General features: G+C 56.6%; 49 protein-coding genes and 2 tRNA genes (2 of these 51 cut by a window edge). 23 read left to right on the top strand and 28 right to left on the bottom strand.

What is annotated here, in order from left to right; all coding sequences use genetic code 11:
- The 3 genes from DRW39_RS01875 to DRW39_RS01865 all read left to right on the top strand — a co-directional run.
- A protein-coding gene (locus DRW39_RS01875) for a SusC/RagA family TonB-linked outer membrane protein (protein WP_116105283.1) crosses the window boundary here: on the top strand, window positions 1-2,763 show its 3' portion. It extends 258 nt beyond the left edge of the window; only the last 2,763 of its 3,021 coding nucleotides appear in the window; the start codon falls outside the window, past its left edge; it ends in the stop codon at window positions 2,761-2,763.
- Window positions 2,764-2,793: 30 nt separating this feature from the next.
- Window positions 2,794-4,203 (top strand): RagB/SusD family nutrient uptake outer membrane protein, encoded by a 1,410-nt coding sequence (locus DRW39_RS01870; RefSeq protein ID WP_116105282.1) that lies wholly within the window; start codon window positions 2,794-2,796, stop codon window positions 4,201-4,203.
- 262 nt (window positions 4,204-4,465) lie between these two features.
- A complete protein-coding gene (locus tag DRW39_RS01865; RefSeq protein WP_157975861.1) occupies window positions 4,466-5,275 on the top strand; it encodes an SH3 domain-containing protein in 810 nt (269 codons plus the stop codon).
- A 13-nt stretch (window positions 5,276-5,288) separates the two neighbouring features.
- On the opposite strand, the gene DRW39_RS22770 is transcribed toward DRW39_RS01865, so the two are convergent.
- Window positions 5,289-5,417, bottom strand: coding sequence for a hypothetical protein (locus DRW39_RS22770; RefSeq protein WP_255419225.1), 129 nt, complete (start codon window positions 5,415-5,417; stop codon window positions 5,289-5,291).
- A gap of 154 nt (window positions 5,418-5,571) precedes the next feature.
- Between DRW39_RS22770 and DRW39_RS01860 the strand changes: the two genes are divergently transcribed.
- The 5 genes from DRW39_RS01860 to DRW39_RS01840 are packed head-to-tail and all read left to right on the top strand — an operon-like array spanning window position 5,572 to window position 8,915.
- The gene (locus tag DRW39_RS01860; RefSeq protein WP_116105280.1) at window positions 5,572-6,006 is read left to right on the top strand and encodes a thioredoxin family protein; all 435 of its coding nucleotides are present in this window, start codon (window positions 5,572-5,574) and stop codon (window positions 6,004-6,006) included.
- Complete coding sequence (locus tag DRW39_RS01855) at window positions 6,006-7,004, top strand: FAD:protein FMN transferase (RefSeq protein ID WP_116105279.1); 999 nt, start codon at window positions 6,006-6,008, stop codon at window positions 7,002-7,004. Before DRW39_RS01860 ends, DRW39_RS01855 begins: the two co-directional genes overlap by 1 nt.
- On the top strand, window positions 6,997-7,206 hold the full coding sequence (locus DRW39_RS01850; protein WP_116105278.1) for a DUF4266 domain-containing protein: 210 nt from the start codon (window positions 6,997-6,999) through the stop codon (window positions 7,204-7,206). Before DRW39_RS01855 ends, DRW39_RS01850 begins: the two co-directional genes overlap by 8 nt.
- Window positions 7,207-7,249: 43 nt before the next feature.
- The gene (locus DRW39_RS01845; protein ID WP_232830037.1) at window positions 7,250-8,473 is read left to right on the top strand and encodes a DUF3570 domain-containing protein; all 1,224 of its coding nucleotides are present in this window, start codon (window positions 7,250-7,252) and stop codon (window positions 8,471-8,473) included.
- Between the two features lie 40 nt (window positions 8,474-8,513).
- The gene (locus tag DRW39_RS01840; protein WP_116105276.1) at window positions 8,514-8,915 is read left to right on the top strand and encodes a VOC family protein; all 402 of its coding nucleotides are present in this window, start codon (window positions 8,514-8,516) and stop codon (window positions 8,913-8,915) included.
- Here the strand turns inward: DRW39_RS01840 and DRW39_RS01835 are convergent.
- Window positions 8,899-9,378, bottom strand: coding sequence for an ankyrin repeat domain-containing protein (locus DRW39_RS01835; RefSeq protein WP_116105275.1), 480 nt, complete (start codon window positions 9,376-9,378; stop codon window positions 8,899-8,901). The genes DRW39_RS01840 and DRW39_RS01835 overlap by 17 nt on opposite strands.
- Window positions 9,379-9,550: 172 nt before the next feature.
- Here DRW39_RS01835 and DRW39_RS01830 point away from each other — a divergent pair, with 172 nt between their 5' ends.
- The 3 genes from DRW39_RS01830 to DRW39_RS01820 all read left to right on the top strand — a co-directional run bounded on the left by DRW39_RS01830 (window position 9,551) and on the right by DRW39_RS01820 (window position 11,661).
- Window positions 9,551-10,483 (top strand): hydrogen peroxide-inducible genes activator, encoded by a 933-nt coding sequence (locus DRW39_RS01830; protein WP_116105274.1) that lies wholly within the window; start codon window positions 9,551-9,553, stop codon window positions 10,481-10,483.
- A gap of 75 nt (window positions 10,484-10,558) precedes the next feature.
- A complete protein-coding gene (locus tag DRW39_RS01825) occupies window positions 10,559-11,068 on the top strand; it encodes a hypothetical protein (RefSeq protein ID WP_116105273.1) in 510 nt (169 codons plus the stop codon).
- Window positions 11,069-11,202: 134 nt separating this feature from the next.
- Window positions 11,203-11,661: a hypothetical protein gene (locus DRW39_RS01820; protein WP_116105272.1), complete on the top strand. Its 459-nt coding sequence runs from the start codon at window positions 11,203-11,205 to the stop codon at window positions 11,659-11,661.
- A gap of 13 nt (window positions 11,662-11,674) precedes the next feature.
- Here DRW39_RS01820 and DRW39_RS01815 read toward each other — a convergent pair whose 3' ends face one another.
- From DRW39_RS01815 to DRW39_RS01800, 4 genes are read right to left on the bottom strand one after another with little or no spacing between them, the layout of a single operon-like run.
- The gene (locus tag DRW39_RS01815; RefSeq protein ID WP_116105271.1) at window positions 11,675-12,727 is read right to left on the bottom strand and encodes a class I SAM-dependent methyltransferase; all 1,053 of its coding nucleotides are present in this window, start codon (window positions 12,725-12,727) and stop codon (window positions 11,675-11,677) included.
- A gap of 14 nt (window positions 12,728-12,741) precedes the next feature.
- A complete protein-coding gene (locus DRW39_RS01810; protein WP_116105270.1) occupies window positions 12,742-13,806 on the bottom strand; it encodes a transporter substrate-binding domain-containing protein in 1,065 nt (354 codons plus the stop codon).
- A gap of 57 nt (window positions 13,807-13,863) precedes the next feature.
- Window positions 13,864-14,574, bottom strand: coding sequence for a LytR/AlgR family response regulator transcription factor (locus DRW39_RS01805; RefSeq protein ID WP_198664752.1), 711 nt, complete (start codon window positions 14,572-14,574; stop codon window positions 13,864-13,866).
- Window positions 14,575-14,629: 55 nt separating this feature from the next.
- Window positions 14,630-16,519 carry a sensor histidine kinase gene (locus DRW39_RS01800; protein ID WP_157975859.1) on the bottom strand — a complete coding sequence of 630 codons (1,890 nt, stop codon included), beginning with the start codon at window positions 16,517-16,519 and terminating at the stop codon, window positions 14,630-14,632.
- Between the two features lie 436 nt (window positions 16,520-16,955).
- Here DRW39_RS01800 and DRW39_RS01795 point away from each other — a divergent pair, with 436 nt between their 5' ends.
- Window positions 16,956-19,847 (top strand): aminotransferase class III-fold pyridoxal phosphate-dependent enzyme, encoded by a 2,892-nt coding sequence (locus DRW39_RS01795; protein WP_116105267.1) that lies wholly within the window; start codon window positions 16,956-16,958, stop codon window positions 19,845-19,847.
- Here the strand turns inward: DRW39_RS01795 and DRW39_RS01790 are convergent.
- Together DRW39_RS01790 and DRW39_RS01785 are read right to left on the bottom strand one after the other, a co-directional pair.
- Entirely contained in the window at window positions 19,844-21,013 is a 1,170-nt protein-coding gene (locus tag DRW39_RS01790) for a DUF2254 family protein (RefSeq protein ID WP_157975858.1), read from the bottom strand. The genes DRW39_RS01795 and DRW39_RS01790 overlap by 4 nt on opposite strands.
- A gap of 37 nt (window positions 21,014-21,050) precedes the next feature.
- Window positions 21,051-21,878 (bottom strand): bacteriorhodopsin, encoded by an 828-nt coding sequence (locus tag DRW39_RS01785; RefSeq protein ID WP_116105265.1) that lies wholly within the window; start codon window positions 21,876-21,878, stop codon window positions 21,051-21,053.
- Window positions 21,879-22,159: 281 nt separating this feature from the next.
- Here DRW39_RS01785 and DRW39_RS01780 point away from each other — a divergent pair, with 281 nt between their 5' ends.
- Both DRW39_RS01780 and DRW39_RS01775 read left to right on the top strand, forming a co-directional pair.
- Entirely contained in the window at window positions 22,160-23,479 is a 1,320-nt protein-coding gene (locus DRW39_RS01780) for a hypothetical protein (RefSeq protein ID WP_116105264.1), read from the top strand.
- Complete coding sequence (locus DRW39_RS01775) at window positions 23,469-27,224, top strand: glycosyltransferase (RefSeq protein WP_198664751.1); 3,756 nt, start codon at window positions 23,469-23,471, stop codon at window positions 27,222-27,224. Before DRW39_RS01780 ends, DRW39_RS01775 begins: the two co-directional genes overlap by 11 nt.
- Before the next feature lie 44 nt (window positions 27,225-27,268).
- Here the strand turns inward: DRW39_RS01775 and DRW39_RS01770 are convergent.
- Both DRW39_RS01770 and DRW39_RS01765 read right to left on the bottom strand, forming a co-directional pair.
- Window positions 27,269-27,343, bottom strand: a tRNA-Pro gene (locus DRW39_RS01770).
- Window positions 27,344-27,433, bottom strand: a tRNA-Ser gene (locus DRW39_RS01765).
- 187 nt (window positions 27,434-27,620) lie between these two features.
- Between DRW39_RS01765 and DRW39_RS01760 the strand changes: the two genes are divergently transcribed.
- From DRW39_RS01760 to DRW39_RS01745, 4 genes are all read left to right on the top strand, one after another.
- Window positions 27,621-29,144, top strand: a complete 1,524-nt coding sequence (locus tag DRW39_RS01760) for an aldehyde dehydrogenase family protein (protein WP_116105262.1) — start codon at window positions 27,621-27,623, stop codon at window positions 29,142-29,144.
- Between the two features lie 149 nt (window positions 29,145-29,293).
- Window positions 29,294-30,346, top strand: a complete 1,053-nt coding sequence (locus DRW39_RS01755; protein WP_116105261.1) for an NAD-dependent epimerase/dehydratase family protein — start codon at window positions 29,294-29,296, stop codon at window positions 30,344-30,346.
- A 96-nt stretch (window positions 30,347-30,442) separates the two neighbouring features.
- Window positions 30,443-30,889, top strand: a complete 447-nt coding sequence (locus DRW39_RS01750) for a four helix bundle protein (protein WP_198664750.1) — start codon at window positions 30,443-30,445, stop codon at window positions 30,887-30,889.
- A 56-nt stretch (window positions 30,890-30,945) separates the two neighbouring features.
- Window positions 30,946-32,247, top strand: a complete 1,302-nt coding sequence (locus DRW39_RS01745; protein WP_116105260.1) for a glycosyltransferase — start codon at window positions 30,946-30,948, stop codon at window positions 32,245-32,247.
- A 377-nt stretch (window positions 32,248-32,624) separates the two neighbouring features.
- Here the strand turns inward: DRW39_RS01745 and DRW39_RS01740 are convergent, their stop codons facing one another.
- Window positions 32,625-34,346, bottom strand: a complete 1,722-nt coding sequence (locus DRW39_RS01740) for an amidohydrolase (RefSeq protein ID WP_116105259.1) — start codon at window positions 34,344-34,346, stop codon at window positions 32,625-32,627.
- Between the two features lie 2,337 nt (window positions 34,347-36,683).
- On the opposite strand from DRW39_RS01740, the gene murA reads away from it, so the two are divergent.
- Window positions 36,684-38,000 carry a UDP-N-acetylglucosamine 1-carboxyvinyltransferase gene (murA, locus tag DRW39_RS01735; RefSeq protein ID WP_116105258.1) on the top strand — a complete coding sequence of 439 codons (1,317 nt, stop codon included), beginning with the start codon at window positions 36,684-36,686 and terminating at the stop codon, window positions 37,998-38,000.
- A gap of 9 nt (window positions 38,001-38,009) precedes the next feature.
- Window positions 38,010-38,324: a DUF4286 family protein gene (locus DRW39_RS01730; protein ID WP_116105257.1), complete on the top strand. Its 315-nt coding sequence runs from the start codon at window positions 38,010-38,012 to the stop codon at window positions 38,322-38,324.
- A gap of 306 nt (window positions 38,325-38,630) precedes the next feature.
- Here DRW39_RS01730 and DRW39_RS22470 read toward each other — a convergent pair whose 3' ends face one another.
- On the bottom strand, window positions 38,631-39,896 hold the full coding sequence (locus tag DRW39_RS22470; RefSeq protein ID WP_198664749.1) for an N-acetylmuramoyl-L-alanine amidase: 1,266 nt from the start codon (window positions 39,894-39,896) through the stop codon (window positions 38,631-38,633).
- An 84-nt stretch (window positions 39,897-39,980) separates the two neighbouring features.
- Here DRW39_RS22470 and DRW39_RS01720 point away from each other — a divergent pair, with 84 nt between their 5' ends.
- Window positions 39,981-40,643 (top strand): heme exporter protein CcmB, encoded by a 663-nt coding sequence (locus DRW39_RS01720; RefSeq protein ID WP_116105256.1) that lies wholly within the window; start codon window positions 39,981-39,983, stop codon window positions 40,641-40,643.
- Window positions 40,644-40,688: 45 nt separating this feature from the next.
- The gene (locus tag DRW39_RS01715; protein WP_116105255.1) at window positions 40,689-42,089 is read left to right on the top strand and encodes an L-serine ammonia-lyase; all 1,401 of its coding nucleotides are present in this window, start codon (window positions 40,689-40,691) and stop codon (window positions 42,087-42,089) included.
- 272 nt (window positions 42,090-42,361) lie between these two features.
- Here the strand turns inward: DRW39_RS01715 and lptE are convergent, their stop codons facing one another.
- From lptE to DRW39_RS01690, 6 genes are all read right to left on the bottom strand, one after another.
- Window positions 42,362-42,868, bottom strand: coding sequence for an LPS assembly lipoprotein LptE (gene lptE / locus DRW39_RS01710; RefSeq protein ID WP_116105254.1), 507 nt, complete (start codon window positions 42,866-42,868; stop codon window positions 42,362-42,364).
- A 79-nt stretch (window positions 42,869-42,947) separates the two neighbouring features.
- Window positions 42,948-43,640, bottom strand: a complete 693-nt coding sequence (locus DRW39_RS01705; protein ID WP_116105253.1) for a Crp/Fnr family transcriptional regulator — start codon at window positions 43,638-43,640, stop codon at window positions 42,948-42,950.
- A 138-nt stretch (window positions 43,641-43,778) separates the two neighbouring features.
- Window positions 43,779-44,345, bottom strand: a complete 567-nt coding sequence (locus DRW39_RS01700; RefSeq protein WP_116105252.1) for an NUDIX domain-containing protein — start codon at window positions 44,343-44,345, stop codon at window positions 43,779-43,781.
- Window positions 44,346-44,368: 23 nt separating this feature from the next.
- Entirely contained in the window at window positions 44,369-44,737 is a 369-nt protein-coding gene (locus DRW39_RS01695) for a cupin domain-containing protein (protein ID WP_116105251.1), read from the bottom strand.
- Between the two features lie 26 nt (window positions 44,738-44,763).
- Complete coding sequence (locus DRW39_RS22465; protein WP_198664748.1) at window positions 44,764-45,009, bottom strand: hypothetical protein; 246 nt, start codon at window positions 45,007-45,009, stop codon at window positions 44,764-44,766.
- Window positions 45,006-47,045, bottom strand: a complete 2,040-nt coding sequence (locus tag DRW39_RS01690) for a TonB-dependent receptor domain-containing protein (protein WP_198664747.1) — start codon at window positions 47,043-47,045, stop codon at window positions 45,006-45,008. The genes DRW39_RS22465 and DRW39_RS01690 overlap by 4 nt, the downstream gene beginning before the upstream one ends.
- 204 nt (window positions 47,046-47,249) lie before the next feature.
- On the opposite strand from DRW39_RS01690, the gene DRW39_RS01685 reads away from it, so the two are divergent.
- Entirely contained in the window at window positions 47,250-47,936 is a 687-nt protein-coding gene (locus DRW39_RS01685; protein ID WP_116105250.1) for a metal-dependent transcriptional regulator, read from the top strand.
- On the opposite strand, the gene DRW39_RS01680 is transcribed toward DRW39_RS01685, so the two are convergent.
- From DRW39_RS01680 to DRW39_RS01635, 10 genes are all read right to left on the bottom strand, one after another.
- Entirely contained in the window at window positions 47,893-48,129 is a 237-nt protein-coding gene (locus DRW39_RS01680) for a hypothetical protein (RefSeq protein ID WP_116105249.1), read from the bottom strand. The genes DRW39_RS01685 and DRW39_RS01680 overlap by 44 nt on opposite strands.
- Before the next feature lie 10 nt (window positions 48,130-48,139).
- Window positions 48,140-48,736, bottom strand: coding sequence for a DUF420 domain-containing protein (locus DRW39_RS01675; protein ID WP_116105248.1), 597 nt, complete (start codon window positions 48,734-48,736; stop codon window positions 48,140-48,142).
- A gap of 1 nt (window position 48,737) precedes the next feature.
- Complete coding sequence (locus DRW39_RS01670) at window positions 48,738-49,382, bottom strand: hypothetical protein (RefSeq protein ID WP_116105247.1); 645 nt, start codon at window positions 49,380-49,382, stop codon at window positions 48,738-48,740.
- 122 nt (window positions 49,383-49,504) lie between these two features.
- Entirely contained in the window at window positions 49,505-49,924 is a 420-nt protein-coding gene (locus tag DRW39_RS01665; protein WP_116105246.1) for a cytochrome C oxidase subunit IV family protein, read from the bottom strand.
- A gap of 61 nt (window positions 49,925-49,985) precedes the next feature.
- On the bottom strand, window positions 49,986-51,032 hold the full coding sequence (locus DRW39_RS01660) for a cytochrome c oxidase subunit 3 (protein WP_116105245.1): 1,047 nt from the start codon (window positions 51,030-51,032) through the stop codon (window positions 49,986-49,988).
- Between the two features lie 31 nt (window positions 51,033-51,063).
- A complete protein-coding gene (locus tag DRW39_RS01655; protein WP_232830036.1) occupies window positions 51,064-51,666 on the bottom strand; it encodes a heme-copper oxidase subunit III in 603 nt (200 codons plus the stop codon).
- Entirely contained in the window at window positions 51,666-52,577 is a 912-nt protein-coding gene (cyoE, locus tag DRW39_RS01650; protein ID WP_116105244.1) for a heme o synthase, read from the bottom strand. Before cyoE ends, DRW39_RS01655 begins: the two co-directional genes overlap by 1 nt.
- An 89-nt stretch (window positions 52,578-52,666) precedes the next feature.
- On the bottom strand, window positions 52,667-54,523 hold the full coding sequence (locus DRW39_RS01645; protein WP_116105243.1) for a cbb3-type cytochrome c oxidase subunit I: 1,857 nt from the start codon (window positions 54,521-54,523) through the stop codon (window positions 52,667-52,669).
- Window positions 54,524-54,558: 35 nt separating this feature from the next.
- Window positions 54,559-56,079, bottom strand: coding sequence for an OmpA family protein (locus DRW39_RS01640; protein ID WP_232830035.1), 1,521 nt, complete (start codon window positions 56,077-56,079; stop codon window positions 54,559-54,561).
- 124 nt (window positions 56,080-56,203) lie between these two features.
- Window positions 56,204-57,671 carry the 3' portion of a hypothetical protein gene (locus tag DRW39_RS01635; protein WP_198664746.1) on the bottom strand. The gene runs 191 nt beyond the window's last position, so only the last 1,468 of its 1,659 coding nucleotides appear in the window; the start codon falls outside the window, past its right edge — the gene reads right to left on this strand; its stop codon occupies window positions 56,204-56,206.

Below are 57,671 nucleotides of genomic sequence, written 5' to 3'. Positions count from 1 at the left end.
ATTACATCACAAAATCCCTACCTGGAAATCGAATTATCGCCTTCCGCCGAATTGCTGCAGGAGGTGGTCGTAGTGGATAACGGATACGGCAGTCAGGACCTCAGTACCTTTTCCGGCGCCGCCACTAAAGTGCTTCCCGAAAACTTCGCAAACGTACCCCGGACCAACTTCCAGGAGAGTCTGGCGGGCAACGTAGCCGGTCTTCAGGTATCCCAGGGTAGCGGTCAGCCCGGTGCCTTCCAGTCCGTACAGATTCGCGGTCTCGGATCGATCAACGCGAGTTCCAGCCCGCTGTACGTCATCGATGGTATCCCCGTCTTTACCGGCAACGTCGGCAATGAAAGTACGACGAGCACTCCCCTGGCCGGTCTGAATCCGCAGGACATCGAAGACATTCAGGTACTGAAGGATGCCTCGGCTACCGCGATCTACGGATCTCGTGGGGCGAACGGCGTCATCGTCATCACGACCAAAAAAGGTAAAGCCGGCGCCACCCGCGTGGACGTAAACGTCCAGTCCGGATTCTCGAACGTCTCCCTCGCCGACAAAATCCGCCCCCTGAATTCATCGGAATACCTCGAGCTGATTCGCGAAGGCCTCATCAACGCCGGCGATGCGGCCGATGTAGCCGAGGCGAACGAAATCATTGCCGACCGCATAGACGACCCATCCGTCGATACGGACTGGTTTGACGCGATCACCCAGCAGGGCAGTTTCACTAACGCCAACGTATCGGCCAGTGGCGGGACCGACCAGTCGCGCTATTTCCTGAGTGCCGGCTACCAGAACAACGACGGTACCATCATCGGTACCGGTTTCGAACGCTACAGCTCGCGCCTTAACCTCACCTCGGATATGACCGACTGGTTCCAACTGAACCTGAATACCAGCCTGTCCTACACCGATCAGCGTACGGTTGCCGACGCTGGCGCCTTCGCGAACCCCGTACGTTCCATTTTCCGCTTCGTGCCCGTCGAACCGGTATACGAAGAAGATGGGTCCTATAACATCGGCATTAACTCGGGCTACAACCCCGTCGGGGAGAGCACACTCAACAAGCGAAAGTCAAACATCCTCAACCTGCTCGGATCAATCAGCGCCGTGGTCGACCTTCCCTTCATCGATGGACTGACCTACGAGCCGTTTTTCAGCTACAACTCCATCCGGGGCAGCGACGAAACTTTCTTCATTCCGGATTTCGGCACCGGTGCATCGAGTAACGGATACGCCGAATCGGACCACGACATGCGCAACAACTGGATGGCGCGGAACATGCTGAAGTACCGTCAACGATTCAACGACGCCCACGGCATCGATCTGACCCTGGGGATGGAAGCGCAACAATTCGATCGCGACTTCACCCAAGCCACCAGTGAAAACTTCGCTTTCCCCAGCCTGACAACGCTGGATAACGGTTCCAATCCGGTAGGCGCCGGTCAGTCGAAGACCACCAACAGCCTGGTGGGCTATTTCTTCATGGGCAACTACAACTACAAAGGACTGGTCTACGCCAACGGGACCTACCGCCGCGACGGATCCTCCCGTTTCGGGGCGGACAACCGCTACGCCAACTTTTATTCGTTCGGCGTGGGCATTAACCTCGAACGCTTTGATTTCCTGGCCGGGAACCGGATTATCAATCAACTGCGGCTGCGCAGCAGCTACGGACAAAACGGCAACCAGGCGGGCATTGGCAACTTTGCCTCCCGCGGGCTCTACGGTACGGGGGACGACTATATGGGTAACCCCGGCATCCTGCTCGATCAGCTGGCCAATTCCATGCTCACGTGGGAAGTCAACAAACCCTTTAACGTAGGGATGGACCTGGGTCTCTTCAACCGGGTCAGCCTGACGGTCGACCTGTATTCCCGCCGTACCTCGTCTTTGCTCTTCGAGCGTCCGGTATCGCGGGTGAACGGTGTTTCGGAGATCAACTCCAACATCGGCGAGCTCGAAAACCGCGGCATCGAGGTCAGCCTGGAAACCCAGAACGTTCTTAGCCCCAGCAACGGGTTTACCTGGACGACCAGTTTCAACATTACGCGCAACCGGAACGAGGTTATCGCGTTGCCGGAGGGCGACTTCGCGGACGGATCCTACTACCGGGCGGTGGGTCAACCATGGAACACCTGGTACATGCGCGGATACGCCAACGTAAACCCCGAAACCGGCGAACCCCGTTGGTACATTGACGAGACGGAAGCGGAAACGACCACCGAATACAACGACGCCGAACTGTACGAGCACGGTGCCGCCGACCCCAGTTTCTACGGCGGAATGCGTAATACCTTCAGCTTCAAGGGGGTGTCCCTGGCCGTGCAGCTGAATTACAATTGGGGCTCGCAGATCCTACACGTGTGGTCCAGCTATACCCACACCGACGGACAACGCGGATTCTCCACCACCGGAAACCTGGCCCGCTCCATCTACAATCGACGCTGGCAACAACCGGGTGACGTAACGGATACCCCCCAGTTTATTCTGGGCGACAACCGCAGTTCGCAGTCCCGGTCGACCCGCTTCCTCTACGACGGCAGTTACCTGTCGATCCGTGACGTTGTGCTGTCCTACTCCCTGCCGGCCTCGCTCCGCAACCCCCTCAAGATGGGCAACGTGCGGGTGTTCGCCCAGGCCAGCAACCTGGCCATCTTCACCAAGGACGACCGGTTGGAACGCGATCCGCGGACCGACTCCGACGGCCAGATCGACCAGGAAATTCCCATCCCGCGGACCGTCACCTTCGGCCTTGACCTTTCCTTCTAACCCCACTCCCCACTATCACATATAAGCTTTATGAAACTTTCAATTTCCGCCCTAACGCTGGGAATGGGTCTGTTCTGTTTTTCGGCCTGTTCCGACGAGTTTTTGGAGCAGACGCCCCAGCAATCGCTTTCGATCGACAACGCCGTCGAAGACCTCAATTCCCTGAACGCCGCCGTCAATGGGCTGTACAGCCGGATGCAGGGGGCCAACATCTACGGATGGGACCTTCCGCTGATCCCCGACCTTCGCGCCGATAACGCCTACATCAGCAGCAAAAACGCGGGCCGCTTTCTCGGCTTTGACGAATATGGGCTAACCGATGGCAACGGCCGGGTAGCCAGTGAATGGTCGAGCCACTACGCCGTGGTGGTCAATGCGTCCAATATCATTACCCGCGTTCCCGAAACCACCTTTCTTTCCTCCGAGCAAGACGAGGCGAACCAGTTACTGGGCGAGGCCTACGCTATCCGGGGCCTCAACTACTGGAACCTGCTTCGGCTTTTCGCCCCACCCTATTCTTCCGACGGTGGCGCGAGCGCCGGCGTTCCCTTCAATAATGAGGGCACCACGGGTGAGATCGTGACGCCCGCCCGGGAATCGGTGGCTGCCGGCTACGCCCAGGTAACCGCGGATCTGGAGGCCGCTATCGGCTTGATGACCGAAGATACCGACGGGCGCTTTTCCGTCAACGGCGCCCGCGCGCTACTGGCCAAGGTGAAATTGTACGAGGAAGACTGGACGGAAGCCGAAGCCATGGCCACCTCGGTTATTGAAAGCGGCGACTACACCCTCTACGCTTCCGCCGATGAGTGGTTCGGATCCTGGGGATCGGTATTCGGTAGTGAAGACATCTTCGCGCTGTCGTTTTCCCCTACCGATAATTCCGGGACCAACTCCATCGGCGGCATCATCGACCAGGATGGATACGGCGACGTGCTGGCCACGGAGGACCTGTTCGAGGCGTATAGCGAAACGGACTACCGCAGGCAGTTCCTTATTCGGGGCGACCGCGCCGACGGGGAGAAAGACGCCCTGTTTCCCGAAGGAAAATACCCGGAGGGTGAAACCGGGGAGGATTACGTCAAGATCCTTCGCCTTTCCGACATCTATTTGATTCGGGCGGAAGCACGTGCCGAACTTGACGATGAGTCAGGGGCAATCGCTGACTTAACCGCCGTCGCCGCAAAGCGCGATGCCGCTTTCTCCGGTGACGATCTAAGCGGTGACGATCTCATCGATGCCATCCTGGATGAGCGACGCAAGGAATTGGCCTTTGAGGGCGACCGGGTCTTCGACCTGATGCGCCGGCAACGCAGCTGGACCAAGTACCGCACGTTCGAAACCGAAGAAGTGAGTTGGAATAACCCCCAACTGATCAATCCGATTCCCCGGGCGGAACTGGACAACAACCCCAATATTACCCAGAACGACGACTATTAATCTCAGCCCCATTAACCAAATTTGTTTTTACCCGGCCGGGGGTGGCGCGTATATCGTGTCACCCCTGGTTCGTTGTAGAAGCTCGCTAGCGTTTACCACGTCCGGGCGTATTGCCGGATAGTCCGCCCGCCTCTTCTGAAAGGGCTGACAGTCCCGTCGTATTCGACCGCCTGATCTGCCGAGTGTATGATAACCAACGGTCCGGAGTTGAAAACCAGTGATTAAGTTTGCGCCCCGTAAAGGCCATACCCCTATGCTTCACATGCGTACTGCATTCCTCCTCTCTTGTCTGTTTCTTTCACTTCTGGGCTGCGGCTCCGACGCGGATGAGCCAACGGAGCAAACCGAGCCCGCTACGACGGAAGCCAGAGATACCGTACCGGAAGCGGCGAGCCAGCCGGAACCGGAAGCAGGCGATAAAATGACCGCCTGGGTAGACGGACTGTTCGTCCGCGCCGAACCGAAGCGGGGTGCGGAAATCGTCACGCAGGTCGCCGCGGGTACGCCATTGACCTATACCGGAAAAGAATCGGAGGAAGCGGAGGTACTCGTCATGCGCGGTATCGTTTTCGAAGAGCCCTGGCGCGAGGTCCGTACGGCCGACAACCTAACGGGCTGGGTGTACGGGGGAGCTATCCTGCGGAGCGGCGAGCAACGGGTCATGGGCTACCGTAGCGCGGAAAACTTCGAACTGCCTTACTTCGGGCGGTTCGACTTGCGGTCCTGGGACGCGTCACCGGTGACGGAAACCAGCGGCGGAGATGCCATCCGCACCCGGCGGGTATACAACAAGGACGGACAGCAACTGGCCATTCAGCGCACCGAGGTGGGGGAATACGGATACGAGACTAATTACATTCTAACTGATGAGACCGGTAAGGACCTGAAGACCCGTATCCTCGAATTCGCCGTGGACCCGAGCTACCGCCTGACGGAAACCGTCACCGACTATACCGTAGAGCCACCGGTTCGTTACCGGAGAAGTCAGGCCATGCCCCGGCACTACAGCCAGCTGGATGGCATACCGGAGATGGCCACCGGAGAATGGGAGGAGATCCCAATGGGTCAGTAACCTTCCTTCCGCTCTACTCTTCGCGGAGAATCAGGTAGAAGTACCGGATGATTAGCAGCACGACCACTACGATAGCCGCGAAAACGAGCCACGCGGTGGGCGTGTAACCTCCTAAAATCTGGGGAAAAGCGAGATACGGCATACGTCGGATAATGAAGTATACTAACCCGTCAGCTGGCCGGGGGGTTGCATAAGGACCTACGATGGGGAAGCGTGTTAAACTCCTTTAAAATAGGTGGCCCGACCAATCTTTTAGAGCCGGCCTCTGTCTATATCCCACATTAATGTAGTGCATTATGAAAGCTGTAATCTGCACGTTTTTCCTGCTGTTATCGTTCGCCGCTTCCGCCCAGCAATGGGCGACTGATTACGATGACGCCCTGCAAACCGCCGCCGAAGAAAATAAAGAGGTCGTACTCGTCTTCTCGGGTTCCGATTGGTGCGCGCCCTGCATCAAGCTGGACCGGGATATCTGGCAGGATGCGTCCTTTCAGGAGAAGGCCGCCGAGGAATTCGTGTTCTACCGCGCCGATTTTCCGCGCAAGAAGGAGAATCAGCTGAGTGACGAGCTCACCGAAAAGAACGCGCAGTTAGCCGAACGCTACAACCAAAGGGGTGCTTTTCCCCTGGTTGTCGTGCTTGACCCAAAGGGAGAAGTACTCGGCCAAACAGGCTACAAAAAACTAAGCCCGACGGAATACCTGGAAATTTTGGAAAGCTTCGTCCCCTGATGTTCCGCATACTGCTGATCAGCGCCTGGATAGCGACATCCGGTCTGTCCGCCCAGGCGGACAGCAGCTATCATCGCACGCTTACATTGATGGGCTGCCGGTTCGATCTGACGGTCGTGGCCGAAGACGCCGAGGCGGGCGAGCGCTACCTGGATATGGCCGTGGGGGAAATCTCCCGCATCGAAGGCCTCATTTCCAGTTGGGATCCCGCATCGCAGACTTCCGAGATTAATCGCCGGGCCGGGGAGCGGGCCGTAGTGGTCGATCCCGAGTTATACGATCTGATTCGCCGTTCTGTTGGCATCAGTACGCTAACTGACGGGGCCTTCGACATCACCTACGCTTCGATGGATAAAGTGTGGCACTTCGACGGCAGCATGACCGAGCTCCCGCCTCCGGACACCATCGCCGCATCCGTATCGCGCGTAGGGTATCGTCGCATGCAGTTTGACGATGATGCCCACAGTATCTTTTTACCCGAAGCGGGTATGAAGATCGGGTTCGGCGCCATCGGGAAAGGCTACGCCGCCGACCGGGCCCGGGCTCTATTGGAAGCGGAGGGCGTCAAGGCCGGTATCATCAACGCCTCCGGTGACCTCACCGCCTGGGGGAAGCAACCCGACGGAAAAGACTGGTTGGTGGCGATCACCAACCCCCTCAATAAAGCGAAAGCCTTCGCCTGGCTACCGGTCGACAACCGGGCCGTAGTGACTTCGGGCGACTACGAAAAATTCGTAACCTTTAATGGTATACGGTATGCGCATATCATCGATCCACGGACGGGTTACCCCGCTACCGGCATCGTCAGTGCGACCGTTTTCGCACCCAAGGCCGAACTGGCCGACGCCCTGGCCACCAGTATATTCGTGATGGGTCCGGAAATTGGCATCGATTTCATCGACCAACTGCCGGGCGTTGACGTTATCATCGTCGACGCGGGAAATCAGGTACATTCCTCGTCGGGCATTGACCTCCAAAACTTCACCCAGCATGATTAAAATTCTGATCGCCCTGGTCTGCGCGGCCTGTCTCTCGTCCTGCGTTGCCGTCAAAGGATATGAGATGGTGCAATTGAACGACCCGGACATGGCCCTCTCCCCTACCGGTATCGAAGTTCAGCAAGGCAATTTTCAATCCTACCGCGAGGCGGCCTCCGGGGCCAATGGCGGTAAAACCGGTGGAGGCTGTGGGTGTAATTAATCGAAAGGGTATACCCAGTTTCCGATACACAGTAGCCCTTACCGTGGTCCTCTGCTCGGCATTCCTGTCTGCGCAGGAGGTGACCACGCCTACTTCGGATACCTACAAGAAGCGCGTACTGGAGGCGGCCGAACTGCAAGTGTTGGCCAGCTATTACCAGCAAGACGGTAACAACGCGGCAGTCACCGGGGGTCGCGGCACGGAAGAATTGACCGACGCGCATCCGACGGTCATTCTGGCCCTACCCCTGAATGAGGACGATGTCCTCACGGCCAGCTTCGGCGTATCCGCTTATTCCTCCGCTTCCTCCAGCAACATCGATCCCTTCGATGGCGGTGGCGAACCCAATGTTTTCCAGGCATCATCCGGCGCATCGGGCAGCGATACGTGGATCAACGGGACCGTAACCTACGCCCACAGCTCGGACGACCGCAACAATGTCCTCTCCGGTACGCTCTCCTTTTCCAACGAGTACGACTACCGCTCCTTTGGGCTCGGAGGCAGCTATACCCGGTTGATGAATGAGCAGAATACGGAGCTGACCGTCCACGGCAGCGCCTACCTCGACAACTGGAAACTGATTTACCCCATCGAGTTACGTGGCCGAGACGATCTCCTCGACGAAACCGGTCGGAATAGCTACAACCTCGGCGTCAACTTCAGCCAGCTTTTGAGTCGCCGGGCCCAGGCCGTGTTTTCCATGGACCTGGTCCGCCAGGAAGGACTGTTATCCACCCCGTTCCAGCGGGTATATTTCGCGGATATCGCGGAAATTGCCGTGGGGGATGGTGATTTTTTCCTCGCCGAAGACATCGAGCGGCTTCCCTCCACACGCAATAAACTGGCCCTCGGAGGACGACTTCATTATTACCTGAATCAACGCTTCGTAGTCCGGAGTTTTTATCGCTACTACACGGATGACTGGTCCGTGGGCTCCCATACCCTGAACGTTGAGCTTCCCATAAAATTCGGGAGCTACTTCAGCATCATTCCTGGATACCGGTACTACACTCAGACAGCCGCGGAATACTTCGCCGGCTTCGACGAACACCTCTCGACCGAGACCTTTTACACTTCCGATTACGACCTTTCGAATTTCCAGGCTAACCAGTTCAGTCTCGGGGTCAGTTACCTCGATATCCTCACCGACCGTAGCCTGTTCGGGTGGGGGCTGAAAAGCGTCGACCTGAACTTCAGTCTGTACCGTCGGGATAATGGTTTCCAGGCGAGCCAGGTTGCCCTCGGGCTCAAAGTAGTGCATCAATAGCGGCCGTCGGCTTAGCTTTGTTCCGCCACAACAGCCAGCCATGAGCGTACACTTCGAACACTTTGCCCTCAACGTCCCTGACCCGCGCGATCTTGCCGACTGGTACGTCAGCCACCTCGGGGCGCAGATCCTCAGTCAGGCCGATGCTCCAAAGTTCACCACCTTCCTTGCTGACACCACGGGCCGTACCTTCCTGGAAGTCTATTACAATGAAGCCGCTCCGGTCGATAGCTTCGCGGAGCGAAAACCGCTCACCTTTCACTTCGCGTTTCAAACCGGCAATGCCGCCGACTTACGGGACCAACTGCTGAAGCAGGGCGCCACGCTAGTTGAAGAACAGCAACCGGAGACCGGGACTCACCTGGTCATGCTTCGCGATCCGTGGGGGATTCCGCTGCAACTTTGTCAGCGCAGCAAGCCCTATCCTACGAAGTCACGCTGAGCCGCTGGGCCAATTTCGCGAATCCCTGCTTGCGGGCATGATCGGCAGCGGTCATCCCTTGCTTATCCTGAATGGACAAGTCCGCTCCGGATTCCAGGAGCAGATCGGCCATCGTCGGCCGGTTGAAGGTGGCCGCGAAGATTAACGGCGTCATTCCCATGGGATTCGTCGCATTGACGTCCGCGCCCTGATCCACCAGGTAGCGAGCGATGGGCAGGTACGCTTTAAAACTGACCCCCATCAAAGGGGTGTTGCCGGCACCGTCCCGGGCGTCCACCTCGGCGCCGCTCTCCACCAGGGCCCTGGCCACCTCATCCTGTTCCAGGTAGGCGGCAAGCAAAAGAGGGGTCGAGCCACGGGCATCCGTGACCTTCAATAGAGCGGGGTCTTCCTGTAAAAGGGAGCGAACCGTCGAGGCATTGCCTTCCCGAATAGCCTGAAAGAGTTGGTCGGTTGACGTCATGTCAGAACGAGATTTATGATCTTGATAAAAGTGCATTCGGCACGGCCGGCTTGGGGCGGCGGTGCGCAGGTAATATGTCCGTTGAAACGGAGGTGACGGGCCGAGGTTTCGATTGACTTTATTAATTAATTTTGGATTTGATTTACCTTAGCTATCGAATCGAGGCAAGCCCATGACTTTGCAACAACTCCGCTACGTGATCGCGCTCGACGAGCAGCGGCATTTTGGCAAGGCCGCCCGGGCCTGCTTCGTTGCCCAACCCACGCTCACCCTACAGATCAAGAAACTGGAGGATGAGTTGGGCGTAGTGCTCTTCGACCGGAGTACCAACCCCATTCAGCCGACCCTGGTCGGGCACCGCATCGTGGCCCACGCCCGGGTGGTCCTGGAGGAGGTCAATAACCTGGAAATGGTAGTAGCCAGTCACAGCGACAGTATGGAAGGCATCTTTTCAGTAGGGGTCATTCCGACCCTCTCCCCCTACCTCCTGCCGCGCTTCATTCAGGCCTTTTCCACCCAGTTCCCGGATACCCAGCTTCGGTTCCGGGAGATGCAGTCCGAAGCCATCATTGAAGAGATTCGCCGGGGCGACCTGGACATTGGCTTACTGGTCACGCCCCTGGAAGAGCGACAACTGCGCGAGATTCCCCTCTTCTACGAGCCATTCCTTATTTATGCCGCCGCGGGGGAAGCCATCCTGAACCAGTCACCCTTACGACCGGACCACGTCAACCGCAAAGATCTGTGGATTCTTCAGGAGGGCCACTGCTTTCGCAATCAGGTTCTGAATCTTTGCGGGGAAAGCCCGGTACCCTCCAGCGGTAACTTCCACTTCGAGGCGGGTACGGTAGAAACCCTGAAAAATTTGGTCCGCCAGAATATCGGTTACACCATTATCCCCGAGCTATCGGTTAATCCACACACCGACGCGGACTTCACCCGGCGCTTCGCCGATCCACAGCCCAGTCGGGAGGTTAGCTTAGTGGTCAACCGCAATATGAGCCGCGAGACCCTACTACTGGAACTGAGAAAGGCCATACTTTCCGTGGTACCGGACGACTTTCGCAAAAACGAACGGTACCGAACCCTTCCCTGGCGGAATTAAAGGGAGGTCGACTTTTTATCTTAACGGGCAATTTTCGATTGTTCAGGAGCGATATAATTGCACAGACATCTGCTCATGATCAACCAGAACCTAATGGCGCCGCCGGCGCAAGCCGTCGTTCCCAGCGGAAATCGTTTCGTGATGCGCGGCGTTCATCTCCTGCGCGCTTACGCCCAAGCCGACCGTCAGAGCGTTCGCCGCCTGGCCCGCGAATATCTCCAGGCCGCCGAGCTTCACCGCAACAGTCCTAACTACGGGAACGCCGTACACCAGGCCAACACTGTACTCGGACTTCTCGAACTGGAGAATGGAAACCTGCCCCAGGCCGAAGAGCATCTGGTTGCCTCCGCCCTTATCCCTTCTTCGCCCCAACTTGCGGGCATGGGACCGAATATGATGCTTGCCAAGCGTCTCCTCGAGCATGGCCGTATATCCCCCGTACTCGATTACCTAACCTACTGCGGCAAACTCTGGAAGCTCAGTTTCGGCCGGCTCTGGAAGTGGAAATTTGAAATACGCCGGGGCCGCACGCCAAATTTTGGCGCAAATCTGACTTACCTGCTCGATCCAAAATCTTTCGGGTAATTCGCCATTTTTTAAATTTCACCTTACAAAAGAACGTATTCTTCCGTTTTTACAGGATAATTTTACGACCGTGCAATCTCAAGGGAAATTGTGCTGTTCTAAGGGTAGTTGATTATGCCACCTAAGCCTGTATCATGGAATCTGAATTTGTTCAGCTCGGCCGCTGCCTCCTGAAAGCCTACGCGAAACGCGATTATTATTCGGTGAGTGCTATGGCGCTTGTCTACCTGGACCTGGCCGAAAATAACCGAGACAGCTGGAATTACGGAAACGCTATCCACCAGGCTAACACCCTCCTCGGTTTGGTCGAATTACAGAACGGTCGTATCGATCGGGCTACCGACTATCTCCTATCCTCCGCCAAGACCCCTGGCTCCCCGCAGCTTCATACCTTCGGCCCCAACATGTTACTGGCCGACCGGCTACTCGCATTGGGCCAGCGTCGTGCGGTCGTTAATTATCTGAAGCAATGCCGGCGGCTTTGGCGCCTCAGTTTCGGCACCCTGCTCAAGTGGCGGTGGCAAATTTTAAGGGGCTACACCCCCAACTTTGGCGCGAACCTATCCTACCTGACGGATTACAAATCCTTCTGAGACGAGATCGGCTTTATGCGTCGCTGCGGCATACATAAACGACGAATTTTTCATTCTCGGCCACTGTGTCCACTTGCCGAAACCATTTGGTCAGGTGAGTCGCGTAGTTCAGGTGCCGATTCGCTACGACGATCAGTGCCCCCCCGGGTCGCAGTTTTTCCCTGGCTTGTCGGAACAGGCCGAGGCTGACGTCTATATTATGCTCGAACCCAAAGTGAAAGGGGGGATTCGTTACGATCAGGTCCTGACTATTACCATCGATGTCATCAAGGGTGTGCGCGTAGTACACCCGTGACCGCAAGGGCTCTAGATTGATCCGGGCACTTGCGACGGCTAAAACGGAATCATCGAGGGCGGTAAGCGTGCTACCGGGGTATCGGCTCAGCAGTTGGTCGCCGATAATCCCGCTTCCACAGGCCAGGTCGCAAATGGTGGTTGGCAAAGAAACGGACGGCCAGTTATCCAAAAGAAATGCGGTGGCCATGTCAACGCCATTAGCAGCGAAAACCCCGGGAAGTTGCTCGTATTGCTTGTCTCCGTATTTAACGCGAAGGCTTTTTACCTGCGCTCCGCCGCCGTCTTTTAAATCTGCTAAGAGCAGTAGCCTGGCTTTTTTCTTGGCTTTCGTCTGACTGACTTTGCCAGCATAACGCTGTGCGATCTCGAGCAATCGCGGTGTGAAATGGCGCGTCATGAATCCGGCCGCTATCCGGGTCCCCGGCGAGGCGTGCCGGACAACGTGCTGTAGGTAGAATTCAAACAGGTCCAGCGACTTAGGGATTCGTATCAGGGCTCGGTCGATAAATTCCGGCGCTTTATCGAGCACCGTCCGGATGGGGATTTTCCGCTGTCCGGCGTTGCGGGCCAAGGCCTCCTCCTGACTGTGGAAGGTGCTGAAGAAAACCACCCCGTCAGGCACGCTGAGGGCCACGGCACCAAAGCGATCGTGGTAGACGGCGGTGGTCGTATCCGGTGCGGACACTTCGCTGGCCCATTCAATCAGCAGGTGATCCGCTGCACTGAATACGGTCAGGCTTCGGTCGGATGTCGGGGGGTAACGCTGCATACGGGCGGCTAGCTTTATTCCCGCGAGCCGGATGCCGAGCGGGAACCATCGTCGTAGGAGGAAACTACGCTCTGCCAGTCGCTGGTGGTTGTGAATTCGATAACGGCCTGGTTAAGCGGTTCGTAGAGCTGGCTGTCGTCCCGCACGGCGAAGGCGTAGGCCTCGGGGCGCGCATCCGTCGGCTGGATGTAGGCGCGGAGGTTCGGATACACCCGCGAAAGATGGTGCAGGGCCGTCGCATCGTGCACGAAAACTTCTATTTCATCCCGGTCAAGGGCAAGTAAACCCTCCTTGGCCGACTCATAGGTATTCACCTCCTGGCCGCGAGACCGCAGGTAGACGGCAGCAGGTGCATCCTGAACGACGCCGACGGATTTCTGCTGCAGGTCGCGCGGAAATTCGACCACGCTGGAGGCATCGGCGGCACTGATTATCGCCGCCGTAAGACTCGAAGTGACCGCCAGGGCCATAAGCATCCACAGCATGGCGATTACCCGTCCGGGCAGGCTTGCCGGAGCCTTATCTCCGTAGCCGATGGTGGTCATGGTGACACCGGCCCACCAAAATCCCGCACCGATACCCTGCCAGACCGTACGCTCTCCCCCAAACTGGTCGCCGTTGCTCTTTCTCTCCAGCAAGTAGACCAGGGATCCTATGATCAGCAAGAGCACGGACAGGCCGATCACGATATAGAGAAACTGCAGGGTAAATAAGCCCTTGACGATTGCCCACAGACTATTGGAGGGCGGCAGGGCGAGGCCCAGGGAAGACCGGTGATAGGTCTGCAGAAAATCCACGCTTTGCTCCGCTTCCGAGCTAATCGGTGTGGCCAGCAATACATCGATTTCCTCCCGCGCAAGGGCGGCCAGAAGACTATCCGATTTTTCATACGGCACCAGGCGGTAAACCAGCATCTCTTCACCGGCAACCTGGCGCCACAGATCCATGGCCATGCCGTTCCAGTGGCCGTTACCGTCGTCAAAAGTATAGGGTGGGAAATGCGCTACCCCCACCCGAAGGGTATCCTGAGCGGAGAGCACCGTAGAAAAGAAGATCAGTAAAAAGAGCAGTCGGTTCATCTGGGGGGCTTGCGCTATCAGATGGAATGGGATAGTGGCCGGTATGTTGACTTTAGGCTAGAGACGTTCGATAACGGACTGCCGGCGGGACCGGCTGATGGGTAACTGCTTGTCCCGTACGTACACGAAGTCCCGGTCGTATCGGGTGATCTTTTCCGGATTGACCGCGTAGCTGCGGTGCGTCTGTACGAGTGTTTGTTCCCCTACCTCGTTCAAAAGGTCGCTGAGGGTATTCCGCAGGACCAGGTTGCTGCTGTCGGCAAGGTGAACCTTAACGTATACGTGATCGGCTTCAACGTATTCGATAGCGTTAAGGGGCACGCGATGGGTGGCACGACCGTCCCGCAGGGTCACCAACCGATCGATGGTGGTACGCGACTGATGGTTGAACATGGCAACTTCGATGGTCGCAAGCAGGCTATTGAGCTGGATCGGCTTGCTCAGACAGCCGGCCGGCAGGGTGGCTTTCACCCGTTCGAGGTAGCCGCTATCCACCTGTGAGGTGAGAAAGACGAATGGGATAGATGGGCTTTGCTCCCGGAGAAAATGCGCGAAGTCAATACCGCTCTTATCCCCGGCTACCCGAATGTCCAGGAGCGCCAGGTCGGGCTGTTCCCTGTGGTAAAGGGTGCGTGCCTCTTCGTAGGATATGGCTTGGCCAACCACGGTATGCCGGTTGCGCCGTAGCTGCCGGGCCAGCGTGTCGGTAATAATGAATTCGTCTTCCAGTATTAAGATGCGATACCCTCGTGTTTTTTCGTGTTGCATAATCAAGGCGCCAAAGCAATACAGCATAACTTGAATGGGCACTTATTCTGCCCCGCTATGCCGATAATATGTTCTCAATAGCTCGGTTTTTGTTCTGAATGGGCATTTGGCTTTTCTTTTCCGATGGCGTCTGTATCGTTCCGAAGCAGATTGCCGTGACCGCCCCACCGTCGTTTTTCGTCTCAACGTATCCCCCCAACTGGCGGCTTAGCCCGGCGAGAAGATACATCCCCAAACTTCCCCCCTTTTCGGGCGATTCCGCCGAAGGATAGCCGGGGCCGTTGTCCCGATAGGTCAGCCGGTAGCCCCCCGTCGGGCAGGCATCCATACTTATGTTGATGCGTAGATTTCCGGTAGTCAGGGCATGCTTCCCGCTGTTCATCAGCAACTCGTTGACGATAATGCCCAACGGGATCAGGGTGTCCGGGCTAAAGGATACTTCCGGCAGATCAACCTCAAAGCCAAAATCTTCCGCCTCCCCGACCGTTTGCCGGTATTGCTCGCAGATGCCTTCGATATACCGCTGCAACGAATTCTGGTGTAAACTGGATTCCCGGTACAGAATATCGTGTATCGTAGCCATGCCGTGTACCCGTTTCATCAGGCTTTCCAGTTTGCCGCGATCCTTATTATCGTGCACCGTATCGGACTGTAAATCCAGTAAGCCGATAATGATCTGCAAGTTGTTCTTGATCCGGTGGTGAAGTTCCGCCCGCAGCAACTGCTGTTCCACCAGCGAGGCTTCCAGCCGATCGTTCTGATCTTGGATTTCCAAACTCTGTTCCGCCAGCAGTCGATTGGCCCCTCGAACGCGTATATAACTGACACCGAGGATTAGCAGGACAACCGCGATCAGCAGAAGAAAGCGTTGGTTCCACCGGGTTGCCCGCTCCCTTCGGTCTATTTCCGCCTGCTGCTCGGCGATCAATTGTTGCTTCTTTTCGTCACTGTACTCGGCCTCGATTTCCGCGATTCTTATGTTATTCGATTCCCGCATCTCGGCCAGCTCCACCTCGCGCCCTAATGCCAGGTAGTGATACGCCGAATCGTTGCGCCCCATTTGACTCAGGATCTCGGCCCGCCCATCGTAAATTCTGTCCAGATAGCCGAATGCTTCGCTGCGGGTATCGTGGTAGCCTGACTGGTAGCGCGTCATGGCCTGGTCGTTATAGGCCAGGGCCTGCACGTAATTTTGATCGCGGAAGCTGATCTCGCTCAGTTGAAGCGAGACGACTAGGGAGAGGATAGGGTCATCTATTTCATGCAGTCGGTCACTGGCCTGCATTAGGTGATCAAGGCTGATTTCTGGAGATTGATCGCGATGAAGTAAACTGATGACGAGGTGAGCAACCGTCTCATCGTGGGCATTATCAGACGCAATGGCATCGTCCAAAGCTTCGTGGCTGTACCGCAGCGCTGTCTCTTTCTCACCAAAGAGTCGGTGATAGGAGGCAAACCGAATGGCCAGTTTGGATTCTAATCCCGTCAGTTCGTGCTTCCTGATTATTTCCCGGGCGGCCTGCAGGTACTTTTCCGTGTGGCGGGCATCGTGCTGTTGCTCGTGGATGAGGGCGATCAACATATATGCCTCGGCCCGTATATCCGCAACCTTCGATGGCTTTGCGAGCGCGACGATTTCCAGGAGTTCCGACAGGGCTTGAGTGAACCCCCGCCCCCTTTCCCAGGCGCGGGAACGCCGTAATCTCACCCATAGACCGAAAGGACTTTCTTCCTTTCCTTGTTCCACAAGCGATTCGTATAGCCCGGTAAGCAGGTAGGCGGCACTGTCCAACTGTCCGTTCCGGAGGTGCCGTTCTGCTTCCTCAAAGACTAGAACATGGTCCTCGTCCTGATCGGAAAAGCGAATTTCATCATTGCCGATGAGCGAAGCTGGGAACGGGCTTAGCCAAACGACGAGTAAAAAAATAAGTCGATCAGCGGACACCAATTTTTCTTGTATTCATGAAAAGAGACGAAATAAGCGTACATGACGTAGAGACCCCGTAAATCACCATCTAATCTACGAAATATCACCAAAAAAAGCACCCGGAACGCGAGTTCCGGGTGAGTCATCCAAACCGGCGGAGCCGGCAGTAAAATGTTTGTTTAAAGTCTCAATTCAGTCAATCATCGTATGACGTGTTCTCAAAGTATATCTGTCCCCGAAACGCGGGAGGTGGGGTACATTTTTGCATCAGAATGGCACTCCATGGATACTACCCGAAAATGGATCTGATAGCGACATATTGAATATACGCTCGATGCGTAAGTTTATGCCGCCGCCGCGCGGGTGTGTGCTGAACGGGGCGGTGTATGTTCTGAATGGAGGAGAAAACTTCCAATGGGTACTTTGTGGCCTTCCGCAATAAGCTCGACCGACCTTGATAAACGAAGACCAAATACGCGAAGGGCTGACCGGCCTGGGCATCGGATCGCAAGACATCCATTCCTTGAAACCGCTACCGGGTGAGGTGGACCTGAACTACCACGTGGTCACAACGCAAGGCGCGGAATACGTCCTGAAGATCTGCCTGCCCGAGCAATTTGACCAGACCCCCATCCTGGATCACCTGTTCCGGAGCAACCTCCCATTTGCCGTGCCGGTCCCCGCCCGGTATTGTCGGCTATCGACGGCGGAAGGGGAACGGGTACTGCGCTTGTACACCTGGGTCCCCGGTCGCCTCATAGCAGACATCAATCCGGTGACCGCCGTCACTCTCCGCTCGTGGGGGGAAAGCGTGGGTCACCTCCATGATGCCCTGGGCGGACTGGACTACCCGGCCGTACAACGCAGCTACAAATGGGATCCGGCCGGCGCCACCAACTCCCGCGATCGGATCCGGTTCGTACGGGAGAACCGGCGGGACCTGCTGCTACACTTCTTCGATCGACTAGCGGCCCAGAACTTCGCCAATCTCCCGAGATCGGTGTGCTACAATGACGCCCACGAACATAACCTGCTGGTAGATGCAGCGGGACATATTACCGGCATCATCGATTTTGGAGATACGGTGCATACGCTCTCGGTTTGCGAATTGGCCGTAGCCTGCGCTTATGCCGGAATGCTGATGCCCGACCCACTTGGCGCCATGCGGACGGTAGTAGCGGGCTATGCAAAGTTCGTGACCGTGACGGAAGAGGAGATTGCCGCATTGTACGACCTGATTGCCGCCCGCCTGTTGCTCACCGTAACGATTGCGGCGGAGAATCACCACCTGGAGCCGAATAATGAGTACCTATCCGTCTCCGAGCAGCCCGCCTGGACCTTGCTGAAATGCTGGCGGGACACGGCACCGGCCCTCGTGACGGCTACCTTTCGCGTTGCCTGTGGTCTTCCCGCCCACCCCCTGCGGGAAGCTTTTTTCGCGTGGTCGGTTAAAGCCCGTTTCGCACCGGTTTTACGTCCCCGGTCACCCATCATTCCGCTGGACCTCAGCGTGGGAAGCACGCAGCTGGGGGGCAACGCCAATTTCTGGGAATTGCCTCGCTTCGTGACGCGGCTGCGCCGCCAGCTCGAAGATGAAGCGGCGGCAATGGCTGTCGGAGGCTATGGAGAAGTCCGGCCGATCTACACTACTGACGCCTTTCAGGGGATCGGAAATGCCGGCCCCCGGTGGCGGAGCGTACACCTGGGGCTCGACTTCTGGACCCCGGATGCGGAGGAGACCGTGTATGCTCCGCTGGCGGGAACGGTAGAAAGCTGCGGTATCGATCCTACGCCCGGTGGCTACGGCGGTACCCTGCTATTGCGTCACGAACCGGTTGCCGGATTGACTTTTTATACCCTCTACGGTCACCTCTCCTACCCGTCCATTCGCCATTTGGGCGACGGAGCGCAGGTAGAAGCAGGCCAGAAATTGGGAAGGTTAGGTGCGCCATCTGCCAATGGTGGCTGGCCGCCGCACCTGCATTTTCAGCTTATACTCGATACGCTGGGTATGGGCGTTGACTATCCGGGGGTTGCATATCCGGAAGAGCGGGATGTCTGGCTTGGCCTGTGCCCCGACCCCCGCTGCTTGCTAGCCGCAGAGCTCCCCCCGGAATCCACCCCGCCACCCTCCGGCGAGGAATTACTGGCGATTAGAAAGAATCACCTGGGCTACAGTCTCCGTGTAAGCTACCATAACCCGCTGGTTGTATTGCGGGGCTATCGCCAGTACCTCTATGACCACACCGGACGACGGTACCTGGATACCGTCAACAATGTCGCCCACGTCGGGCACGAGCACCCTGCGGTCGTCACGGCCGGTCAGCGGCAGATGGCGGTTCTGAATACCAACACGCGGTATCTCCATCCGCTGCTGGGGCAATTTACCGAGCAGCTGTTGCGGACCTTGCCGGAAAGCCTATCGGTCATACACGTGGTCAACTCAGGTAGCGAAGCCAACGAACTGGCACTGCGGATGGCGGAGGCCGTCACGGGAAACCGTCAGGTAGCCGCCTTCGAAATGGGCTATCACGGCAACACCGGCCGCACGATTGAGGTGAGCAGCTACAAATTTGACCGATCCGGCGGCCATGGCAAACCGGCATCAACTTTCCTTTATGACATCCCGCGATCCTCCGGGGAAGACTTACCCAATCTGCCACCGGGATGCTGGTCCTTTATCGGGGAGACCATTCTGAGCTGTGCGGGTCAGGTGGTCTTGCCGCCGAATTACCTTGCCTCCGTTTACCGGCAGATACGCGCCTCCGGTGGCGTGTGCATAGCCGATGAGGTGCAAACCGGAGTGGGTAGACTAGGCACGCACTGGTGGGCCTTCGAAACGCAACACGTCGTACCCGATATCGTCACCATCGGCAAACCGATTGGCAACGGGCACCCGCTCGGTGTTGTCGTCTGTACCCCGCGCGTAGCGGAAGCCTTCGCGAATGGAATGGAGTACTTCAACACCTTCGGCGGCAACCCCGTAAGCGCGGCCATTGGGTTAGCCGTACTGCAAACCGTCGAGTCAGAGGGATTACGGGAAAACGCCCGCCGGGTAGGAGATCACCTCACTCACCGCTTGCGGGACCTCGCGACCCTTCATCCGATCATCCGTGAGGTACGGGGAAGTGGTTTCTTTTTAGGAGTGGAACTGCACGACGACCAGGGTAAACGCGCCAAATACCTCAAGAATCGGATGCGCGAGCTTGGATGCTTAATGAGTACGGACGGTCCCCGGGATAATGTCATCAAAATCAAGCCGCCCATGTGCTTCGATCAGGATAACGCCGACTTACTCTGCGATTACCTGAACCAGGTCCTCGGCGAGGATGCCATGCGTCTCTAGGCCCTACCGGCGGGAAGCAGTGCCAGCTCTTCGCGTGCTACCGCGGCCGCCGCTTCGCGAGCCTGTTTCTGGAAGGCCCGTTCGATGCGCAGTAGTCCACTCCGGAGCGTGCGCTGCCCCCACGGATCTTGGGCCAGATACTGCCGCAACTCCTGGTAGCAGCTCTGAATGAGCTCCGGTGCCGTCCAGGTATTGATATATATGCGTTGATCGCTCCCCGCGGCCTGTAGCGTATTAAAGGGAGGGATCGTGGCAAGGTGCTCGAATAACTGGACGAGGTAATGCATCGCCGTCAGTGAAGTAGCCTGATCGTTTAGCGCCGGGCTGGCCGCCTTGATCGCGACCTCGACCAGATGCCGAAAACCCGTGGCGTAGACATCGTACGGCTCGTTCTCCGATATTTCGTACAGCTTATCGTAGTCATCCCGATCGCCGCCTTTATCCTCCAAACAAGTGAATATGGGGTCGCCGACATAGATAAAGCCACCCAGACGCGCTGACACTCCCGATATCTCCCTTTGCTTCAACAGCTGCTTCGTGTTGACGCTATTCAGGTACCCGCAACGCTTGGAGCGGATGATTCGGCCGGTCTGGGGCTGCTTTTCCTTGTCTGTCCAGGATAGACTTACCCGCTGACTCTCCGTTTGTTCCAGGAGGTATTTCGTGTGGCAATAGGATTTATAGAGCAGTACATTGACGTGGATACTGCGCGAAACCCGGTGAATGAAGTATATGAACAGGATCAGGCTGCTGACGGCGAACAGTCCGGCGCTCGCCACGGCTAAGGGCGGGGGCTGAAGTACATCAGGGGGTTCCGCAACGCCCAGCAGTAAGATCGTACTGTGGGCGATCGTTCCCGCCCCGACTCCCAGGATTTCCTGGTGGTAACGCTCGGATAATATCAGGGGAAGTAGGCGCGGTGAATAAGAGCTGATCGAGCGATCGATCACGTTCATGACCATCGTGTAGGCGAAGATGGTCAGTGTAAACACACCGGTTATGACCGCTGCCAGTGTTGTGCGAATCGTGTCCAGGTCATCAATATTCAGCCGTTGGAAATAGCCGGAGAGATCGTAGCCATCCGCAGCTATCCATAACTGGATAAACGCGATAATTACAAACAGCAGAAAGATGACCGCCGGCAGGCTGGCAATGGATCTGAGCAAGGACCGTCCTCGCACAAAGATTTCGTGCATTGTCCTACTAGCTGGCTACGATGCCCTTCTGGGGCAGCATGCTGGTCACCTGCATGGCCGGCTCGAATCCTTCGGCGGCGCTTCGCTGCAGGGCGATGTACGTGATCATAAGTCCGTATACCGCCTTGCTGCTCACATCCGCTACCGTAAAGAGTGCCTGCCGGATGACGACGCCACTGGCGCTTTGCGCGAAGTACGGAACGGCATAAGCTAGCGGGTACAGGGTCCAGGCAAACATCATTAGCCAGAATACCTTTTTCATCGCTCCGGAGGCCGTCGGTGGCATGAGCGGTATGGTCCGGAATATGCGGGTACCTACGATCCAGTTCATTCCGATGAAGAAGATGGTAGAGATCGCGCCCCACACCGTGAGCTGCATCAAGTCAGTCGTTTCGTACAACTGCCCGATGTATCCGGTAATAATCATACCCCAGGCCAGCAGGATCAACCTGCCGGCGTCGCTGAAGAGCTGCTGCCCGCGGATATCCAGTACCAGAAGCAGTTGAATAAGCAGACAGGGAATCGTTACCATCCAATTCACGTAGCGGAAACCGTTGGTGAAGGTTGCCGCCCCGGGCTCGTAGACATTGGTGTCCGGATTGAAAGTGAAAGCGGTTTCCCATAGTCCGGACTGACCGTACAGGATGGTACCGGCCGAAACCATCACGATGCAACTCAGGGCAGTGGCGGTGCGGTACCGGGGAGCGATGAACCGGCTCGTAAGAATGAAAAATATCAGCGCGGCAAAGTGAGCTCCTACTCCCATACTCAGCAAATGGTCGACTGCTTCGTACTGGCTGGGGGTATAAATGAACAGACTTTCAATATTCGTCATGTAAGGGTAAATTTCAGGGGCTAACCGGGTTTAGATCACAAATGTTGCAAAATTTTTTTGCCGCGTATTGGTAGCGGATGCCCGTTTCTGAATAGTAGATCCCAATTGCAATATGGTGGTCGTTACCTCGCTTTATCGAACCGTGGAGTGAACACTACCCCAGCGCGTATATTTACCGGCTTGCATTGAGTATGTACAATTTCTCAGTTTTGGGAAAACTACGCTTACCCTGGAAGGAGTATATAGCGATATCGCCCTCGCCCCTGATTTAACCTGCCCGAATGGGTCTGCCATTGAAATTTTTCGCCTGTACGCTTTTTTTGCTTGTGCTTGTGCTTGGTGCTTGCTCGGTCGATCGGATCGCATCCGTCCAGGAGGAAGGGGTTTGCGTCAGCTATACCGACTCCACCGGTTACAGCATTTTTCGAAACGGACAGCCGTATAGCGTGCGCGGCGCCTCCGGTCACCAGCGAATGGAGCTGTTGCAATCATACGGTGGCAATACGGTCCGCGTTTACGACCCGGATAGCCTGGGTATCGTATTAGACAGAGCGCAGCAGCTAGGTATGGCAGTGATTGCTGATCTGCCGCTGCCCTACTACCACAAAGGGGGAGACGAAGCGGCGCGCGATCTCAAACGGATTGCCCCGAACATCCTCGAGATTGTTGCCACGCACCGGAAGCATCCGGCCTTGCTCTACTGGATTTTGGGCAACGAGTTGTTCAATAAAGGCTACAGCGGAAAATTCGTCGATGCTTACAATGCATTGGCGTCTGAAATTCGACGGCTCGATCCACTACACCCGATTTCCTCGACCTTCAACGTTCACCAGCTCGCGTACAGCAAGATTCGGTGGAAGCAGCCGGACATCGATTTCGTCAGCTTCAATCTCTTCGGCAACCTCGCCGATCTGCCATCGGATCTACGTACACTGTGGCTTATCTGGCGGGGACCCTACGTACTCACCGAATGGGGGTATAACGGTCCCTGGGAAGCGAAAGTCACCAAATGGCAGGTCCCGATCGAGCCGCCCAACGCGGTGAAATCAACGCACCTCAGAGAACGATTCATGTCCTACGTTGAACCACTCTACGAGGACAAACGACTGATGGGAGACCTGGCCTTTTACTGGGGCAACAAGTTTGAATCCACTCCCACCTGGTTCAGCTACTTTACTCCGGAAGGCCATAGCAGTGAGATGGCGCACACCATCGGCCAACTTTTGCAGGGCCAAGCCGCGGACTTTCCTGGACCATCAATCGAATACCTACTCATTAATGGTAACGGAGAAGGCTATGACCATATGCTAGCTCCGGATACCGAAGCTTCCGCGGAAGTCCGCTTTATAAAGCCACCGGACTCGACCGCGACCATCACCTGGGAACTGCGCAAGGAAGACTGGCAAAACCTGGGTGCCGCGCCGGTCGTCGGTAGTGATGTATCCCACCGGTTTTCGTCGCGTTCCACCGGTCGGGCTGTCTTTCGGGTGCCCCGTGATCCGGGACCGTATCGACTTTACTATCAGGCAAATTCTTCCGATGGGTACTTTACGGCCGCCAATCTTCCCTTTTACGTGCTAAGCCCGGATGATGCTGAATGAACCCGTCGTCCGTTCACCCAGTCGGTACGAGCAAGTGGTCATTCGCTTGCTGATTCTGGTCGGCTTGTTGAGCATCGTTAACTTCTGCTACTATTTCTTTCAGCCCGAATTCGTAGGGCATCCGGTGCTCTACGCGCTGCTCTGTATCGTAATGGTGTACGGGCTGATCCGGGACCTCACAATCTGGTACTACTACCTCAGGATCAAGGTTCCTGCTACCCCGGTAGCCACACGCTCCTACTCCGTAGACGTGCTTACGACTTTTTATCCGGGTGAACCCTACGAGATGATCGTCAGGACATTGCGGGCGATCCAGCAGATCCGGTATCCGCACACCGCGTATTTATGCGATGAGGCCGACGATCCGTACCTGAAGGAAGTTTGCCGGGAGCTCGGCGTAATTCATGTCACCCGCCAGGAAAAGGTGAATGCCAAGGCCGGAAATATCAACAATGCGCTCAAACAGGCTACCGGCGAGATATGCCTGATTCTCGATCCGGACCATATTCCCCAGCCGGATTTTCTGGACTACGTCGTGCCGCATTTCCAGGATCCCGAGATCGGCTTCGTGCAGTGCGTGCAGGCTTACTATAACAAGTTCGATTCCATCGTCGCTAAAGGATCCGCCCAGCAGACCTTTCACTTCTACGGTCCGATGATGATGTGCATGAACTCCTACGGAACCGTCAATGCCATCGGGGCAAACTGCACATTCCGGCGGGCAGCTTTGGATAGTATTGGCGGGCATGCTCCCGGACTTGCGGAAGATATGCATACGGCCATGCTCCTGTACCGGGAAGGCTGGAAGGCCGTTTACGTTCCCCGTATTTTAGCTAAGGGCCTGGTCCCCTCTACCCTCACAGCCTACTTCAAGCAGCAGATCAAGTGGTCGAGGGGGACCTTCGATCTGCTCGTCAAGGTGTATCCGAACATCTTCTCCCGCCTTACCTGGCGCCAACGGCTACACTATCTGCTGATACCCATTCACTACCTGGCCGGACTGGCCTATTTCGTCGGATTTTTAATTCCGATTCTCAGTTTGGCGCTCTCGGATGTCCCCTGGACCGGACACTTCGGATTTTTTCTGCTAATCGGTCTGCCGGTCGTTTTCAGTTCTTTCGTGCTGCGCTTTTATATTCAGAAATGGCTGATCTCGGACGACGAGCGCGGATTCCATATCGTGGGCGGGGTGCTGGAAATTGTCGGGTGGTGGGTCTTCACCCTTGGCTTTCTGTATACGCTAATTAATAAGAAGGTTCCCTATCTGCCCACGCCGAAGGACGATGAGAGTACGACACACTTCTCACTCCTGCTACCCAATTTAGTGGTGGGATTCGTATCAATTTTCGCCGTGATTTTTGGCCTACAGCGTGACCTGACGCCCTTTTCCATTATCATGGCGGCCTTTGCCCTGCTGAACACGGGATTCATGTTCTTCAGCGTTTACCTGGCTTTCGGAGCCACCAACCGTTTCCGTACCTTCCGCAAGCGTTTTCCACGCGCTGTACGGACCATTGGCCGCCACGGCAAACAACAGTTGTTGACCTTCCTGGACGTGATGACGGTCACCGTCCGCGCGCTAGCCCCCCTGCTTCTGGTCCTGGTTTGCCTGGCAGCTTTTCATGGAACGACATTCTACGACCGACAGTCTCTCGACGACCTCGTCATTACCCAGCCGGACAGTATGCCATCCAATCCCATTCTCGGCCTGTTTTCCCCTTCCGACCCCAACGGCTTCAGCAACTTGGACAGTATTGCGGCAGCCGACTACCACCCACGTATCATCTCCAGCTATATCGCCTGGAGCGGACAGCCGGTGGCAGACGCCCTGGAAGCTCACCTGGCACGCATCGACTCCCTGCAGGCCGTCCCTATGATCACCTGGGAGCCCTGGGTCAGCCATTTCCCCCAATCGGATAGCTTGCCGGAGGCCCGGATTGAGCGGCGTGGACTGTACCAGATCGCGCAGGGTTCGTACGATGAATACATCGTCAGTATGGCTCAAACATTGCGCGAAGTAGACGGTCCTGTCTACCTGCGATTTGCCCACGAGTTTGACAACCCCTCGTACCCCTGGTCCCCGGCAGGTAATAACGCTCCGGAAGATTACAAGCGGGCTTGGCGGCACGTCTGGGAGATATTCCGACAAGAAAAAGCAGACAATGTAGCCTGGGTGTGGAACCCCTGGCACGCAGATGGTATCGAAGAATATTATCCGGGGGACGCGTACGTCGATTACTTCGGGATAACGTCGCTGAACTACGGCCCCGGAAATGAAACCATTCCGAGTCTGACCTTCGCGGAACTCTACCGTCCCTTCCACGAAACATTCAGCAAGCTTTCGGACAAGGACGTGCTGCTGACTGAGTTCGGCTCCCTGGGCGATCAACGCACCAAAGCCATATGGGTAACCCAGGCCACGAAGTATATCGCGAAGCACAGACCGGAAATCCACGGTATCGTAGCGTTTGAAAGTGCCCTGGATGCGAATGTCCCACAAACGGGTGGGCGGGATACGGTCGGGGTACTGGACTGGACGGGCAATGCGACCTACCTGTTTGAGCCCGATCGTCCGGTGAGCGCGCCGCAATCCAGCGCGATGGTATCGGCTGATTTTCGCGAATTGTCCGAACGGGTGATTGGCGTAGGGTATAAAAAGGGCAGCGGATGGGTTTCTTCGGATTATATCCCCGCGCGTAAAAACATTATCTCCGACTATCGTGCCATGCGCGCGGCGGGCATCAATACCATCCGCGTGACGGATCCGGGGATCTATGCGCACAACCTACTGACTTTAGCGGAAGAGCATGACCTGCAGGTGATCTATAGCTTCTGGATCGACGGATCGATTGATTTTCAACAAGATGTCGAGCGCCTGGCCGAGCTGCGCGAGTCAATATTGAATGAAGTAGCCAATCATATCGAGCGACAAGGCATCGTTCACTGGAACCTGGGCAACGATGTCCTGCATAAACTCTCCACCCGCTACGCTTACCCGGAACTGGAGAAGCAACGGGCCGCTTATTTTGCCTGGGTAACGGATTTACTGGAAGCAATTAAACGGCTCGACCCCAGCCGGCCGGTGTATCACACGGTTGACTTTCGCCCCGGGCTCGACGATCTCCTACACGCTTATCCGCTACTCACCGTTGGAGTCGACGCTATCGGGGTCCGGGTTGGGGGCTATTACAAGCCCGATAAACTCGAAAAACTCATGGCCAATTACGGTGGGCGGATCGCGCTGGCCGATATTGAAGTTGGTGAGCTGGCTGATCTCCCATCCCAATTGACCGCGAACTACGTAGTACTCTCTAACTGGCAGAACGAATGGCGGACGAACTCCGTAACCTACGATGGCTTACTGGATTTTCAGGGTCGAAAGCAATTACCGTACGTCGATTGGATGAAGAGGCAGGACGCCGATTATGCGTATCCGGATTTTCCGACCCTCCGCATCCTCCCTCCGGCTCGCATCCCCATCCCGGGGGAGATATGTCCATACCAGGCAATAGCTTGGATAGACAATCAGTGGGTCAACCTGAGCCAGGCCCCCGATCGGGCTACGCTGGAGTGGAGCATCGCACGCCTCGATCCGTATGGCAACCCGGTACAGTTGACCATCCTCGGACAGGGAACGGAAATCGACTTGGTTTTCCCCAATAACCATTTATACTATCAGATGAGGCTGACCATAACGGATGGAGAATTCGCCACTTCGGTCAAGACTCCGCTACTGCCTGAATAGGAAAAGGGACGACCGTCGCAACGATCGTCCCTTTCGGTACCTAGTCGGGGCACCAGGATTCGAACCTGGGGCCTCCTGCTCCCAAAGCAGGCACGCTAACCGGACTGCGCTATGCCCCGTGGCGGAGACGGCGGGATTCGAACCCGCGGTACGCTTGCACGTACGCCAATTTAGCAAACTGGTGGTTTCAGCCACTCACCCACGTCTCCGGGTTTGTAGTCAACGGGCCGGCCACTTCATAAGTTGCCGTACCGTAATTGCTAAAGCGACGCAAATGTAAGCAGTCCCCGGCGCATGGGAAAGGAATCGGCAAAAAAATTGTCAACAGCTTTTATCGCACGGCCTATCACTCCCCCTTGCCCTTACTACCTTTGTGGTCCCTTAACCTTCACGATCATGAATACAGACTTCCTTCAGGAACTCGGCCTCAAACAGGATAACGACGGTACGTCCACCGGCCAAACCGGCCACCATAACCAAGAGCAGCATATCGAAAGCGTCTCCCCGGTTGATGGCTCCACCATCGGCCGCGTCAGTACGACCACCCCCGAACAATACGAGCAGGTAATTACCCGGGCGGAAACCGCCTTCAAACATTGGCGTACCGTGCCTGCGCCCCGCCGCGGGGAAATCGTTCGCCAGTACGGCGAAGCCCTCCGCGAACACAAAGACGCCCTGGGCCGGCTCGTCAGCTACGAAATGGGCAAGAGCCTCCAGGAAGGCTGGGGCGAAGTCCAGGAGATGATCGACATCTGTGACTTTGCCGTAGGACTCAGCCGGCAACTGCACGGTCTGACCATGCATTCCGAGCGCCCCCTGCACCGTATGTACGAGCAGTATCACCCCCTGGGTATAGTGGGTGTCATTTCCGCCTTTAACTTTCCCGTAGCCGTCTGGAGCTGGAACGCGATGCTCGCCCTCGTCTGCGGTGACGTGGTGATCTGGAAACCCAGTGAGAAGTCGCCCCTCTGCGGCGTAGCCTGCCAGAACATCTGGGCCAAGGTCGCCGCGGAAAACGATCTTCCCGAGGGCATTTGTAGCCTGGTCAACGGTGATTACACCATCGGGCAAATGCTGACCGAGGACACCCGCGTACCCCTGATCTCGGCTACCGGTTCCACCCGTATGGGCAAGGCCGTCGCCCAGACGGTCGCCGCCCGCCTGGGTAAATCCCTACTGGAATTGGGCGGCAACAACGCCATCATCATCACCCCTTCGGCCGACATGGACCTGGTCCTCACCGGTGCCCTCTTCGGCGCCGTCGGCACCTGCGGACAGCGCTGCACCAGCACCCGCCGCCTGATCATTCACGAGGATCGCTACGAGGAAGTGCGCGACAAGCTCGCCAAAGCTTACGGCCAGCTCCAAATCGGCGACCCGCTGGACGAAAAAAACCACGTCGGCCCCCTAATCGACGAAGGCTCCGTAGAGACCTACCTGAAAGCTATCGAAGGCATTAAGGCCGAGGGCGGCACGATGGTCGTTGAAGGCGGCCGCATCGACGGACTCGGTTCCGATTGCTACGTCAAGCCCTGTATTGCCGAAGTATCCGCCGACAGCCAAATGGCCCAGCAGGAAACCTTCGCCCCCATCCTCTACCTGATGAAGTATAAGGACCTCGACGAAGCCATCGAAATCCAGAACAGCGTGCCCCAGGGCCTCTCCTCCGCCATCATGACCACCAACATGCGCGAAAGCGAGCGCTTCCTCAGCGTCACCGGCAGCGACTGCGGCATCGCCAACGTCAACATCGGCACCAGCGGCGCGGAAATTGGCGGCGCCTTCGGCGGCGAAAAAGAAACCGGCGGCGGCCGCGAATCCGGCTCGGATGCCTGGAAAGTGTATATGCGCCGGCAGACGAACACGATTAATTATAGTACGGAGCTGCCTTTGGCTCAGGGGATTTCTTTCACCTTGTAAGGGGTAAAGGGGATAGGGGGTTAAGGGGCTAAGGCCGGCGGCGCAGGCCCCCTTCACCCCTTCACCCCCTCACCCCCTTCACCCCTTCACCCCTTCACCCCTTCACCCCTTCACCCCTTTACCCCTTTAACCTTTGTAAACTCTCCCCAGTGAAATACCACCTAGTATCCGGCGGCTGCGGCTTCGTAGGACGCAACATGGTCAAGCGACTCTACCAGACCACCGACGATAAGATCATCTTCGTTGACAACCTCAGCGTGGGCACCCACCCGTCTACCTGGCTGGATGTCGAGCAAGTACGGAAAGACGGCGACCTGGAAGTCTTCGGGGAAGACGGGCGTTTGCTTTTCCTCCACCAGGATTTTCGGAAGTTCCTGCGGGACATCATTGACGATGAGGGGTACATCACAAACCACTACGCTCCCGACTTCGAGCGCTTCACCGACGTCTTCCACTTTGCCGCTATCGTGGGGGGCCGGTCCACCATCGAGGGCGATCCGATGAAAGTCGCCCTGGACCTCAGCATCGATGCCGAGTTCTTCTACTGGATCACCCGGCACAAACCCGATCGTACCCTCTACCCTTCCAGCAGCGCGGCCTACCCCATCGATCTGCAGACGGAGGGCGACGCCATTGCGCTGGCCGAGTCCGACATCAACTTCAAGAAGATGGGCGAGCCGGATATGACCTATGGCTGGTCCAAACTCACCGGGGAGTTCCTGGCCAAGACGGCCGCCGAGCACTACGACCTGAGCGTCACCTGCATCCGTCCCTTCTCCGGCTACGGCGAGGACCAGGACCTCTCCTACCCCATCCCCGCCATAGCCAATCGGATCGCCAACCGCGAGGATCCCGTCGAGGTCTGGGGTACGGGCCGTCAGGGCCGCGACTTCGTCCACATCGACGACGTCCTCGACTGCATCTTCTGGGCCATGGACCGCGTCACCGACGGCTCCGCCATCAACATCGGCCGCGGCGAGCTCCTCTCCTTCATCGACATAATCCGCACCATGTGCGACATCGAAGGCTACTCCCCCGAAATCAAGCAACTCCTGGACAAACCCGTCGGTGTCTTCAGCCGCTACTCCAATATGGATAAGGTCCACGAGATGGGCTGGCGGGCGAAGATCTCGGTTCGGGAGGGGATGAGTCGAGTGCTGGAGGCGCAGAAGGGCAAGGGGGTTAAGGGGCTAAGGGGCTAAGGGGCTAAGGGGCTAAGGGGCTAAGGGGCTAAGGAAAGGTGATGAATTTTAATTAAGCGGGAATTTCGTGTACATTTTTGGGCAAAACGCTGCATTATGCCTGATTGGTTTGACCTGGGATACGAGGAGAGTTATTCCGTGAATGATCCTGAAGTAGGATATGGACGCTCTCGGTCGGAAAGAGAAATCTACATAGAGAAAATGCGCCGGCGTACAAAGGCGGCAGCCATTGCGATCATAAACTACATCGAAAATTGCAAGCCGTCTACGTCACTGCGGGTGATCAGTAATCAAATCATCAAGTCGGCCACATCGACCGCGGCAAATTACCGAGCGGCGTGTCTGGCTAGATCGGGCCGCGAGTTCTTCGCCAAGATGAGCATCGTGGTGGAAGAAGCCGACGAGACAGTCTTCTGGCTCGAAATTCTCTACGAGTCAAAAGTCACGGTGGACAAAGAAGGCATCATTCCGCTCGGGAAAGAATGGAGGGAAATCAGCAAGATCATGAATGCAGCGAGGAAAAACGCTAAAGGGAAGAAGTAAGCTACCTTCACCCCTTCACCCCTTCACCCCTTCACCCCCTTCACCCCCTTCACCCCTTGAAAATAATCTGCTACGGCCCAGGCCCCAAATTCAAAGGCGGCATCTCCAACTACAATACCTCCCTGGCGAAGGCGCTGGACCGGCGTGGCGACTGCGAGGTGCACATCGTGAGTTGGACGCAGCAGTACCCGGCCATCATTCCGCGGGAGTTTGTGGATAAGACGAGTAAGGTGGATTTGCTGGAGGGGACGGACATCAAGGTCCACTACCTGACCAACTACAACAACCCACTGAGCTGGCAGGAGACGTACCGGAAGATCGTGGAGCTACAACCGGATAAGGTCATCTTTCAGTGGGCCATCGCGATCCAGGGCTTACCGTTGGGGTACATCGCCCGGAAACTGAAGAAGCATCCGGAGATCGAGGTGATCTTCGATTTACACTTCGTCATTCAGAAGGAAAGCAGCAGCCTCGACAAGCGTTTCACGGCCTACGGCATCACGCCGGCGGATACCTTTATAGCCCATGCCTACAAGACGGTCGATGAATTGAAGGAACTCTTTCCAGGACGGGAATTTGCCGTCAACGAAACGGGTGAACGCTCGGTAGCTAAACAGAAGGGCGGCGGAGCGCAGGTAGAAACAGCCACGCCGGTAATCAAGCTTTACCACCCCATCTACGACCTTTTCGCGCCTAGGAATGACTTCGATGTCCGGGCATTTAAAGAACAGCATCATCTGCGCGAGCACGTCTTTCTTTTCTTCGGCTTTATCCGGAAGTACAAGGGACTGCACCATGTTATTCGCGCCTTCGCCGAACTGGCGGAAAAACGGGACGACGTCAGCCTGATCATCTGCGGCGAATCCTTTTGGGATACCCTGAAGTCCGACAAACTCAGCACCAAACTGAAGAACGCCACCTTCGGCCTCGCCAAAAAAGTATTCCTCAAACAGGCCGACGACGAACGCGAATACCGCCCCCTCGAACTACTCGACGAGCTCAATATCCGTGACCGGGTGATGGTCAAGAATGAATTCGTAGCCAACGAGGAAGTCCACAAATACTTCCAGGCCAGCGACGCCGTGGTGCTGTTTTACGAGTACGCCACCCCCTCCGGCGTCGAAAGCATCAGCTACAACTTCCAGCTCCCTGCCGTCGCCACGAAAGTCGGCCACTTCCCCGAGACCATCCAGGACGGCTACAACGGCTACCTAGCCAACCCTGATGACATTGAGGATATGGCCCGCCAGATGAAACGCATGATCGACCAGCCCATCCCCCGCAAAAACGTCCACGAAACCACCAAGGAAATGAGCTGGGACAACTACGCCGCCGCCATAGTACAACGCGGTCTCTAACCGCGACGGTAAGAGGCGGTTTCCAACCGCGATGTAAGAGGCGGTCTCCGACCGCGAAGTTCGAAGCAGTCTCCGACTGCGAAGTCAGCCGACGAAGTCGGAACCAATCCCCCACCGCAACGCCAGCCACCACCAACATCAGCCACCAGTGAGGCAGCACCCAGTAAATAAAGAACTCCAATAGGCACGACAGACTGCCCGATCGTCACCAGCACAGACCGCCAAATAGGCGTCGTCATAGCTGCCCAATACAAGCAGCCCTAAACTTCCCAGCACAACTGAGAGTACAGCGGCACCAGCAAACCACCTTAAAAATGCAGCTGCCACCTTGCAAAATTGATGTGATCATATGATGGCTATATCAGGCTTGGAAATACCTACCTCCCGTAGGCTAGCTCCCCACCCACATAAGTAGCCACCACTTCCGTCTCCAAAATCTCCTCTTCCGCACAGTCCCGTAAGTTCTTAGAAAGGATGACAAAATCTGCCTGCATACCGGGTGCCAGTGTACCCCGCTCGTCCTCCTGGAAGGCGGCATAAGCCGGAGCGGCGGTGTAGCTGTGTAGCGCTTCCTCGCGGGTCATGGACTGCTCAGGAAAGAATGTGGCCTTACCGTCAGCGCGCTTGCGGGTGACGGAAGCGTAGAACGATTCAATAGGATCCACGTCCTCCACCGGAGCATCGGTACCGTTGGTAACGACGGCGCCGGCGTCGAGCAGACTACGCCAGGGGTATGCGCCTTCCCGGGCGCGTTCGGTACCTAGCCGGGTTTCGGCGAAAAGGGCGTCGGAGGTGCAGTGGATACCCTGCATGGAGGCGATCACGCCGAGCTCGGCAAAGCGGGGGATATCGGCCGGATCGATGTGCTGGCTGTGCTCGATGCGCCACCGCTTGTCGTCGGTGCTGTCGACGTACTTGGCCATCACGTCCAGGGTCTCGCGATTGGCCCGGTCGCCGATGGCGTGGACGCAGAGTTGCATACCGTGCTCATCAGCCAACTGGGCGATGCTGTCAACCGTCGCGACGAGGGTGGTATTCTGCCCCACGAATCCCGGGTTGTCAAAGTAGGGTTCCAGCAACCAGGCACCGTAGCTGCCAAGCGCGCCGTCCAGTTCGGTTTTGATGGCTGAACACTCAAAACGATCGCCGTAGTGCGGCAGCCCCTCCATGTTCCCGGCCATGTCGTCGTAGCCGTGGCGAAGCATGACCCATAGGTTAAGCCGCAAACTGTCCGAGGCATCCAGCTCTTTGTACCAGTCCAGCTCCTGATAGCGGGTGCCGGCGTCCTGAAAGCTGGTGATGCCGTTACGGAGGCATTCGTCCTGAGCTTCCCGTATGCCGGCCAGCCACTCGTCTTTTCGCTCGACCGGACTCATCTTCTGAATGAAGTTCTGGTAAGCATCGGAAATGAGGTCCATGGCCCGCTCTTCGAAAACGCCGGTGGGGTCGCCCACTTCGTCGCGGAGGATGCGGCCGCCGCGAGGATCGGGGGTTTCCCGGCTTACACCGGCCAGTTCCATGGCCTTCTCGTTGGCGAACAGGGCGTGCCCGCTTGCATGACGGAGTACGACCGGATGATCCGGTGTGATTTCACTGAGCGCGTCGTGCAGAGGGTACCCCCCGATGCTGTGGTCGTGGGGCTTATCCCATTTTTCCTGGTGCCAGCCACGACCGGTGATCCAGACGCCTTCGGGGGTATCTTCCGCCCGTTCCTCGACCATGGCCACAATCTCCTCCCAGCTACGGGAACGTAGGAAGTTGAGGTTGCGGAGGCTGCTGCCCAACCCGCTGAAGTGGGCATGGCCCTCGATGAAGCCGGGCATCAGGAATTCACCGTTGGCATCCAGACGCTCGGTACGCCCGTCTATGTCATCGGACCAGGCGGCGGTGTCGCTACCGATAGCTGCTATGGTCCCATCTGCATTCACTAGCAAGGCAGAGGCTGCGGGTTCTCCCTGCCCGGCCCAGATGTCGGCATTGTAGACGAGGAGAGCGGCGCGGTTCGGGTCGGTCGTCTCCCTATCCGCAGACTCGTTGCAGCCCGTCAGTACTATCAGAAAAAGAAGGGCAAACAGCAGGTGGTGGTAGTCGTGGTTCATTGGGGGGGCTTTACAACGGCCTAAAATACGTTGCCGGTGGGCGATTATTGATTTGGCAGACTGGATAGTTGATTTCTGCCCGAAGGTGCGTTTCCCCGTGGTTGACTGGATAGGGCGGAGCTGGAGCTCCGCCACCCTGCCCCGGGGTCCCGGAGCTCCAGCTCCGGGGAAAGGCATAGAGGGGTTTAACCTGCTCACATCCTGCTAGGGACATTGGAATGCCGCTTTTACACGGCGATACACTCGGGCTGCAAGCCCTCGACCTTGGATCTTGATGCGGGGCGATCATGCATCCCCAGGTGGTGGGAAATGCCCCCCGGCCACCAATGTATAGGCGGAGCTGGAGCTCCGCCACCCTGCCCCGGGGTCCCGGAGCTCCAGCTCCGGGGCAAGGCAATGAGGGGTGTAACCTGCTCGCATCCTTCTAGGGACATTGGAAATGCGGCTTTTACCCGGCGATACACTCGGCTGCAAGCCCTCGACCTTGGATCTTGATGCGGGCCGATCATGCATCCCCAGGTGGTGGGAAATGCCCCCCGGCCACCAATGTTTTGGCGGAGCTGGAGCTCCGCCACCCTGCCCCGGGTCCCGGAGCTCCAGCTCCGGGGAAAGGCATAGAGGGGTGTAACCTTCTCACCTCCCACTAGGACACGTTCGAAATGCAGCTTCTAGGCAGCAATACACTCGGGCTGCGAGCCCTCGACCTTGGATCTTGATGCGGGGCGGTCATGCATCTCCAGGTGTTAGGAAATACCCCCGGCCACCACTGTGCAGGCGGAGCTGGAGCTCCGCCACCCTGCTCGGGGGTCCCGGAGCTCCAGCTCTGGGGAGAGGCATAGAGGGGTTTAACCTGCTCACATCCTGCTAGGGACATTGGAAATGCGGATTTTACTCGGCGATACACTCGGGCTGCAAGCCCTCGACCTTGGATCTTGATGCGGGCCGATCATGCATCCCCAGGTGGTGGGAAGTGCCCCCCGGCCACCATTGTATAGGCGGAGCTGGAGCTCCGCCACCCTGCCCCGGGTCCCGGAGCTCCAGCTCCGGGGAAAGGCATAGAGGGGTGTAACCTTCTCACCTCCCACTAGGACACGTTCGAAATGCAGCTTCTAGGCAGCAATACACTCGGGCTGCAAGCCCTCGACCTTGGATCTTGATGCGGGGCGATCATGCGTCTTTAGGTGGTGGGAAGTGCCCCCGGCCACCACTGTGCTGGCGGAGCTGGAGCTCCGCCACCCTGCCCCGGGGTCCCGGAGCTCCAGCTGCGGGGAAAGGCAATGAGGGGTGTAACCTACTCACATCCTGCTAGGGACATTGGAAATGCGGATTTTACTCGGTGATACACTCGGCTGCAAGCCCTCGACCTTGGTTCTTGATGCGGGGCGATCATGCGTCTTCAGGTGTTAGGAAATGCCCCCGGCCACCACTGTGCAGGCGGAGCTGGAGCTCCGCCACCCTGCCCCGGGGTCCCGGAGCTCCAGCTCCGGGGGAAGGGAATGAGGGGTATAACCTACTCACCTCCCAGTAGGGCACATTGAAAATGCGGCTTTTACTCGGCGATACACTCGGGCTGCAAGCCGTCGACCTTGGATCTTGGTGCGGGGCGATCATGCATCTCCAGGTGGTGGGAAGTGCCCCCCGGCCACCATTGTATAGGCGGAGCTGGAGCTCCGCCACCCTGCCCCGGGGTCCCGGAGCTCCAGCTCCGGGGAAAGGCATAGAGGAGTGTAACCTTCTCACCATCCACTAGGACACGTTCGAAATGCAGCTTCTAGGCAGCAATACACTCGGGCTGCAAGCCCTCGGCCTTGGATCTTGGTGCGGGGCGATCATGCATCCCCAGATGTTAGGAAAAGCCCCCGGCCACCAATATGTAGGCGGAGCTGGAGCTCCTCCACCCTGCCCCGGGGTCCCGGAGCTCCAGCTCCGGGGAAAGGCATAGAGGGGTGTAACCTTCTCACCTCCCACTAGGACACCTTCGAAATGCAGCTTCTAGGCAGTAATACACTCGGGCTGCAAGCCCTCGACCTTGGTTCTTGATGCGGGGCGATTATTCATATTCAGTTGTTGGGAAATGCCCCCCGGCCACCACTGTGTAGGCGGAGCTGGAGCTCCGCCACCCTGCCCGGGGGTCCCAGAGGACACACCGCAATGGAAGGTGACCGGTGAAAATTCAGAATTATTCCGGGGTAAACAGACGAAATCGGCAGTGCGGGACATTGTATTTACCGTAATGCTTTCTACCTGCGCTCCGCCGCAATTTGTCTCTCAACAGAAAATAATCCCATACTCGTGACTTTACCCGTATTCCCCCCCAGTGATAGTACCTTGGCCGATATGAATACCAACGGAACCTTTATCGTGGAGGGCGGCCACCAGCTTTCCGGCGAAATCATCCCCCAGGGGGCTAAGAACGAAGCGCTGCAGATCCTGAGCGCGACCCTGCTGACCGAAGAGCCGGTGCGGGTAGAAAATCTCCCCGACATCGAGGATGTCAACAAACTGATCGACCTGCTCGACGGGCTCGGTGCCAAGGTGGAACGCCACGACCGGCAGACCGTCACCATCACCGCTAAGGACATCGACCTCGATTACGTCCTGAGCGAAGACTACGTCCGCGACGCCCAGCGCATCCGCGGGTCCGTGATGCTGATCGCGCCCCTGCTCAACCGCTACGGACGCGCCAGCCTACCTAAGCCCGGAGGCGATAAAATCGGCCGCCGCCGCCTGGATACCCACCTGCTCGGCCTGCAGACGCTGGGCGCGGAGTTCACCTACGACGACGAAAAGAAAATCTATACCTTCAAGACCGACGGCCTGAAGGGAACCTTCCTCCACATGGAGGAGATCAGCGTGACCGGCACCGCCAACGTACTGATGGCCGCCGTCCTCGCCGAAGGCGAAACCACCATCTACAACGCCGCCTGCGAGCCTTACCTGCAACAGCTCTCGCACATGCTTAATCACATGGGCGCGAAGATCGAGGGCATCGGCTCCAACCTGCTCCGCGTCCAGGGCGTGACCAGTCTGAAGGGCACCACCCACCGGATGCTGCCCGACATGATCGAGATCGGCAGCTTCATCGGCCTGGCCGCTATCACTAAGAGCGACATCACCATCAAGGATACCCGGCTGGATATGCTCGGTATCATCCCCCGCACCTTCGAGCGGCTGGGCATCAAGCTGGAGTACAACGGCGACGATATCCGCATCCCCTCCCAGGACCACTACGAGGTACAAAACTTCCTCGACGGCGGCATCCTCACCATCTACGACGCTCCGTGGCCCGGCTTCACGCCCGACCTGATGAGCATCGCGCTGGTTACGGCCATCCAGGCCCGCGGATCGGTATTGTTCCACCAGAAGATGTTTGAGTCCCGCCTGTTCTTCGTAGATAAGCTGATCGACATGGGTGCCCAGGTAATCCTCTGTGATCCGCACCGCGCCACCGTCATCGGTATGGACCGCCGCCAGCCGCTCCGCGGCATCCGGATGACCAGCCCCGACATCCGGGCGGGGGTCAGTCTCCTCATCGCCGCGCTATCGGCCGAGGGCACCAGCCAGATCGACAATATTTACCAGATCGACCGCGGATACCAGAACATCGATACCCGTCTACGCGCACTGGGTGCACAGATCGAACGGCAGCCGTAAGTTTGCGGCATGCTGCTTTACAACATCACGAACAAGGTCGAACACGGGGTACACGAGGAATGGGTCAGTTGGATGCGCCAGTCCTACATCCCCCACGTCATGGAAAGTGGTGTCTTCGAAGACTATAAACTGAGCCGCCTGCTGGGCGTGGACGAGTCAGACGGCATCACCTATGCCCTACAGTTTACGGTCAGCTCCCGCCCGGCCTTCGATATCTACCAGGAGAAGTTCGCTTACGCTCACCAACAGATGCACGACCTGCGGTACAAGGGTAATTTCGTGAGCTTTCGGTCGGTCCTCGAGGTGGTGGATCACGGTCGGTAGGAAGGGCTGGGGGTTGGGTGCTGGTTGCTGGGTGTGGGTTACTGGTTGCTGGTTGATTTCGCTCATCCGGCAGTCAAGTCCGGAAAGCTTGCACCACTAGTTTTAGTTACTTATTGATCGTTTCGTCCTCGGGGCGAGTCTCTGGCTACGACCGAAACCTTCGAAGGGTGGCGGTTGATACCAATTACCCTTTGGCTCTAAGCCGGGATTACACCACCAAATAAATACTACCTCACCGGGGCCACCACGAATTTGATGCCCCTCGACCAGCACCCAGCAACCAGAAACCGGCAACCAGCACCCAGCTCAATCCAACAACCCCAGCAACAACCAATCCGCCAGCAATTGCCGGTTCCGGGGATTGATGATGCGCTGCTGGTCGGAAGTATTGGCGATGTTTGCCAGTTCGATGTAGACGCCGCTGGGGATGGTTTCGCGGAGCATGTGGAGGTCGCGGGGACTGACGGAGCCCTCGTATCCCCGGCCGGGTCGCACCGTTTCGTACTGCGTTTTGATTGCCTTTTGGATGCGTTCGGCTTTTACCTTTCCGACAATATCGCCCTCAGGGTAGTACAGAAATACGTCTATCCGCTGTCCGCGGTGACGGCTGTCGACGTGGACGGCGATCATGGTCTGGTCGACGATCCCCTTTTCGAAGTTTTCGCGGTAGAGGGCATTGATGATGTCGGACCGCTGGAAGAGGCGCATCTTTTGGTTGCGGGGAAGGGAAGCACCGCCCCAGACCGTTTCGTCCTTATCGGGACGCAGGAACTGCTGATCGCGGATGCCGTCATTCTCGTCACGGACGATCATGTAGGCCGTACCGCCGTGCTGAAGGATATTCCGGCAGAGCCGTAGGGCCACGTCGTAAGCGTACTCATCTTCCGCCAACTGGTAGCCGCCGCGCCGGCCGACCGCACCGGGGTCCGGTCCACCGTGTCCGCTGACGATGTAGTAAATTTTGCCGGCAAGCTTATTATCGAGCAGGGGAACCTCGGCGTAGTCATCACCAAAAATCGCGAAGGTGCGGGGCGCCACCAGGGTTACTTGCTCGGGAACGGGAATCGGGTCGCGATCCGCGCGTTCGTCTTTTAGCCGGTCGATCGCTTCGTTCACGGCCTCGTTCTCGCCCAGCGCGGGGATTTCGGCGACCACCTCCTCGGATGAGAATCCGGAACAGTGATCGATATGGTACGGCAGATAGAGGATTTCTTCTTCCTGATAGCTGCCCTCGCGAAGTCTAGCCGTCAGCATCCATTCATTGTAGTCGCGAATGGCAATGGCGCGGTCCCAGTCGTCGCGACCGGTCGTGGTGCGAATGCTTTTGCCATCATAGTGGTAAACCTCAACCGGGAGCTGATAACGACGGCCCTCGAAAAGATTGGAGCTGTGACTGAGTCCGTTGATCCGTTTGAACTCGTCGATATTGCAGCCGTACTCGACCAAGTGGTACCGTCGCAGCATCGAATAGATCCCGTCGCCGCGTTGGGCGCGAACGGTGAGGTATTCGGCGTGCAGCAGATTTCCGGCCAGTAAAAAAGCGGCCATTAAAATGCGGAACGGGATGGTCATTCAGTAAGTTTTCGAAAGGGCAAGCCGGTACATAACGTGGGCGGGCCACCAGAAGGATGCGGGGCGCGTATCTTGGCCCGTCCTATGTCGACCGTACGGCAAATTTATAAACTCCTGCGTTGGGAGCTCAAGCTTGAGTGGCGCGATAAGTACGCGCTGGCCAGTATTTTGCTCTATGTCGTCACGACGGTAGTTATCGTCTACCTCGCGGTGGGCCGCGGCCTGGAGGGAGAAATTTTCAACGCGCTGTACTGGATCGTCCTGTTCTTCGGAGCCATGGTCGCCGCCACGCGAAGTTTCTTGCGGGAGGGCGGTCGCAGACATCTCTACTACTATACCGTCGCCGATCCGCTGGCCCTACTGTTCAGCAAGCTCATCTTTAACGTGTTGCTGATCTGGATCATCGGGGCCATAACCTACGCGCTGCTTAGTCTCTTTGCCCCGACGAATGCGATCGTCTACCCCCTACCCTTCTGGCTGGGATTGCTACTCGGTGGATTCGGCTTGTCGACCATCCTGACCTTCGTATCCGCCATAGCGGCGCGGGCCGGCGGGAACGGCACGCTCATGGCCATTTTATCTTTCCCCCTCGTCATTCCCCTGCTTAAGTTGTTGTTGGATACGGGATTGTACGCCATTGACCTGGGTAGCAACGATTGGACCCAACCGCTGTATTTGACGGTGGTCGTGGATCTAATTGCCCTGGCGGTCGCGCTCATCCTTTTCCCCTTTGTTTGGCGCGACTAACCATCCCGCGTACCTTCGTTCTTTGCCCGCCCTAGCCATTTCCGTATGTCCAGATTAAGCGTATTCGATATCTACAAAATCGGCGTCGGCCCGTCCTCGTCACATACCCTCGGCCCCTGGCGTGCTGCGCTCGCCTTCGTCGAATTATTGCGGCGAGCGCAGGTAGAAACCCTTTCCATACAACTGTTCGGCAGTTTGGCGAAGACCGGCATCGGACACGGAACGGATATCGCGGTGGTCCTGGGCCTTCAAGGATTTGACCCGGTGACGATGCCCACGGCGGACATTCCATCGATCGTAGCGACGGTCAAGGCCGAAAAGCAAATTAGGGTCAACGAGGCGCTTGTAGCCTTCGACTATGGCCGCGATATCGTCTTTCAGCCCACCAGCCACCCCGGCCACCCCAACGCGCTGACCTTTACCGCCCTCCTGGACAATGGCGAGCTTGTATCCCACACCTACTTCAGCCTGGGCGGCGGCTTCATCGAACGGGAGGGCGAATCGCTCGAGGAAGAGATCAACTACGGCTTCACCCACGATGTATCGTCGGGCGAAAAAATGATCCGGCTCTCCCAGAATTCGGGAAAGACCGTGACCCGCCTGTTGTATGAAAACGAGCGCTGCATCCGGTCGAGCGAGGAAATTCACGCCCGCATAGAGCGCTTATTCCAGGTAATGTTGAACTGCGTGTACCGGGGCTGCCACACCGACGGCATCCTCCCCGGCGGACTCAACGTCCAGCGCCGAGCCTCGGCCCTCAATCGCCGGCTCCTCGGCGGCAAGTCCTACCCGGACCGGGCGGCCTGGCTCGCCGCCATTCGCCGTACGCCAAAGGAGTTCGCCTCCGTCAATCAGTGGATCAGCTGTTTCGCGCTCGCCGTAAACGAGGAAAACGCGGCGCTCGGCCGGGTGGTCACTTCCCCCACCAACGGCGCGTCGGGGGTCATCCCCGCCGTACTTCTTTACCACTACCTCTTCGGCAACTTCCGCGAAGACGACCTCCTCCGCTTCTTCCTCACCAGCGGCCAGATCGGCGCGCTCTTCAAGCAGGGGGCCACCATCTCCGCGGCGGTGGGCGGCTGCCAGGCGGAGGTAGGCGTCAGTTCCGCCATGGCCGCCGCAGGCCTCACCGAAGTCCTCGGTGGAAGCACCAAGCAAGTATTACAGGCCGCCGAGATCGCCATGGAGCACCACCTCGGCCTCACCTGCGACCCCATCGGCGGACTCGTTCAGGTTCCCTGCATCGAACGCAACGCCATGGGTGCCATGAAAGCCATCACCGCCTCCAACCTGGCCCTGGCCGGCAACGCCACCGAAGCCGTCGTCCACTTCGACGCCGTCGTCGCCACGATGTGGGAAACCGCCCAGCACATGCACTCGAAGTACAAAGAAACCGCCGAAGGGGGGCTTGCCGTACACGTCAGCGTGGCCCGGCCGGAGTGTTGATTAGTGAATTAATGGATTTTTGAAGGACTGAATTGGCGCGCCCTGCCGCCCGCTTTGCTTCAACGTGATTGTCGGAGCCGGAATCCTCATTTCTCCTGTCTACGCTCTCGCAGACTGCAAGCGTAGGAAATCTTTCCTTCACGCAGCAGCCCCTTAGCTACCTTCACGTCCCCACCAATTCACGGGACGACTAGTGGTGCCCACGAGCGAAGCGAGCATCTCCCTGGCGGCAGCCGATTCAGTAATCCACTCCCTCACCAATTCAGTCCTTGTTACCACTCCCCGGCAAAGGCCCGGTTAAAGATCTTCTCGTTGATGTTATCCAGGATCTCCTCGATGGCTTCGTCCTGCACGGAAGCTAGGGCGACGTTGCCGTCGAAGTTGTAGTAGTCGGAGAAATTGCTCTTCCAGTTTTCGGCGTTCGGGTCGCGGAGGTTGATGTATTCGATGGCCACCACGATAGTCAGGCGGTTGAGGCGGGCGTAGGCGGCATTTTCGTCTCCGGCGGTAGCGGCTTCGGCGCTCACGCGGAAGTCGACCAGGGTGCCCCGCATCTCGATGTCGGGCTGATCCTCGGTGATGACCAGGCGGGCTTCATCACGGACCTTGTCACGCAGGGCTTCGGTGATGTCGAGGGGCAGGGTTGGCGGGGCGGTGAGCGCATTATTCTGGAAGACCGGTACGAAGGCGGTTTCGACCCCTTCGGGGATTGATATGCCCCGGAAGGAATAGCAGGAGGTCAGGCCGACGGCCAACAGAACGATCAGGAGGGTACGCATGGCAAGGAAACGAAAAAATCCCTTCCAGCGTTGCCACCGGAAGGGATCGGAATTTTTGGGATCACAATGTTTGTTATGCTTAGGCTGCGCTGGCCAGGAGTTCATCCATATCACGGACGAGAATGCGGCCGCGGTTGAAGTAAATCAGGTTCTCTTTGCGCAATTCATTCAGGACAAGCGTCACCGTCTGCCGGCTGGTGCAGGTAATGTTAGCAATATCCTGGTGGGTCAGGCTGTGCTTGAGCAGCATTTCGTAGCCCACGCGGCGACCGCGCTCACTCACCACCTTGTGGAGGAAGCTCACGATACGGCTGCGGGCATCCTTGAAGATGAGGTCTTCCAGCTTGTTTTCGGCGGCGATCATGCGGCGGCCGAAGAGGTTGAGGATCTGGCGGCTGAAGACGGGGTTACCGAACACAATGCGCTGAAAATCGGCGACCCGGATGGTGTAGTAATGTACCTCTTCTTTAAGCGATTGGGCAGTCTCGGTACGGGTGGTTTCACCGACCAGGGAAAGCTCGCCGAAGATGGCTTCAGGGTGAATGAGCTGCTTAATGACTTCCTTGCCCTCGTTGCTGTGGGTACTAATTTTGATGGGACCTTTGGCGAGCAGGAAGATGTGCTCACTGGGTTCGCCGGGCTGGTAGATGATCGAGTAACGCGGCTTTTTCTTGAACTCCATGGTTTCGCTCAACCGCATCTTCTCGTCAGCGGTCAGGCCATCAAAGAGGTCAAACTGTTCTAGGAGAGTAATTTTATTAGCAGAATCCATGTTGTTGCATTGTGGTTAGGACAAAGACCATTTGGCCTTTCGCGACGCCCGCCGACATTTGTCTTCGTCCGTCTATCCCTAGGACACCGAATAAGTCCTTACCCCCTAAGCAAAAAGGATTTTGTTTTGAAATTTTCTTTAGTCGGTCATATTGCCCTTGTCCAGCCCCAATAGTCGGACACGTTGCAGGGCGAGGATACTAAGGGCATCCTTGATGCGCCCGTCCAGGGTCATATCGATGGCTTCGCTTAACGGTACGCGCCGGAGCTTAAGCTGCTCGGTATCTTCCGGTTCGGCCTCCTGCTGGTGTAGTCGGCGGGCTACGTAGGCCACGCCCCACTCGTCGGAAACGGAATTACTGAGGTGAAACTCCATGATACGTTGCCACTCATCCGCTACGAGACCGGTCTCTTCCTTCAACTCCCGCTGCGCGGTTTCCAGGGTATCGGTACCCACCGGGCAACCACCTTCCGGAATTTCCCAGCTGTATTCACCGAGCGCATAACGGTACTGCCCCACCAGATAGGTATAGCCGTCCTCATCGATGGGGACGATACCGATGGCGTGGTTTTTATAGCGGACCAGGCCGTAGATGCCGTCGTTGCCCGCCGGATTGACGACTTCATGATGCTCGACGCGGATCCACGGATTTTCGTAGGATACGCTGGTTTGTTTGGTTTTCCAGGGGTTGTGGTTCTCGTCCATGCCCAAAAATAGGGCCACCAACGTCAAATACGCTCGAGCCTGTCCTGCGTAAGTTCATGACGGACCGCACCGGTATGGGCCGTCGACAGGGGCTCCAACAGCATGATCCAGGCCTCTTCTCCGGGCCGGGTGCGGGGGCGGTGGCTTACGCCACGCGGAACGACGTATAGCTCCCCGGCTTCTAAGGTGACGGTCTCCCGATCACGGAAATCGATGAACAGCGTCCCCTGGAAAAGAAGGAAAAGCTCATCTTCCTCCGCGTGGTCGTGCCAGACAAACTCCCCGCTAACCTTGGCCAGTTTGACGGCCTGACCGTTCAGTTCGGCGATCACTTTGGGGGACCAGTGTTCCTGAAAAAGCGCGAATTTTTGGGCGACGTTGACAGCGGACATGTTGCTCGATTTATCTAGCTCGCAAGTTACCGGATCCGATACCGAAAACCTACGAAGACCCGGATACCCTGATTGGAAGCGAAAACGTAAGTAGGATCGAAAGTGAGGGCATGCGGATTCTCCGACGTCGGGATTGCAGTGCCGTCAGCAGCAAAGGATACGTTCCGGTCGAACGGGTCGAAGGCACGCGCGATGCTGTTGGCCGGTGGTGTAAAATCGAGCAGATTCTTGACTCCACCGTAGACCTCCCATTCCCTGAAGGACCGACTCACTTGTACATTCTGAATACTGAACCACGGTGACTTCGGGGGCCGGGGATCCAGCGGCCCGAGGAGGGGAAGTTCCATAGGTCCGTACACGTTCCCGGTGTAGTCACCTGCCAGTGACGACCCAGCGGTACGTTGACGGTCCACACGCCGCTCACTTTCTCGGTGAGGAATTGGCTTTGCCTGCCTTCATCCTCCACACTGTATACGTCCTGTAGCGTTACTCCCATTCGAGCGGTAACACCACTGGTCAGCAGCAGGTCGGCGTTCAGGCTTCCCCCGCGGGAAATGGCGTAGCCGTCTAGGTTGGCGTAGATAATTTTATTGGGATCAGTCTGGTAATCCGGCAGGATGCGGTTGGTAAAATGAGTCAGCCACACCGAGGCATCCAGCGACAAAATACCCGGCTTCCAGTCATAGACTTTCCGGATAAAGTTGGCATTGACGTTCCAGGAGGTTTCTGGCAGGAGTGCCTCGGCGAAGACGGTCTGGCGGGCGCCCGTGAGCGCTGCATGATCCTCGGTGAAGACATTGGCTACCCGATAGCCGTTGCCGAGGCTGAGACGCAGTACGCTTTCCTCGTCCCGGCTGCTCCATTTGTAATTCACACGGGGGGTAAGGATGCCTCCGTGGCGGGAATCGCGGTCGCCGCGTATGCCCAGGAGTAGTTGACTGCGGGGCGATAGCTTGATCTGGTCCTGTACGAATGCCCCGGGCAAGGACACCACCGAGGGGGCATTGGCTTGCTCGGCCTTGGTGGCTACGGTGTTGTCATCGTAGGCGGTATAGCGGTATGCCAGTCCCGCCAATACATCGTGGCGGCCAGTTGGTAAGGGACGGTAGGTGAGTTGTCCGAAGCCGACCAGTTGATCTGCCTGGTAAATGGTCGTTCCGTAAGTCGAGTTCTGGTAGTGGCCGTTGAGGCTGTAGGTGAAGCGGACATTAGCGGGAAGGGGAAGATCGTAGGTACCGAACAGCTCCCAGCGATTGGTATAGATGCTCTCTCCGTAAAACCGATCGCCACCGCGGAACCGGCGGTCAAATTCCAGTTCCCCTCCCTGCCGGTCCTCGTATACGTAGCGGGCGGCAAACGATAATTCTTTACCGCGGCGGCGATGGAAGTTCCATTTATTGAACACAGAAACCCGATCCTGCAGGGTCACGTCGGTAAAATTGTCCCCGTTGCGATCGCGCGGTGACTGGTACGTGAAGTAGTTCAGCCCCGTCATCATCGTACCGTTCTTCCCGAGAGGCAGGGTGAATCCGACATCCGTATTGAGCTCGGCGTAGGAAGTGCCCATGACGTCCACGGAGAAGCGGTCCGCATCGTCCGCTCGCTTCGTAATGACGTTGATGAGTCCACCGACCGCCTCCGAACCGTACAGCGTAGAGGCAGGCCCCTTTACTACCTCGATCCGGTCGATCATACTCTGGGGAATACCGGTTAGTCCGTACACCGTAGACAGCCCGCTGACGATCGGCATACCGTCGATCAGGACCATCGTATAAGGGCCTTCCAGTCCGTTGATGTGGATGTCACCCGTATTGCAGACGTTGCAGTTGAATTGGGGGCGTACTCCGTTCACGGTTTGCAATGACTCGAAAACACTTGGGCTCGGGTTAGCCCGGAAGTATTCCGCTCCGTACACCTCCACGGAGACCGGACTTTGGCTGCGAGTGACCGGCTGAAGGGTGCCGCTGACTACTACTTCATCCAGCAGTTCGCCGCCGCTTTCCAGCACCACGTATACGGTAGGGAATCCGCTAGTATCGTTGCCGACCAAAATTTCGCTGTGCCGGCCGTAGCCAATTCGGCTGAAGGTTAGTTCCAGCGTATCGAAAGTCGCGACAACGGATAGTTCAAAAGTCCCTGCTTCGTCCGTATAGGTGCCGGTGGACTGTCCTTCGATGGACACGGCAACATTGGCAATGCCGAGACCATCGATCCCGACTACCTGTCCTTCCAGGAAAAGAAGCGCGGGTGTACTGCTGCCGGCGGTGCCTTGAGCGGCAGAGTGACTACTGCTTATCAGCAGAAGCATTACCCCCAAAAGCCACAAGGTGAGCCGGTTGCTGCGTAGGCGAAATTGGCCGGATAATCTTGTAAACACCTCCGGTACAGTGAAAAGGATATTACCTGCGCTCCGCCGCAATAACGATAGAACTAACACGATAAATAGACATTCATAATCCCAAAGTTAGTATAGTCTAACTTACGATACAAATCTTTCTCCTTACTTTTCGGCATGGCTACACCGACCGTTGAAAATTACCTCAAAGCAATGTTGGCGTTGACGAAGCATTCAGCGGCGGTGACTATCTCCGACCTAAGCGCCGAGTTGGGGGTCAGTAAGCCTACGGCGAACAATATGATCCGTCGCCTGAGCGAGCGCGGCCTCATCCACTACCAGAAATATCGCCCCCTGCAGTTGACGGAGAAAGGCCGCCGGCAGGCCGCCCTGGTGGTGCGCAAACACCGACTTACGGAAATGTATCTGGTAGAGAAAATGGGCTTTGGGTGGGAGGAAGTCCACCCCATTGCCGAGCAAATAGAGCACATCGATAGCCCGGCCTTCTTCGAGCGGATGGACCACTTGCTCAACTCGCCCAACTACGATCCGCATGGGTCGCCCATACCGGATCGGGAGGGCAATTTGCCCAAACGGAAGAGGGAACGGTTGAGTGATGTGGAGTCAGGAAATGCCGTGGTATTGATCGGTCTCGATCATTCCTCGGCTGACTTTCTACGCTATCTCGATGATAAACAATTGCCCCTCGGCACGCTGATGATGGTGGAAGCAGTTGATAGCTACGATAAAAGCGTTCGTCTAAGTTACCGGGGGCTGGACGTCACCCTGCCGGAGACAATAGCGAGTAAATTGCTGGTGGCTAAGCCATCTCATGCTCCTTCTTCCGATTCCGCCACCAAATGAAAGCGATGGTGCCGACCAGCACGTACGGCATACCCAAAAGGTAGAGAATACCCTGGTTGAGACCCTGGCCTTCGGTTCCGCCATTGGCCAGGTTACTTTCCGCCGTGGCCCGGCACATGGGGCACTGGGCGGGCAGATCCGCTGATCCCATGAACAGGAGAACGAATAGCAGGCAGATAGGCAGGTATTTCATGATAGCGGAATTACGGATAATAAGGGCGAAGCATCAGGTAAACGACCGGACCCGTGATGGCGACATAGAACCAGAGCGGCCAAACGTAGCGTGCCATCTTGCGATGTAGGGTCCATTTACCAGCGAGGGCTCTTACCGTAGTTAACAAAATAAAGGGTAAAAGGATGCCGGCGAGGGAAATGTGGCTGATCAGAATGACCAGGTACCAGGGGCGAACCCCGGCCACGGCCGCACGCTCCAGTTCGGAAAGCTCACCGTTCATATCGGCATCGCCAAACTGTACTTCATTAGTGGTGAAGTGGTAGGCTACGTAGCATAATAGGAAAATCACCGAGAGCGCCAAGGCGGTGACATTCGCATTGCGGTGCCTGACGAACTGCCCTTTTTTGACGAAGTAAAGAGAGAAGACCAGCGCTACGGCGGTGAGGGCGTTCAGCGTAGCGTTGACCGCGGGTAGAAAGCTTACATCCCAGTCTATGGGAAGCTTCACGGAGCGCATCACGAATACGAGAATAAGCACCACCGCGGATACGATGTAGGTCAGGGTCTTCAGTAAGCCCTCCTTTTCCGGGTAGGTTTCGATTTGTGGATGTGGTCCGGCGTTCATGCTACAGTTCTTTACCCCGATCTAGTATGATTTCCTGCTTTTCCGGTAGGGGAATGATCAGCGAGATGAGCTGGACGAGTCCGATGGTATGGTCCCGCCGAGCCAGATCGTAATGTTTGACGATCGTCAACGAGCTATCGACGAGTGCGACCACGGGTTGGATGCCCGGAGAGTCGTACTGCCCGAGCGGAAGGCTGAATTCTTCCGCGGACTGGGCGAATTGCCTCTCGTCCGCCCTCAGGAAACTGATCATATCATCCTCCGGCAAATTATACTCGGTGGTGAAACGCTCTACGGCTTCCTCGGGATTTTCGGCCAGGACGAGCGTAGTAAAGTATAGGTTCGGGCTGTCCTTGAATTGGGTGAACAGACTGTCCATCGTCTGTCCATACAAACGGGTTCCCTCTTCTTTGGTGGGATCAAGCCAACCAACCACCGTCATGGCTCCTTTGAGTTGAGGCGGCAAGGCCCCCCTGACCGGCGTAAGCGCGGATAGATCGGGCATTTTACCGTGGTCTTCCTGCTCGGCCAATGCGGCCCTTCGGTAATCGGCTCCCTGCTTCAGATAGATGAATGAAACAGCTGGGAAACCAACCAGTAGGATCGCTACGATTAAGGAACTGAATATTTGCTTCCTGCTGGCCATAAACGGTTAAAGGCTTTACATGGTAACGCCCGTGCCGGTAAAGGGCTGCGTCATTCAGGCCAATATGACCGTGATGTGAAGGAGTGCAATAGCATCACCTTAAGAAGGCGAATTCGTCGTGCCTATGCGGGCAGTTCAAGGAGAAAGTCGTCACGCTTAATGAGACCGACCTCTCCGCCGGTAGGTGCCTGTAACTGATCTTTGTAGATAACCTTTTCCCGACTCTTACGCCAGGCATCACCTTCGTTGAAGAAGGCGATCAGCGCCCAGATCAAAAGAAGCGTTGGTAGAAGAACGCTCATGGCCAGTCCCTTCACCTCGTAGCCCATGTGCATGAACTCGTAGATGATGAAATAGGCCTTATAGATCGATAGGCCGATGATCAGCAACGATGCGACATAAATTAGAATACGAAGGTCTTCGGCGAACTCCGCCGCCTTCAGGAGGGATAATCCTACCTCTACCAAAGTAACCAGAGCCAACAGGCCCAGGCCTTTCCAAACTCCACGGACCGAATCTTCGTAGCTTAAATGTTGTGCCATTACGGATAGCTTTTGATCACCTGATGCGGTGAATAATTAGTTGACCGGGAAAGTCAATTGATTAGAGGAGATAGAATACGAGGAAAACGAAGACCCATACAAGGTCTACAAAGTGCCAGTAGAGGCCGATCTTTTCCACCATTTCGTAACCGTTCTGGCGGGCGACGTATACCCCACCCCCGGCATTGATCAGGATGATCAGCAAAAAGATGACCCCGGTGGCTACGTGAAAGCCGTGGAATCCGGTGATCCCGAAGAAGAGAGCACCAAAGGCAACCGGACCGAATTCCTGGGTCAGTTGAATGTTGTTCCCGGCCTCGTCTGTAAGGAGATTACCTTCCTCATCCGCTAATACGTACTTCCGGTGGATGAATGGTTTGGCGTCTGCGGTTCCCGTACCGTCGGCGCGTGGACCGTCTACAACGTAGCCCGGGTAGTCTCCGGGTTCGGTAGCGTAAGCAAAGTGTTCTTCATCACCTTCATGCTCCTCACCGCCGGCTTCCTCACCGTGGGCGGCCCCGGCCAGGTGGAGCAGGTAGGTTTCCCCTTCAACGACTTCCTCGTCCGTGATCTCACCGGTTTCCGGATCCAGGTAATACCCGTTTTCAACGTAGGTGCCGAACGGGTTGGTCGTGACGGTCATGTTTTCCGTAGCGATCAGGTTGGTCCATTCCCAAGCCTGACAGCCCAGGAAGCCTAAACCACCGAGAACGGTAAGCAGCATCCAGAAGACGACGCCACGCTTGTTCTCGCGGGCTCCTTCCTGAACGGCACGGACCATGGTTCCGGAACTCACGATCAGGAGGAACGACATGAAAGTCACGAAGATGAGGGGGGCTTCCCCATTCGGGAACATCTCATTGATACCGAAGGGTACGGTTGCGAACACCTTATCGGGAACGGGCCAACTGGCGCTGCTGAAACGAAGCGCACCGTAGGATATAAGGAATCCGGCAAAGGTGAAGGCATCGGAAAGCAGGAAGTACCACATCATCAGCTTCCCGTAGGAAGTCCGGAATGGCTTCCTATCGCCACCGGACCAATCGCTGTTCAGTTCGGGCTTTTGATCCTCCGCGATTAGAATGTCCGTATCTCTTTCTTCGGTCATGTCGGTAAGGTTGTAATTATGGGGTAACGAACTAGCGTTGCAGGCTGAGGAATATGATGAGATAAATCCAGAGAATATCTACGAAGTGCCAGTAGATCATAGTCAGCTCGAGACGAAGTTTGCGGGCGGGCGTGTTCCGGATGCGCCGCCGGATAAAGGCGACCAATAGCGTCACGAAAAGCGCCGCCAGTCCGCCTACCACGTGCAGGGCATGCAACCAGCTGATGGCATAGATAAAATCTCCCGAAGGGTTAATCTTAAGCGGAACACCCTGAGCTGCCAGGTCTTGCCAGCCTACAAACTGTAGAACTATAAAAGCAATGCCCAGCAGGAAGCTCACCGTCAATAAACCCTTGTACGCGCCCATGGCCTCCCGTTTGAAGGCCCGATAGGCGGCGTGCAAAGTTAGGCTACTGACAACGATGACCAAAGTGTTGACGTAGAAAATGGTGGGTATAGAAAATTCTAACCAGTTTCCCGAAGCCCGGCGAACGATGTATGCGCTGGTCAGAGCGATGAACATCATGACGAGACTCCCACACCCGATAAACAGCAGCATCTTCAGCGGATGCAGTTTGCTGCGCCGGGTTACGGCCTCCATGCGGGGATCCAGGGTTGTTTCAATTGCACTCATCACAAAAACATTTTGCCGGCCCAGAAAAGCGTAAAGACCAGGGGCAGGTATGCGAATGAGTAAAACATCATGCGCAGCGCCGTGGCCCGTTCCGGGCGTCTATAAAAAGCAATAGCGAAGCGCGAGAAGAGCATACTGAGCAGCACTGCCGCGCCGGCGGCCCACCAGGTGGTGATGCCAAGAAAATAGGGTAATACAGCTAATGGAATGAGAATGAGGGTTGCCGCGATCGCGTCACGGCCCAGCGTGACGGCATCAACCTCACCCTGTATGGTTTCGGGCACCAGTTTAAACCCGGCACGCTGGTAATCGGCGGCCCCGAGGTAACCGATGGCATAGAAATGGGGAAGCTGCCAAAAAAACTGGATCGTGAATAGCGTGACACCCAGGCCGGTAATAGCCCCTTCCGCCGCAGCGCAACCGATCAACGCAGGTAAAGCGCCGGGAATGGCGCCCACTAACACGGCTATCGGGCCGACGCGCTTGAGGGGCGTGTAGACGAAAGCGTAGCTCATCAAGGAAAGCATACCCAAAATCGCGGTCCAGGGATTGAAGAGCGCGAGTAGGGCGATACCGCCGAGACTAGCAAAACCAGCCATTAGCAGGGCGTCACTGGTTGACATCCTACCTTCGGCGAGAGGACGATTCTTGGTCCGGGCCATTTCCCGGTCAAAGTCCTTTTCCAGAATTTCGTTTAGAATATTCGCTGCCGCGGTAGTCAGAAATCCTCCCGCCGTCAGAATGGCTATTGCCCACCAACTCACGCCTTCCGTCCCAAGCGCTACCAGGTAGGCCAATACGGACGAAAGAACAACAGTTGCAGACAGGCGAAATTTAACCAGGGCGGCCAAGTCATTCAGCCAGCGGCTGAGATCCGAGGTAGCGGTCTGACTTGTTGAGGATACTTTCATATACCGGTAGCGGCAGTGGAGGAAACGACTATTTTATTCGAAGTTCCCTCCATCACCGAATGATCTAGACACCCGGATCGGGCGGTAATTTAATGCGGCTCCGACTCCGTTTCCAGTGGGGGGTGCAGCTGAGAGATGTTGTCGATACCGTCTTTGCTGTAGTCATAAGCCCAACGCTGAACGGTAGGTAGCTTACCGGGCCAGTTACCGTGGCCGGGGCGAATTGGGGTCGTCCACTCCAGGGTATTTGCCTGATAGGGGTTGCGTTCGGTGACCACTTTGCCCTTCCAAATGCTGTAGAAATAATTAATTACAAACAGCAATTGGAATCCGAAGGTGAGGATGGCTGCGATGGTGATGAACTTGTTCATGCCATCGAAGTGACCGAAGGCCTGGAAGCTATCGAAGCTGTAGTAGCGGCGAGGTACACCGGCCATACCCAGGTAGTGCATAGGCCAGAAGACGCAGTAGGCACCAATCATGGTTCCCCAGAAGTGAATATTACCCAGCGTCTTATTCATAAACCGTCCGTACATCTTCGGGAACCAGTGATAGATACCGGCGAACATGCCGAAGAAGGCCGCCACACCCATCACAATGTGGAAGTGAGCAACTACGAAGTAGGTATCGTGCAGTTGGATATCAAGTGCGGAGTTACCCAACCAGATACCCGTCAGACCACCAGAGATGAACATCGAGACGAATCCGATGGCAAACAGGCTGGCGGGGTTAAAGCGGATGTTACCGCCGTATAGGGTTGCGATCCAGTTGAACACCTTTACCGCGGATGGAACCGCGATAATCAGGGTGAAGATCACGAAGAAGTTAGCGATGAAGGGGTTGATGCCCGACATGAACATGTGGTGTGCCCAGACAATGAATGCCAGGAAAGCGATTGCAAGAATCGAGAACACCATCGCCTGGTAACCGAAGATTGGCTTACGGCTGTTTACCGACAGAACTTCCGATACGATACCGAAGGCTGGGAGAATGATGATGTAGACCTCCGGGTGACCGAGGAACCAGAACAAGTGCTGGTACAGGATTGGGCTACCACCAACGTGGTCGAGAGCCGCACCACCGATGTATATGTCACTCAGATAGAAGCTGGTTCCAACGCCACGGTCTAGCATCAGCAGGAAGAACGCCGACGTGAGTACGGGGAAGGATAGCAGACCCAGGATAGCCGTCACGAAGAAGGCCCAGATCGGCAGCGGCAGGCGCCACATGCTCATTCCTTTGGTCCGGAGGTTCAGAACGGTTGTGATGTAATTGATGCCACCCAACAGCAGGGAGACAACCAGCAATACCAGGGAGATCGTCCAGAGGGTCATACCGGCACCGGATCCATCCATAGCCTGTGGCAGGGCGGATAGTGGAGGGTAGGCTACCCAGCCACCCGCGAAGGGGCCGGTGGAAAGGAAGAGGGAGGCAAACATGATCGTACCGGATACGAAGAAGAACCAGTAGCTCAGCATGTTAAGGAGCGGGGAAGCCATATCGCGCGCGCCGATCATCAGGGGAATCAGCAGGTTGCTGAAGGTTCCCGACAGACCAGCGGTAAGTACGAAGAATACCAGGATCGTACCGTGCATGGTGACCAGGGCGTAATAGAAATCGGGGGCCAGCGTACCGACACCTTCAGCGTTTACGGTGATCCATTTACCAAGCAGGGGCTTGATCCAGGTCAGGCTTTCTTCGGGGAAGCCCAACTGCATGCGGAAGATCAGCGACATGACAGCACCGATAACCGCCCAGACCATTCCCGTAATGAGGAACTGCTTGGCGATCATTTTGTGATCCTGACTGAAAACGTAATGGCTGACGAAGTTCGAACGATACTTATCTCCATGATGGTGATCGTGGAAGTGATCGTCGTAACCAAATTCCTCAATGAGGGCGTCGTCGCGCTTCAGGGGGGCCGTCGTTAGTACTGCTGTAGCCATGGAATTCAGATTGTTAGGTATTTCTTTAAGATAGCTTACTTGGAGGGATTGTCTATGAACTCAGGTTCAGCAACCTCTCCTTGTGTAATGTAAAACTCGGTCCGGCGGTTGCGGGCGCGACCCTCGTCCGTATCGTTTGTCGTGAGTGGGCGATCTGCGCCGTATCCGCGGCTGTCCAGACGGCTGCGGTCAATCCCGGCATCTACCAGATACTGGCGTACGGCACTGGCACGCTGCTCGCTAAGGCTGAGATTAGCGTCCATATCTCCCGAGTTATCGGTGTGGCCCATCAGCATGGCGGAGTAGTCTTCATTCTCCTCGAGAAAGGCGACCATATCATCGAGTTGATATTGGCTATCGTCAGTCAGGTCCGCACTACCCTCCTCAAAGGTGACGAACTCCAGGTTGATGATGTTATCCTCGTTGCTGGGCGTAGAGATCGCCTGACTCGTGAGACGATTGAAGTCGTCCCGGCGCTGGCGCACATCGGCCATGAACAACGGGTCATCTTCCGTACCCTTGACGTTAGCTTCGTAGTAGCTAGTCTGACCGGCGTACCACTCATCAAAGTCGGCTTGCTCCATAATGGTAACGGTCCGCTTCATCGAGTAGTGACCCTTACCACACAGTTCGGCGCAGGCCAGTTCGAAGTTTTGGGTCTGCCAGAGCGGAAGGCCTTCTTCACTGTCCGGGTCAGCACCCTGGTATTCCTCATATTCAGATAGGCCACGGCGCCATTCCTTGGTGGTTTTCCTTGGCGTGAAAACGAAGTAGGTAGGCAGACCGGGAACAGCGTCCATTTTTACCCTGAATTGGGGCAGGTAAAAGTCATGAAGTACATCCTTGGCGATGATACGCACGCGTACTTTCTGATCAACGGGAAGGGTAACGTCGTTAACCAGGATGTCATCGTGGTTTTTGGGGTCCGTCCAATCCTGTCCCAGTGGGTTAGCACCGGTGATGAGACGGAAGTCGCGGCGACCGAGGAGACCGTCCGGGCCGGGGTACCGCATTTGCCAGGCAAACTGGTAACCGGTTGCCTCGATTTCCATGTAATTATCATCCTCACCCACATCGCTCATGATGGAGTTCCAGGCGTCTAGGCCACCGACCACGAGGAAAGTCATAACGATGGCGGGAATACCCGTCCAGACCAATTCGATCGTGTTGTTATGGCTGATGTACTGCGCCTTGTGTCCTTTCCGCGTACGATACTTATAGGCGTAGTAGAAGAGAAAAATGTGGGTGAGAATGTAGGCACTATAAGTGACCGCCAGGGTCCACTTCATCATGCTATCGATCTCCGCTCCGTGGACCGAGGCGGATTCGTGGGGACCGAAGCCCAGGATGTAGTTCTTGAAATAGTAGGCAGAGCCCGTGGTAAGTACAAGCAGAACCACCATGAAGACCATGAGTCCCCTACCCTGGTTGGCAACATTGCTCGCTTCCACTTCTTCGCTACCACGGAGCTGCTTGGCCAGGTCGCGGACGCGCGAGATCTGGAAGATAATTAGCAGCAGCAGTACGATACAAAATAAGACGATCAGCGTAGTCATTCCTTTAAATTAGCTTCGTTTCACCCGGTCTTCCTATCGGCGTTCCGGGTGTAAAATTAACGAGTGCAGACTCTTATGGTTACCTCTTTGCACCTTGTTTAGACTCAGTCTAAACAAAGCGTTTCTAGGTATGGTGGTGCAGGCTTTCCTCGAGATAAGGATCGTGCTTTGGCTCGATCCGGGCCGTACTCAACTTACTCAGCACGAAGAACAGGAAGCCACCGAGAAAGCCGAGGAAGGTGCCTATCTCAAGCAGGCCGGGTAACGTGTATCCCGATTTAAAGCCGAGGGTGTGGGTAGCCTCGCTGTGACCACCGGCTACCTCTAGATGGCCGAGCATCTCCGTATCATCGACGTTTTCCTCCTGGATATAGTGATTCGGTTCGAAAACGTCGGCGTCCGTCCGGTTTGCCGCAGAAGCCAGGACATCGATCCCATCACCGCTCGTACTGGGCGAGCCTCCCGCGAAATCGTTGGCAACGGGAACGCCTTCGTTCTGTTCGGAAGCGTCGAAGTGAACGTTTCCGTTGTCCCGCACGTCGTTTTGGGTACCGGCCGTAGCCTCCAGGTTATCACCTTCGCTAACGACCTCTCCATGGGCCAGAGCAGCGGTTTCGTCCCCGTCGTGTCCCTCGGCCTGCTGGTCGTGACCAAGTTCTTCTTCGCCGTGCGCCCCCATCTCGGCGTGATCCCCTTCCTCACCGTGAGCACCTTCGTGCTCCGTCAGCTCGATAAGCGTAAGGCGTGCGCCAGGCTTGATCATGGAGAAGAAGTCCAGCCAGTGGCCGAAGAAGACCAGGGCGGAAGCGAAGAACAGGGTACCCATCTTACGCTTCGTGTCGTTGCGCATCAGGATCAAGAAGGGAAGCAGGAAGTTTAGTCCGAGATTACTCCAGAAGAGTACGGGATAGTTATCCATGCGCTCCCGGAAGTAGATCGTTTCCTCACCTACGTTAGCGTACCAGATCAGCATAAACTGGCTGAACCAAACGTACGTCCAGAAAATGGAGATAGCGAATAGGTACTTACCCAAGTCGTGGAAATGCTCCTGATTAACCCCGGGAAAGTAACCGCGCGACTTCAGATAGATCAGCAGCATGATCGTGAGGGCGGTCATCGCTACGAAGAGCGAAGCGGAGGCATACCACGCAAACATGGTGGAGTACCAGTGGCTATCGATGGACATCACCCACTGCCAGATCAAGGCGGCGGAAGTGAATCCGAAGATCGGCAGGAAGGCAGCAGCCCAGAACTTGTAGTTCTTGTAATAGGTGAATTTCGTGTCCCGATCATCCTTGTCTTCCGCGATACTGATGTTGCGCATTTTGCCAATCATGAAGTACCACAGCCCCATGAAGCCGATGGTTCCGAAGGTGTACCAGTACTTATTGAGGAAGGAAGACTTGTGCTCCAGGATAGCGTCCGTTGCAACCGCAGCCTCGTCATTCCAGTGGTAGAGGTGGTGACCGTGCGTAAACAGACCTACAATCAGCACGCCCATGAGGAAGAGACCAGGAAGCAAGAAGGTACCGAAGCTCTCCCACACCCGCTTGAACTGGACGAACCATCCGGCGTAGGCCGTGGTAAAAGCA

Source organism: Lewinella sp. IMCC34191, assembly GCF_003390935.1.
Taxonomy (GTDB): Bacteria; Bacteroidota; Bacteroidia; order Chitinophagales; family Saprospiraceae; genus Neolewinella.
This window is presented reverse-complemented; position numbering and strand designations above follow the sequence as displayed.

Bases quoted from the DNA above. Each gene is read 5' to 3' on its own strand.
- DRW39_RS01870 (WP_116105282.1), top strand. From the start codon at position 2,794: ATGAAACTTTCAATTTCCGCCCTAACGCTGGGAATGGGTCTGTTCTGT.
- DRW39_RS01865 (WP_157975861.1), top strand. From the start codon at position 4,466: ATGCGTACTGCATTCCTCCTCTCTTGTCTGTTTCTTTCACTTCTGGGC.
- DRW39_RS22770 (WP_255419225.1), bottom strand. From the start codon at position 5,417: ATGCCGTATCTCGCTTTTCCCCAGATTTTAGGAGGTTACACGCCCACC.
- DRW39_RS01860 (WP_116105280.1), top strand. From the start codon at position 5,572: ATGAAAGCTGTAATCTGCACGTTTTTCCTGCTGTTATCGTTCGCCGCT.
- DRW39_RS01855 (WP_116105279.1), top strand. From the start codon at position 6,006: ATGTTCCGCATACTGCTGATCAGCGCCTGGATAGCGACATCCGGTCTG.
- DRW39_RS01850 (WP_116105278.1), top strand. From the start codon at position 6,997: ATGATTAAAATTCTGATCGCCCTGGTCTGCGCGGCCTGTCTCTCGTCC.
- DRW39_RS01840 (WP_116105276.1), top strand. From the start codon at position 8,514: ATGAGCGTACACTTCGAACACTTTGCCCTCAACGTCCCTGACCCGCGC.
- DRW39_RS01835 (WP_116105275.1), bottom strand. From the start codon at position 9,378: ATGACGTCAACCGACCAACTCTTTCAGGCTATTCGGGAAGGCAATGCC.
- DRW39_RS01830 (WP_116105274.1), top strand. From the start codon at position 9,551: ATGACTTTGCAACAACTCCGCTACGTGATCGCGCTCGACGAGCAGCGG.
- DRW39_RS01825 (WP_116105273.1), top strand. From the start codon at position 10,559: ATGATCAACCAGAACCTAATGGCGCCGCCGGCGCAAGCCGTCGTTCCC.
- DRW39_RS01820 (WP_116105272.1), top strand. From the start codon at position 11,203: ATGGAATCTGAATTTGTTCAGCTCGGCCGCTGCCTCCTGAAAGCCTAC.
- DRW39_RS01815 (WP_116105271.1), bottom strand. From the start codon at position 12,727: ATGCAGCGTTACCCCCCGACATCCGACCGAAGCCTGACCGTATTCAGT.
- DRW39_RS01810 (WP_116105270.1), bottom strand. From the start codon at position 13,806: ATGAACCGACTGCTCTTTTTACTGATCTTCTTTTCTACGGTGCTCTCC.
- DRW39_RS01805 (WP_198664752.1), bottom strand. From the start codon at position 14,574: ATGCAACACGAAAAAACACGAGGGTATCGCATCTTAATACTGGAAGAC.
- DRW39_RS01785 (WP_116105265.1), bottom strand. From the start codon at position 21,878: ATGACGAATATTGAAAGTCTGTTCATTTATACCCCCAGCCAGTACGAA.
- DRW39_RS01780 (WP_116105264.1), top strand. From the start codon at position 22,160: ATGGGTCTGCCATTGAAATTTTTCGCCTGTACGCTTTTTTTGCTTGTG.
- DRW39_RS01775 (WP_198664751.1), top strand. From the start codon at position 23,469: ATGCTGAATGAACCCGTCGTCCGTTCACCCAGTCGGTACGAGCAAGTG.
- DRW39_RS01760 (WP_116105262.1), top strand. From the start codon at position 27,621: ATGAATACAGACTTCCTTCAGGAACTCGGCCTCAAACAGGATAACGAC.
- DRW39_RS01750 (WP_198664750.1), top strand. From the start codon at position 30,443: ATGCCTGATTGGTTTGACCTGGGATACGAGGAGAGTTATTCCGTGAAT.
- DRW39_RS01740 (WP_116105259.1), bottom strand. From the start codon at position 34,346: ATGAACCACGACTACCACCACCTGCTGTTTGCCCTTCTTTTTCTGATA.
- murA (WP_116105258.1), top strand. From the start codon at position 36,684: ATGAATACCAACGGAACCTTTATCGTGGAGGGCGGCCACCAGCTTTCC.
- DRW39_RS01730 (WP_116105257.1), top strand. From the start codon at position 38,010: ATGCTGCTTTACAACATCACGAACAAGGTCGAACACGGGGTACACGAG.
- DRW39_RS22470 (WP_198664749.1), bottom strand. From the start codon at position 39,896: ATGACCATCCCGTTCCGCATTTTAATGGCCGCTTTTTTACTGGCCGGA.
- DRW39_RS01720 (WP_116105256.1), top strand. From the start codon at position 39,981: ATGTCGACCGTACGGCAAATTTATAAACTCCTGCGTTGGGAGCTCAAG.
- DRW39_RS01715 (WP_116105255.1), top strand. From the start codon at position 40,689: ATGTCCAGATTAAGCGTATTCGATATCTACAAAATCGGCGTCGGCCCG.
- lptE (WP_116105254.1), bottom strand. From the start codon at position 42,868: ATGCGTACCCTCCTGATCGTTCTGTTGGCCGTCGGCCTGACCTCCTGC.
- DRW39_RS01705 (WP_116105253.1), bottom strand. From the start codon at position 43,640: ATGGATTCTGCTAATAAAATTACTCTCCTAGAACAGTTTGACCTCTTT.
- DRW39_RS01700 (WP_116105252.1), bottom strand. From the start codon at position 44,345: ATGGACGAGAACCACAACCCCTGGAAAACCAAACAAACCAGCGTATCC.
- DRW39_RS01695 (WP_116105251.1), bottom strand. From the start codon at position 44,737: ATGTCCGCTGTCAACGTCGCCCAAAAATTCGCGCTTTTTCAGGAACAC.
- DRW39_RS01690 (WP_198664747.1), bottom strand. From the start codon at position 47,045: ATGCTTCTGCTGATAAGCAGTAGTCACTCTGCCGCTCAAGGCACCGCC.
- DRW39_RS01685 (WP_116105250.1), top strand. From the start codon at position 47,250: ATGGCTACACCGACCGTTGAAAATTACCTCAAAGCAATGTTGGCGTTG.
- DRW39_RS01680 (WP_116105249.1), bottom strand. From the start codon at position 48,129: ATGAAATACCTGCCTATCTGCCTGCTATTCGTTCTCCTGTTCATGGGA.
- DRW39_RS01675 (WP_116105248.1), bottom strand. From the start codon at position 48,736: ATGAACGCCGGACCACATCCACAAATCGAAACCTACCCGGAAAAGGAG.
- DRW39_RS01670 (WP_116105247.1), bottom strand. From the start codon at position 49,382: ATGGCCAGCAGGAAGCAAATATTCAGTTCCTTAATCGTAGCGATCCTA.
- DRW39_RS01665 (WP_116105246.1), bottom strand. From the start codon at position 49,924: ATGGCACAACATTTAAGCTACGAAGATTCGGTCCGTGGAGTTTGGAAA.
- DRW39_RS01660 (WP_116105245.1), bottom strand. From the start codon at position 51,032: ATGACCGAAGAAAGAGATACGGACATTCTAATCGCGGAGGATCAAAAG.
- DRW39_RS01655 (WP_232830036.1), bottom strand. From the start codon at position 51,666: ATGAGTGCAATTGAAACAACCCTGGATCCCCGCATGGAGGCCGTAACC.
- cyoE (WP_116105244.1), bottom strand. From the start codon at position 52,577: ATGAAAGTATCCTCAACAAGTCAGACCGCTACCTCGGATCTCAGCCGC.
- DRW39_RS01645 (WP_116105243.1), bottom strand. From the start codon at position 54,523: ATGGCTACAGCAGTACTAACGACGGCCCCCCTGAAGCGCGACGACGCC.
- DRW39_RS01640 (WP_232830035.1), bottom strand. From the start codon at position 56,079: ATGACTACGCTGATCGTCTTATTTTGTATCGTACTGCTGCTGCTAATT.